We start from the raw sequence: 57,671 nt of genomic DNA, 5'->3' as shown, positions 1-57,671 counted from the left end.
TCCCGTACACTTTGCTTAATCCCCGCATAAATTAATGGAAGTGCAACATTTTCCAATGCTGTGCTTTTGGGTAAAAGGTTGAATGTTTGAAAAACAAATCCAATCTCCTTATTCCGAACTTCAGCCAGTTCATCATCTGTCATATCACTGACATTGATGCCATTTAAAATATAATCACCATAATTAGGAGTGTCTAAGCAACCTAAAATATTCATTAATGTTGACTTTCCAGATCCAGATGGACCCATTAAAGCTACAAATTCACCTTTCTTTATATTTAAAGAAACAGATTTTAACGCATGAATAGTCTCTGTTCCTATTGTATATTGTCGAGCGATCTCTTGAATTTCAATTAATGTTGCGGAAGCCATAGCAAACTTGTTTAAATTTGGTGTTCAAATTACAATTTATTCTGCAATTTCCAATGTGAAAGCATTTTATTGTAAACGTAATTTTCTAAGTCAGCAGCATTTTGTTCATCATAATTATCTGTATTAATCGGAGCAAATACTTGCACTTTTACGATGCCTGGATGCGATCCTAATTTATGACCGTCATCCCATAAAATTTCCCATGCATTTTCAATGACAATCGGGATTATTGGAATATTATTCTCAATTGCCAAACGAAATGCACCAGATTTAAAAGGATGTATAGTAGGTGGATACTGCTCATCAATTTTTCCTTCCGGAAAAATGGCAAGAGATTTTCCCACCTTAAGCATTTCATTAGCCTTTTTAAAAGATCTGAAAGAAGCCATTCTGCTCTTACGATCTACAGGGATATCAATTGTTTTAAAAAATATGCGTGTTACGGGGTTTTTCAATAACTCTGCTTTTCCAATAAAACTAATAGCTTTCTGGGATATAAAAGTCATCGCCGTGATGTCTAGAACGGAAGTATGGTTGGCACATAGGATATAAGGTTTGGACCAGTCAATTTTTTCTTCAAACTTTACGCGGTAAAAAATACCGGCACCATATGAACCGATGAGACTCATCCATCTCCTGAGATACGCGATTTGATTATAGTTTTTGGATGCATTTCTTGCATATAGCCATATGATGGGAAAAAGACAACAGAATACAATAAAAACACTGGCAAAATAAAAATAGCGATGCAGTTTCTTCAGAATTTTAATCATTCAATAATATTTTTATACAAGATAGCTTTTCGTAAGGAGAGCAATATAATAAAAAAGGGGTTCAAATTAGCGAACCCCTTTCTGTATTTTGTGCAGGTAGTTATTTACTTAATGCAGCATAATATTTATGAAACAAAGGAATAGTTGAAATACCTTTAAGATAATTTTCAATACCATATTTCTCGTTCGGAGAATGTAGGTTGTCACTATTTAATCCGAAACCAAGAAGGACAGTTTTTAAGCCTAAAACTTCCTCAAATAAGGCTACAATAGGAATTGAACCTCCGCCGCGGGTTGGGATAGGTTTTACCCCAAATGTGTCCGTTAATGCTTTCTCAGCAGCTTTGTAAGCGACACTATCAGTTGGAGTTACAACCGGTTCGCCACCATGATGCGGTTTAACTTCGACTTGTACATTTTTGGGAGCGATTGCTTCGAAATGTTTTTTAAATAAGTCTGTAATGCGCTGTGAATTTTGATTTGGAACTAATCGCATCGAAATCTTGGCATATGCTTTCGAAGGAAGTACAGTTTTTGCACCTTCACCAATATAACCTCCCCAAATACCGTTCACTTCTAAAGTCGGGCGAGTACCTGTACGTTCAATTGTTGAATATCCTTCTTCTCCCCATAGCTCTTGAACACCTAAATCTTTTTTATATGCTTCGATTTCGAATGGCGCTTTATTGAGCTCATCGCGTTCTTCCTGAGATAGTTCGACGACATCATCGTAAAATCCTGGAATGGCAATATGATTGTTCTCATCATGTAGAGATGCAATTAATTTTGCTAAGATTGTAGCTGGGTTTGCAACTGCGCCCCCGTAAACACCAGAGTGTAAATCTCTATTTGGACCAGTTACTTCAACTTCAACATAAGATAATCCTCTTAATCCAGTTTCTAAAGATGGAGTTTCCAGACTGATCATCGATGTGTCAGAAATAACAATTACGTCAGCTTTTAATTTTTCTTTATTTTCTTTTACAAAAGTTCCAAGGTTAGCAGAACCAACTTCTTCTTCTCCCTCGATCATGAATTTAATATTGCACGCAAGTGCATTATTTTTCATCATATATTCAAATGCTTTTACATGCATATAGAATTGTCCCTTATCATCTGCAGAACCACGCGCGTAAATTTTACCATCACGTACTGTTGGCTCAAACGGTGGCGTATCCCACAATTCATATGGATCAGCCGGTTGCACATCATAATGTCCATAGGTTAATACCGTCGGTAAAGCAGGATCGATAATTTTTTCTCCATATACAATCGGATTACCCGCTGTTTGACAGATTTCTACATTATCTGCGCCAGCTTCCTTTAACTTTTGTGCTACAAATTCTGCCGTTTTTTCGATATCACCTTTAAATTTTGGATCAGCACTTACTGACGGAAGACGTAATAAATCAAACAACTCATCTAAAAATCGTTGTTTGTTCGCCTCAACATATTCTTGTATAGTTTGCATAGTATGAATGTATTTAAAACAAAAATAGGTAAAACATTATAATTTCACCTTGGTAATTATGGTTTTAGAGGCATAATTAAAGGATTTAAAAAAAAGTTATAAAAAGTTGTAACATTTCTATTGAAAGCCTATCTAATAGGGGTAACTATGCAATATATTTGTGCAGTTTTATTAACCAAAGTGATAATTATAGTTTTTAGATGAAAAGAAAAACGATTTTCCATTTGTTGTTGCTATTACCGATGCTTGTGAGCTTTTGCTTTGCTCAGAGTAAAATTCAAGGTAAAATTAGTGATGCCAAAGATCAGCAGAAGTTGTCAAATGCAACGGTCATGCTCTTGAGTGCCAAAGACTCTATTCTTTTAGATTTTACCAGATCTGATGAAAATGGTAATTTTTCGTTAAATACACCCGTACAAAGTGAGGCAGTACTTATTGTAAGTTATCCCAAATATGGAGACTATTATACCGAAATTTTACCAAATCAAGATTATTCAGCATTAAAGGTTGGTTTGACAAGTACAGCGCAACTTTTACAAGAAGTTATCGTAACAGGTCGCATTCCGATCACTATTAAAGGAGATACTACAGAATATGATGCAGGTAGCTTTAAAGTGGAAAAAAATGCTAAAGTTGAAGATTTATTGAAAGTATTGCCGGGTATTACGGTTGATGCATCGGGAAAGATTACTGCACAAGGTAAAACTGTGAAAAAGGTTTTAGTAGACGGTGAAGAATTCTTTGGCGATGATCCGACATTAGTGACACGTAACATACGTTCAGACATGGTTGATAAAGTGCAGGTCTACGAAAAGAAATCAGAACAAGCAGAACGTACAGGAGTGGATGATGGTCAACGAGAGCAAACGATTAATGTTAAATTAAAAGATGGAGCCAAAAATGGTATGTTTGGTAAAGCGCTAGTAGGTGGTGGAACAGATAAATACTACATGGGGCAACTGATGGTTAATAAGTTTAAAGGTTCGCAAAAAATATCAGCTTATGGTCTATTTGGTAACAATGGTACTACGTCGATGAATTGGCAAGATGCAGAGAAATATGGGGGCGATTCCGGAGTAAGTTATGGTGACGATGGATCGATGTCTTGGTCAAGTTTTACCGACCCATTCTCTGGCCAAGGTGTAATTGGTGTCCCAAGAGCAATTAATTCAGGCATTAACTTTTCAGACAAATTTGATAAAAACAAGCATAACGTCAATATCAACTATAAATATGGTCGTATCAGTAGTGATGGTCAAGATGAAACTTTGATGAGTGGTCTTATCAACAGCCGTACTGTAAAGACAGTAGATACGGAAAATGATCAGCATCGTGTCAATTTGAAATACGATCTTAACTTTGACTCCTTAAATACATTGACAATTCGTGGAGGAGCATCGCAAAAGAATCTTTGGTCTGATAATAAGCGCGAAGCGTATCAATTTTCCGAAAAATTGGATACAGTAACTACTGAAAATACAAGAGAAGTTGCGGACAACAAGGTGAAAGCATTTAATTTAAGTGCGTTGTTTACTCATAAATTTAAGAAAAAAGGAAGATCATTGACATTTAGTGGAGAGACAAGGAAAGATGAAACTACTGGAGAAGGAACACTTTTTTCAACAGTAAGTAAATATAAGGTTAGTACTGACACTACAGATCAGCGGAAAAAGAGGGAACAAAATGTAACGACAAGTCGTGCATCTTTAACCTATACAGAACCATTGTCTAAAGTCTTAAATATGTCAATTGGTGGTGGAATCGAAAGTAATAAAAGTTCTTCTTTGGTGGAATCTTTTAATAAAGGATCTGGAAAATATGATGTGCTAGATCCTGATTTTAGTAATAATTATGATTTCAATAGAACAAGCAGTAATTATAAACTGGCATTCGGTTATACAACGGAAAAGTTAAGATTAAATTTTACGAATAGTTTCAATAATGATGATTTAGAGCAACGGAATAACGATACGAAAGAACAGTTTTCCAGAAACTTTTTCACTTATAATCCGTCATTAGGTGGTGGTTATTCATTTACTAAAAGTAAGCAGTTGTGGTTTAATTACAATGGACGTAATCAACTACCTGCTTTAAATCAAATCCAGCCGATACTTGATAACTCAGATCAATTGAATCGCTATATTGGGAATGAGAATTTGAAACCATCTTTTAGTCATAATATAAACTTAGGTTATAATACATTTAAGTTATTGACAGGAAGTTATGCATATGTAGGAGGGAACGTAAATGTTGTAAAAGATCCTATTTCACAGAACATCACTACTGCGAATGGTATAAATACCTACGAATGGAATAATATAATAGGAAAAACTAATCTGTCTGCTAATTTTTGGTCTGGTTATTACTTTAAGTTGAATAAAAAATTGGGATTAAGTAACTCACCACAATTATCATTGTCAACATCGGAAAATTATAATTTCTTCAATGGTGAACTAAATAAAGTAAATACAACCAATTATAATTTTACTTACACGTTGACCCGTGATACAAAAACCGGGCTAAATTTTAATATTAATCTAAGTCCACAATACCGTGTTATGGAGTCTAACTTACAGCAAAATACGAACAGTAATGGTTTTGTATTCGGTTCCTCTGGAAGTGTAGAATACTTTTTTACAAAAACACTTAAGGTATATACCAACTACGATTATACTTACGAGGCGGCAACGAAAGCGTTTGACCAGAAGTTTGATCAATTTTTACTTCATCCAGGAGTTAGTAAGAAATTCTTGAAAAATGAATCTTTGATTTTAGATTTTACAGTTAATGATGTTCTGAATCAAAATAAAGGCTTTAGCAGATCGGCCTCTAGCTCTGTATTTACGCAAAGAAGATATGATACGATCAGACGTTACTATATGTTAAAGCTATCATGGGATTTTACAAAAATGTTTTTATAAGATGAAACACATGAAAATACTAAATTACGGTATACTTTTTATACTCTTATGTTGTAGTACGCTTGCTAAAGCACAGTATACACTTTTTTCTAAGGTCGGTACCATTTCGTTTGATAAAACGATGTATATGAAGAACATCGTTAATAAACAGTTTATTGCCAAAGCTGATGGTAATTCCAGAACTCAGTTTGAACAGATGCTTCCAAATATTCCAGAGAATGTTGTCTTAAAGAAGACCCTTAAATTCAATGGAAATGAAACACTATTTCAACCGGTCGCTGGACAGGAATTGGATATGAAAGCAAAGCAACTGATTATGATGTTTGCTCTGGACTTTGATGCGCAGACTTTATCAAATTTAGCAACGAAAGATTATAAACGTTTTAATGATATGATGGGTGATAAAATTATCATTCAGGACTCCGTTAAAAAAATTCAATGGCGTATTACTGATGAGTACCGCGATATTGCAGGTTACACATGTCGACGGGCAAATGGGTTTACTTCAGATTCAACTTATGTAATAGGGTTCTATGCAAATGAAATTCCAGTTAGTGGAGGCCCTGAGTCTATAAGTGGCTTGCCGGGTATGATTTTGGGTCTCGTGGTACCAAGTCAACACGTATCTTATTTTGCTACGCAGGTAGAATTGAGCAATACTATTGTGATGGATAAGAAGGTTTTTGAAAATAAGAAAACTAAAACCATGAGCCGTAAGCAAATGATTGATCAATTTACATCCACTATATCGCAATGGTTGAACAAAGATACCGTAAAATATATTATGCAATTAGCTACTTTGTAATTGTAGAACCACGTTGTATATAATTTAAAAAGCCCTTAAACATTACATTTAAGGGCTTTTTAATATTAAAAAATAATAGCAAAATAAAAGGCGCTTTTAAAGCGCCTTTTATTTTGATTAAGATAAATAAGAACTATTTACCGTCATTTTTCTTAGCAGTAACTTCATTACGAATTTCTTGTGCTAATGTTTTAATGTCTTGTAATCCTTTGCGTACACGAGTACCTGCAGCAGAGTTACCATTGTTGAAAAATTTGTCTGCATCTCCTTCGATTGATGCTACTAACTCTTTTAATTTTACGTAGTTTTCCATTTTAATAATTATAATTTTAGTTTTATGGTCTTGTTTATTACTCTAATTAACACAATAAATATACAAAAACCAATTTAATAGAAAATATTTTTTCAGAAAAATTTCTGTTAAAAATTGTGAAATATGATTATTCTACAATTTTTAATTCACTAATGATATTGGTAGCTCCAGCAAATTTGTCAATTACAAATAAAACGTAACGAATATCTACAGATATCGTGCGTTGCAATTTGTGATCAAAAATAACGTCACCTGCCATCGCTTCAATATTACCATCAAAAGCCAAGCCAATTAGTTCGCCATTTCCATTTATTACAGGAGAACCTGAATTTCCACCTGTTATATCATTGTCACTTAAGAAGTTAACTGGAAGGTATCCAGCTTTATCTGCATAGCGACCGTAATCTTTATTGTTTTGCAAATCAATCAATCTCTGAGGTAAATCAAACTCTTCGTCTCCTTTTTTGTACTTAGCAATAGTGCCTTTCAAAGTCGTATAGAAGTTTTGTGCAGCATCATTACGTTTATCTGCAGGCAATGATTTAATAGAACCGTATGTTAAACGTAACGTGCTATTTGCATCTGGATAGAATTTTCCTTTTGGATTAGATGCTAATACGCCAGCAACATATTTACGGTGTGCAGCCTCGAATTTATCCGTTGCTTCTTTATCTGAAGCCGAAGACTCACGGTATTTATTTAATAATGCTGTGGATAATTTGTACAATGGATCGTTATCCAACGCTAACGCTGTCGGATTGTCTAAAAAGTTTTTAAGTCTTTCTTCGGAAGCAAAAATACTATTTTTGACAGCTTCACGAATATATGATGTTAGATCATTGTTGTTTTTACCAGCTAGTTCTGCAACATAAGGAGCGATGTTGCCACCTTTTTTTGCATATAGGTTCAATTCATCAATCAATACATCTTCCTCTAGAGGTAAGTATAACTTCTCATAACTTGAAGCAATTGCTCCTTGCAACTTTGGTAATAACTCTTTACGTTTCGCCTCATTAGACTTTACATATAAATCCAATCCATTTCCGATTGAAAAAGGTAAAGCGGCTAATGTACTCGAACGGATCATACCACTTAAATAGTTGTCATGACGCGCTTTTTCATTCGTAGCGGCATAATATGCGTTAATCGTAGCAATTACATCACCATATTCTGCTTTATTCTCTTTTTTATTAGCCCATTTGTTAAATTTAGCCTCATCTTGAGCTTTTGTCACCGCAGTTTTGTGCAATGTTAAAGCGTCGATCATTCCTTGGCGATTTTTCCAGTAGTTAGCTACTTGAGAATATTTAGAAGCATAATTGATTTTAACAGCTTGATCTTTGTCCATGTATTTTTTCATGGCATCCATTCCTGTTTTTGATGCCTCTACCCAAGCAGGGTAAGCAAACTTTACATTTTGATCAATTCCTCCTGCAGGCATCCAACGATTGGTACGGCCAGGGTATCCCAATATCATAGCAAAATCACCTTCTTTAAAACCTTTTAAACTGATCGGTAAGAAGTGTTTTGGTTTTAAAGGAACATTTTCCTTAGCATATTCTGCTGGGTTACCATTCTTGTCTCCATATACACGGAAGATAGAAAAGTCTCCTGTGTGGCGTGGCCATTCCCAGTTGTCCGTATCACCACCAAATTTACCTATGCTGTTAGGAGGAGTTCCTACTAAACGGACATCATTAAAATCTTGATAAACGAAATAATAATATTCATTGCCATTGTAAAATGATTTCACATTGACGATGTATTTACCGTTTTCGCTATTTTCTTTTTCGATCTTAGCGATCTCCTGATTAATGATTTTTTGACGTTCAGATTCAGACATTTTATCATTTACTAATGACAAAATTCTTTTTGAAACATCATCCATACGAACAAAGAAGCGAACGAATAAAGATTTTGGCTTTAATTCTTCAGATTTTGTTTTTGCCCAGAAACCATTTGTTAAGTGGTCATTTTCAGGAGTTGATAATTCTGCAATTGCACCATATCCACAGTGGTGATTTGTGAATACTAAGCCTTGATCAGAAACAATTTCTGCAGTACAACCACCATTGAATTGTACGATCGCGTCTTTTAAACTTGAATTGTTGATGCTGTAGATTTCTTCAGCCGTCAGTTTCAATCCTTTCTTTTGCATATCAGCTTCATTAAGTCGCTTCAAGTGCATTAAGAACCACATTCCTTCATCTGCGAATGTGGTCATACTTGCTGTGATAAGCAGCAATAAGATCCATAATTTTTTCATACAAACTTGATAAAAAAGTTTAGTTATTTACTACAAAGGTGGTTTAATTCTGCTTTAAATCAAAATGCGACCAATGAAGCATCTTTTTAACAATAATAATGAAACAGTTATGTCAGTTTTACGTCAATCTGATAATCATTTAATGCATAAGATAAGCATGTGGATGCTTTTCATTATCTTTGTAAAATGCAGCAAACATTTGAAAATTTTAAATTGAATAAGCAGCTTTTGAATGCAATTGAAGAAGCAGGTTATTCGGTTCCAACAGAAATACAACAAAAAGCTATTACACCGATTCTAGCTGGTCAAGATATCATGGGAGTAGCGCAAACAGGCACTGGAAAGACGGCTGCATTTGTCTTACCTATATTAATGAAATTGAAATATGCGCAAGGTCAAGATGCACGCGCTTTAATTTTATCGCCAACCCGCGAACTTGCTATGCAGATCGAGGAAAATATCCAGACATTTTCAAAATATCTTGATTTACGTACGGTAGTTTTATATGGCGGTTTGGGGCCTAAAACCCAAATTGAAAACCTTGAAAAAGGAGTAGACATAATTGTCGCGACACCAGGGCGCTTTTTAGATTTATATTTAGAAGGTCATATTAATGTGAAATCATTGAAATTTTTGGTGATGGATGAGGCCGATAAAATGATGGATATGGGATTCATTTCTAAATTGCACCGTATTTTGGAAGTCGTGCCTAGAAAAAGACAAAATCTATTATTCTCCGCAACAATGGGAGAGCTGGTTCGGAAAATTGCTGGCGATTTCTTAGCTTTTCCAACGGTTATAGAAGTTTCTGAGCAAGCAACGCCAGCTTCGACGGTGAGTCAGAGAGTTTATTTCGTTCCTAATCAAAAAACAAAACTCAATTTATTGCAACATCTATTGAAAGATGATGAATCATTTCATCGTTTAATTGTTTTTTGCAAAACAAGAACAGTTGCGGATAATGTTTTTGCCTTTTTAGAACGTAAATATGGTAAAGATCAAGTACGGGTTATACATGCTAATAAAGGTCAAAATACACGTATCAATTCTATTAATGCTTTTAAAGAAGGAAATATACGAATTTTAGTAGCGACTGATGTAGCAGCACGTGGTCTTGATGTTTCAAATGTTTCTCATGTGATTAACTTTGAAGTTCCCATAGTGACAGAAGATTACGTACACCGTATCGGACGTACCGGCCGTGCATTTAATTCTGGTGATGCTATTACTTTTTGCAATGATGCAGAAAAGTATTATTTCAGAAAAATTGAAAAGTTAATGCGTCAGTCTGTTGATGTTGCTCCACTACCAGGTGAAGTTTTTATCGAAGAAACACCATATTTCGAACGCCAAGCTATTGCCAAAGAAATCGATATTCAAAAACGAAAAGAAGATCCAGATTTTAAAGGAGCGTTCCACGAGAAGAAATTTGCAATCAAGCAGAAAGAAGCAAAAGCATCACAGCGTGCATCGGGGTTCAAGTCTAATAAACAAGGTCCTAAAACTTCTACTAAAAGAAATTATAGAACAAAATAGTGAGACTTACACCAATTAATATCGTATCGGCATGCTTAGTAGCTTGGTATTTTGTAGAGGATATGTCCGATACGAAACCATTACTGTCTATGACCGCGCTGTTGATCTTAATGGTGGTATTACTATTGGTGGATATTTTCTTCCGGATTATTGTCAAACAAAATAAAAAACTTTGGCTCTATGAGTTGGGTTTTATAGTGGTAGTCGCGATCTTAACACTTATTATAAAAATAGCGTAAGCCTTTTGTAAAAAGCATTATTAATATGAAACAGTCTTGAGCATAGCATAGAGAAATCAACATGTTCAGAGTAGCTTCATAGCCTTTAAAAAACGAGTGAAACCAGCTTAATAATTAGTAAAAGCTAACACTCATTATTAAAACAAATCATATTCTAATGAAAAAAGCAGAAATAAAATTACAGGTTGAATTGGATGATGCAAATGTGCCTGACAAAATTACTTGGTCTTCTAATGATGGTGAATCTTCTGATGAGCTTCCTGCCAAAGCCATGTTTTTAGCATTATGGGATTCTGCATATAAAAACTCAATGCGTATCGATTTATGGACTAAAGATATGCCTTATGATGAGATGAAACGTTTTTTCTATGAGACCTTACAGACATTAGGAGATTCATTTCTACGTTCTTCAGGCGGTGATCCTATGGCAGAGAAAGTAATCGCAGATTTACGTGATTATTGTGCTCACTTTGCTGATAAAATGGAAGTATTAGAACAACAAAACTAATTTTTTCGATATGAATTACTTTTTGGTCAAATCTGAGCCTTTCAAATACAGCTGGGAGCAATTTAATAAAGATGGTCAGACGTTTTGGGATGGTGTACGTAATTATCAAGCCCGTAACAATCTTAAAGCAATGAAAGAGGGTGATCTTGTTTTATTTTACCATAGCAATGAAGGAAAAGAAGTGGTGGGTATTGCAAAAGTTGTAAAAGAATACTATCAGGACCCTACAACTGAAGATCCGAAATGGGTAGTCGTAGATTTAGCTCCGGTGGAAACATTTAAGAAATCAGTTACGTTAGAGCAGATCAAAGCAGATGAATTTTTACAGGATGTTGCATTAGTACGTCAAGGAAGATTATCTGTAATGCCACTAAAGGCTGAAGAGTTTGATCGTATAGTGGCTTTAGGCTCTGAATAATAGCGTTTGTACTAATTAAAATTAAAAATGCCCCAGATACACCATCTGAGGCATTTTTAATTAGCCTTTGTGATCAAATAAATTGACAAGGTTTTTTAATTCAGTAGCTTTGCTTGGATCTAGCTTACCACTTAATATTAAGCGCAACTCACGACGTCTCATTGCCTCGTCGTAAAGCCTATGTTCCAATTCCGTTTCAGGAACTACTTTCGGAATAGGCTGCGGTTTGGCATGTTCGTCTACCGCTACGAATGTATAATAGGCTTCATTTGATTTTTCTTTTGTTCCCAATGGAAGATTTTGAGCAAACACTTCCATTCTTACTTCAATTGAAGTGTTAAAAGCACGCGTTACCTTTGCTTCAATGGTCACAACTTCTCCTAGTCGAATGGACCTTTTGAATGAAACGTTATCGACCGATACGGTTACTACCGGACTATTACAGTGTTTCTGCGCTGCCATTGCAGAACAGATATCCATCCAATACAACAATCTACCGCCCATTAAATTACCAAAAGTATTCGTATCATTTGGTAATACTAATTCATTCATTACCGTAGTAGACTCTTTAGCACATTTCTCCTTCATCTCTTTTTTATTATTAACGGAAGATTCCGTATTGTTTATCGATTATTTCTAAACTCGCTTTGAAAGGAGTTGGTTGAAAGCCCAAAATCGACTTGGCTTTTGATAATATAAATCCTGTTTTTTGTGGTCTGTTTTCAGATTGACCTATTGATGCCGCCGTAATTTCTGAAATTAAGGATTTGTCAAAGTTCCAAAAATCTGCAATTTGATAGACTGCTTCAGCAATTGTAAACATTTCCTCCCCACTGATGTGGAAAACTCCTGTTGCACGTTTCTCAATAGCTAAAAGACAGGCTTCAGCTAAATCATCAACAAACGTTGGCATGCGCCACTGATCTTTCACAACTTTTATCGGTTCATTTTTTGAAAGTTTTTCTTTTGCCCAAAGCACTAAATTAGAGCGGTTTGGATTAGCATTTATTCCATACACCAATATAGTTCTTAAGATCGCATATTCACATCCAGAGTTATGGATAACTTGTTCTGAACGTAATTTGCTTTTACCATATTCACTTAATGGATTGATTGAATCATCCTCTTTATATGGACCATTTTGGCCATCAAAAACAAAGTCTGTGGATAACTGTACTAAAAAACCATTTGTCTGCTTACAATAGTCGGCCAATTGCTTCGCTACCTCAACGTTCATCTTTTCACAGAGCACTTTATCAGCTTCACACCCTTCAACACTTGTGATTGCAGCAGTGTGAATGATGTAATTTGGTTTAACTTCTGACAGATAGTTGTTTAAAAGATCCGAATTCATTAAATCCAATTGTTGAAAATGATAATTCGCTACATTCGGATTGTCGTTTTTATTCATGGAAATAGCAAAAACTTCATAATTGAGGTTTTTACTAAGTAGATCGATTAGTTTTTGTCCTAAAAACCCATTTGACCCAGTTATTAACACTTTGTTGGTAACCATCATTAATTTGTGAATTGGAATTCGAGTTTCTCACTTTGTTTTAACATATTGTTGATAACCATGACCTCGAAATCAATAATTCCAGTAAGTCCTGAATAGTTGATTTTTTCTGGATCATCTGTTGGCATATGATAATCAGGATGACCTCCTGTGTGGAAAAATAGAACTGGAATATTCTTCTTATAGAATGAGGTCTGGTCAGAACCACCATTACCATCATGACCTGTATAAAACTTAATTTTCGGTGTGATACCCTCAAATATTTCCGGCCATTTTTTACTTGTTCCATATCCAATTACAGCAACACCCTGTTCAGGATTTAACCTGCCGATCATATCCATGTTTAGCATACCTGTTATTTTATCAAGTGGTAAAGTTGGGTGTTCGGTAAAATATTTTGATCCGATTAATCCTAACTCTTCAGCACCAAATGCGATAAAAAGAAAATTATAACTTTCCTTTAAATTATTCGTACTATAATAACGTGCTAATTCCAGTAAGCCGGCTACGCCCGAAGCATTATCATCTGCTCCGTTATGTATTTTACCAACACCCAGGGAATCTTTCGAACTGCCTTGATGACCAGTTCCTAAATGGTCATAATGTGCCCCGATTACAATAGTAAGTGGAGCGCCATTGTCTAAAAATGCAATGATGTTATCTGCTTTGCGAATGCTGTCACTCACTTTAACTTTCCATACTTTAGCATCAAATGATTGTCTGAATCCTTTTTCACCTAACGGTTGAAGTTTAAGTGTTTTAAAATATTTTTCAATATAATCTGCCGCTTTGAATACTTCTTTGCTTCCTGTACCGCGACCTTTCATCTTATCACTTGCGAGATAGTTGATATGTTTTTTTACGAGTTCAGGATTGCTGTATTGTGCAATTCCTTGTAAACTTAGAACACTGAAAAGTGTTAAAAGGGTGCATTTAATATATAATTTTATCATTTGTAGTTGTTCATAAAAAAAGCCTTGAAAATTCAAGACTTTTTAGAAGTCGTTATTAATCTTCTACGATTTCACTATGTATACTTGTTTTTTCTTCTTTCTCTTCTTTAAAATATTTCTTTTGGAAGAGTAGAATCAGTACAACCCCCACCGATATTGCAGAATCAGCAATGTTGAATACCGGTCGGAAGAATAGAAATTCTTGACCACCCCAAATCGGAAGCCAGGATGGGAATGTTCCATTAATCAGCGGAAAATAGAGCATATCAACGACCTTTCCATGGAAAATCGTTGCATATCCTCCATCTGCAGGAAATAATGAAGCTTTATCGTACCAGGTGCTTTCGCTAAAGATCATACCATAAAAAGTAGAGTCGATAATATTTCCAAGTGCTCCTGCAAAGATTAAGGCAATATTGAGAATAAATCCGCGATTATATTTCTTTTTAACCATGTAATGCAGGCCATAGCCGATTGCTCCGACAGCGATAATACGAAAAAGTGTTAGCATCAGTTTCCCAAATTCGCCACCAAATTCCATTCCATAGGCCATTCCATTATTCTCTATAAAATGGATTTGTACAAATTTACCAATCACCTCATAACTTTGACCTATGGTCATATTTAATTTGACCCATATTTTTGATATCTGGTCAATTAAAAGAACGAGAATAATTAGAATTACTGGTTTAGTATAGCCTTTCATAGTTGTAAAAATGGTCTTTACTTTTGGTAAAGACCATTATGTTTTTGTATTTAAATAATATTAATACTGTTTATTTTTAGCTTCGATACTTAACGTAGTGTGAGGAACAGCTTTCAATCTTTCCTTTTGGATCAATTTTCCCGTTTCTCTACAAATACCATAAGTTTTGTTTTCAATACGAACTAAAGCCGCATCTAAGTTGTCGATGAATTTTCGTTGGCGAGCAGCCAATTGATTCGTTTGTTCTTTTTCTAAAGTTGCAGAACCATCTTCCAAAGTTTTATAAGTACCAGCAGTATCATCCGTACCGTTTGCATCACTATTATTTAGAGAGGCCGTTAAGGCAGCAAGTTCCTCTTTTGCAATTCTTAGTTTTTCTAAGATAATGCTTTTAAATTCTTGTAGCTCTGAATCGCTATAGCGTGTCTTTTCGTTATTAGTTGCCATAATTTAAATTTTTTCGATTAAAACATTCAATTCCTTTCCGTCAATATCAATGCTATCTCCGGTAGTTAGTGATTCTTCGAAACTCAATGAATCCGCTAGAATTTCGGTACAAATATAAGATAAATTTTCATTCGTTGCGCTCTCAATATCAGCATCTTTGCTAACTAAAACACGGATACGGTCAGTAACCTCAAAACCTTTGTCTTTCCTTAGGTTTTGGATACGGTTAACCAACTCTCTTGACAATCCTTCTTGTTTTAATTCCTCAGAAATATGGATATCCAGGGCTACGGTTAATTTAGCTAAATTAGCGACCTGCCAGCCAGCAACATCTTCTGCTATAATTTCTACATCGCTCAATTGAATTGTATAAGGTGTATCGGCTAATAAAATTTCACCATCACTTTCCAATTTTGCAAGCTCTTCTGTAGAAAGTGCATTGATTTTTGCAGACACTAACTTCATGTCTTTACCAACTTTCGAGCCAAGAGCTTTAAAGTTCGGTTTAATTTTTTTCTTGATGATACCTGTCGTGTCCGTAATGAATTGAATATCTTTAATATTCGTTTCGGAAAGTATCAAATCTTTTACTTTTTCTACACGTTCTTGGAAGCTATTATCCAGTACCGGAAGTAAGATTTTGTTTAACGGCTGTCGTACATTGATGCCTACTTTTTTGCGCAGTGATAATGTAAGGGATGAAATATCTTGAGCCAATGACATACGCTCCTCCAGATCCTTGTCGATCAATTTTTCCTGATAATTCGGAAAATTTGCTAAATGCACGGATTCAAAAGTTTCCCTGCCCGTAGCGTTGTTCAAATCTAGATACAACTGGTCTGAAAAGAAAGGCGAAATAGGAGACATCAATTTCGCTATCGTATCCAAACAAGTAAATAAAGTTTGGTACGCAGAGATCTTATCTTCAGAATATTCTCCCTTCCAGAAACGACGGCGGCAAAGACGAACGTACCAGTTACTTAAATGCTCGTCAACAAAATTTTGTATGGCACGTGCTGCTTTTGTAGGCTCGAAGTCTGCATAAAATTCATCGACTTCTTTAATTAAACTGTTCAATAGTGATATTACCCAACGGTCTATTTCAGGACGGTTCTCTAAAGCTATATCCGCTTCACTATAACTAAATTTATCAATGTTCGCGTACAGAGCAAAAAATGCATAGGTATTATATAAAGTTCCGAAAAACTTACGACGTACCTCATCCAGTCCCTCTTCATTGAACTTTAAATTATCCCATGGTGAAGCATTGCTGATCATATACCAACGTGTTGCATCAGCACTATATTTATCTAACATGGTAAATGGATCAATCCCATTACCAAGACGTTTAGACATTTTATTACCATTTTTATCTAAAACCAATCCATTCGAAATGACATTTTTGAATGCAACCGATTTTTGTAGCATCGTTGAGATTGCATGAAGTGTGAAGAACCAGCCCCGTGTCTGATCAACTCCCTCAGCAATGAAGTCTGCCGGAAATGCTTCTTTATAGCCTTCTTTAAATGGAAGTGCTTCTCCTTTTGCAAGTTTTTCATAGTCTAGACCCCACTGGGCGTAAGGCATAGCACCAGAATCAAACCAAACATCGATTAAATCAGGTTCACGGAATAATTTTTGACCTGCATCCGATACAAATACGATATCGTCTACATAAGGGCGGTGCAGATCAAGTTTTTCAGTTCCGAATTTATCCAAATATGCTTTGTTGGTTTCTTTTTCCTTTTCAGATAATACATCAGAAACCAGAGATGCCTCCAATAAAGCCTTCAATTCAGGCATAGAACCAACGCAGATTTCTTCATTCTCATCTTCAGAGCGCCAGATAGGTAGGGGAGTCCCCCAGTAACGTGAGCGTGATAGATTCCAGTCAACTAGATTTTCCAACCAATTACCAAAGCGTCCAGTACCAGTCGCTTCAGGCTTCCAGTTAATGGTTTTATTTAGTGCAACTAAATCATTTTTAACAGCGGTCGATTTAACAAACCAGCTATCCAATGGATAGTACAGAACAGGTTTGTCTGTACGCCAGCAGTGTGGATAAGTATGCTCATATTTTTTAACATCAAAAGCTTTGTTGTCTTCTTTCAATTTTATGGCGATAAGCACATCTGTAGGACGGAAATCTTTATCGGCACGTTCAGCATCCGAATAATATTCCTCTTTAACAAAACGACCTGCAAAGTCAGTGATTTCCTTAACAAATCGACCAGTACGATCCACAGTAGGTACTTCTTTCCCATTTTCATCTTTGATCAAGATTCCGGGTACACCTTGCTCTTTAGCTACTCTAAAGTCATCTGCGCCGTATGTTGGTGCAGCATGCACGATACCTGTACCATCTTCTGTAGTTACAAAATCTCCAGGGATTACACGGAAAGCTTTTTCCTGTAGTTCATCTGACGTGATATAAGGCATCAACTGCTCATAGCGTAAACCAACAAGCTCTTCGCCCGTGAAAGTTGCCGCAACTTCCCAAGGAATAACCTTATCACCTAAATTATAATCTTGAAACGATTCGTCTTTTCCTTCAGTTTTAAAATGTTTAGGGATTAAATCTTTAGCCAATATAACCGAAACCGGTGTTCCTGTATATTGATTAAAAGTTTTAATTTTTACATAGTTTATTTTTTTACCAACGACCAACGCCGTATTGGAAGGTAATGTCCAAGGTGTAGTTGTCCAAGCAATGAAAGCAACATCTTCAGAGTCATCTTCCACTAAAGTGGCAATTGCTGGATGCAATTGATTTTTGATTAATCTAAATTGTGCGACAATTGTCGTATCCTTTACATCTTTGTAAGTACCAGGTTGATTTAGTTCATGTGAGCTCAATCCTGTTCCTGCCGCAGGTGAATAAGGCTGTATGGTATACCCTTTGTATAAAAGACCCTTTTTATAAAATTCTTTTAAGATGTACCAAAGTGTTTCAATATATTCATTTTCATAGGTAATATAAGGGTTTTCAAGATCTACCCAATACCCCATTTTTATAGTTAAATCATTCCATACATCAGTGTATTTCATTACCTCTGTACGGCAGGCATCATTGTACTCTTCAACAGATATTTTCTTTCCAATATCTTCTTTAGTAATGCCAAGTTTTTTTTCAACAGCAAGTTCAATTGGAAGGCCGTGCGTATCCCATCCGCCCTTACGTTTTACTTGAAATCCTTTTAAAGTTTTATAACGACAGAAGATATCTTTGATTGCGCGCCCCATTACATGGTGAATACCAGGCATACCGTTGGCAGAAGGAGGACCTTCATAGAAGGTGTACGTTTTATTTCCTGGACGGTTTGTGATACTTTTTTCGAATATTTTTTCCTGTTCCCAACGGGTCAATATTTCTTTGCCTATTTCCGGCAAATTAAGCTGCTTATATTCTTTATACATCAGTGTCTCGTATTCTTTTTCTAAAGGTCGCTAATTTAATCAATTAAGCTGAAAGGTAAAAGCTAAAAAACAACCCTTTTAAGGTAAATACAACCTTTAACATCAGGTTGTATAGCATAATCAATCTAAAAAGTGATATTTCAACTTGAAGGAGTGATCATATCAATAGGATTCATAAATAAAAAAAGCCCAATATTCACTGAATATTGGGCTTTGTCTGTATATTTTTAATTCTTTATGCAGAGAAAGAACTTCCGCAACCACAAGTGCTGGAAGCATTTGGATTGTTGAAGGTAAAACCACGTGCATCTAAACCGTTTCTAAAATCAACTTCCATCCCAGCTAAATATAAACCATGTGCTTTGTTCATAAATACCCTAATTCCCGAAATACTGTATTCGCTATCACCTTCTTTTTTCTGGTCGAATCCTAAAATATAGCTCATCCCAGAACAACCGCCACCTTCAACACCAATACGTAATCCAAAATCATCTGAAATTTCTTGTTGATCCTTCAGTTTTTTTAGTTCCTTTATCGCTCCTTCAGTTAATGTCAAGGGAGCTTTTTCTGTTATAGTCTCTGTACTCATCGTGATAATATTTTAACCAACTTAAACAAAATTACATAATTTTAATAGAAAATAGGACTGCTTATAATTTATGACATTGATTAAACACATTGATTGCCAATATCGGACATCGGTCGGTTCGTAACATGTTACAAAGTAATATGTATTAACATCAATTTGATCGTCATGGGATTCCTGATATTGATATTTATTTGTGGATGAGCAACTTTCTTTTATTGATTTTATGTGCATCATATGTAGGAAAGAATCAGGAGATATTTGAATTTTTCATTTTAATGAATTTTAATAAATAAGGGGTTTTTGTGAAATTTCGTAATAATAAAGCCTGTTTTTTGAGGCCTTTTTTAAGTATTATACTATATTTGTAGACTAAAATCATAATATTCATATTTTACACTAGATTAAAACAATGGAAAGAGATCAAGCCATTTTCAATTTGATAGCTGATGAGCTGAAACGCCAAGAGGAGGGTATCGAATTAATCGCATCAGAAAACTTCGTTTCAAAACAAGTTATGGAAGCTGCAGGTTCAGTTTTGACAAATAAATATGCTGAAGGCTTACCGGGAAAACGTTACTATGGAGGTTGTGAGGTAGTCGATGAGATTGAGACTATTGCCATCAACCGTGCTAAGCAATTATTCGGTGCAGAATGGGTAAACGTACAACCACATTCAGGAGCACAGGCCAACGCAGCAGTTTTTTTAGCAACAATTAAACCAGGTGATAAAATTCTAGGTCTTGATTTATCGCATGGTGGTCACTTAACACACGGTTCTCCAGCTAATCTTTCAGGTAAAATTTACCAACCTTTGTTTTATGGTGTAAAAGAAGATACAGGACTAATTGACTATGAGCAATTAGAAGAAACAGCACTTCGTGAAAAACCAAAAATGATTATTTGTGGTGCTTCTGCTTATTCTCGTGATTGGGATTATGCGCGTATCCGTAAAGTTGCTGATGAAATTGGAGCTTTGGTTTTAGCGGATATTTCTCACCCAGCAGGACTTATCGCAAGAGGATTGTTGAATGATCCACTTCCACATTGTCATATCGTAACAACTACTACCCATAAAACACTTCGTGGACCACGTGGCGGTATGATCATGGTAGGTAAAGATTTCGAAAACACTTGGGGTGCAAAAACACCAAAAGGAGAAACAAGAACTATTACACAGTTGTTAGATTTAGCAGTATTCCCAGGTACACAAGGTGGACCTTTGGAGCATACTATTGCTGCTAAAGCTATTGCTTACGGTGAAGCTCTTTCTGACGAATATATGGAGTATATTGTTCAAGTAAAGAAAAACGCAGCGGCTTTAGCACAGTTCTTCGTAGAAAGAAATTACAAAATTATTTCTGGCGGTACAGACAATCATTTAATGTTGGTTGACTTACGTAATAAAGATATTTCTGGTAAAGAAGCAGAGGCAGTTTTAGGAAAAGCGGGTATCACAACTAACAAAAATATGGTTCCTTTTGATTCTCGTTCTCCTTTTGTTACTTCAGGTGTTCGTTTTGGTACAGCAGCCATTACAACTCGCGGTATCAAGGAAACTGAGATTGTACAAATCGGTGAATTAATTGATGCAGCTATCGTAAATGCATCAAACGAATCAGAACTTGCTAAAATCCACGCTAAGGTAAAAGAGATGATGGCAGGTTTCCCTCTTTATAAGTAAGAAGTACGTTAACATATCACAGTATAAAAAGTGCCCTTGATTTAAAATCAGGGCACTTTTTCTGTTCAAATGTTAAAAAGTCTTAAATTCCATTGTAATAATTTGATTACTCGATAATTTTCTCTTGTTTTGAGTATACGAAAATTGATCACTATATAAACGAAATACTATACGACAGACATCTACTTTTAAACAGGTTGTAATTAAAATTAATTTGGTAACTGCTAAAAATAGGTGAAGTATGAGTATTTTAAATAAAAAGACGGATCAAGAATTAATCCATATATATTTAGATGGTAAAGAAACAGCGTTAGCAGCTTTGTTAGAACGTTATAAATCAAAAATATACACATCCATTTATATGAAAGTAAAAGATGAATATCTTGCAGAAGATATTTTTCAGGAAACTTTTATAAAAGTAATCAATACATTAAAAGGAGGGAAATATAATGACGAGGGTAAATTCTTGCCCTGGGTTATGCGCATTGCCCATAATATGATTATCGATCATTTTAGAAAAGAGAAAAGAGCTCCGAGTATTGTCAATACCGAAGGTTTTGATATTTTCGATGTATTGGATTTCAGTGATGAAAATGTGGAATCAAAAATGTTAAGAGAACAGCGTGATATCGATTTGAAGAGAATGATTCAAAAACTTCCTGATGATCAAAAAGAGGTATTGATTATGAGACATTTTTGCGATATGAGCTTTAAAGATATAGCTGATATCACTGAAGTGAGTATCAATACTGCATTGGGACGTATGCGGTATGCATTAGCCAACCTTCGTAAGATGATCGAAGGCCAAAGTCTGATGTTGCAGATCGGTTAGTATCACACAATATAATACTATTTAAAAGGGATGAACCGATGAGGGCATCCCTTTTGTTTTTTGACTTTCTATGTAATAATGTCATATTTTCGTTTCACTTATTGTTCTTTTATGTATTAATGAATGATTTTAGTACATTAGTATGTGAAATTTTGTCTGTTATGACAAGGTGGAATGTATTTTGATAAGTAACTACTAAAACAAAAAAGAAAATATTATGTATTGGATTTTATTTATAGGGATCATGGTTATAAGCCTGATCGTTCAAACCCGATTTAAAAATAAGTTTAAAAAATATTCTGAAATTCCTTTAACGAGTGGATTGACAGGGGCAGAGATTGCACAAAAAATGCTTCATGATAATGGTATTTATGATGTGAAGGTCGTTTCGATCCCTGATCGTTTAGGTGACCACTATAATCCAGCAGATAAAACAGTAAATCTAAGCCCTGAAGTTTACAGTGGAAGGAGTATTGCTGCTGCGGCAGTTTCTGCTCACGAATGTGGTCATGCTGTGCAACATGCTACGGCATATAAATGGTTAGGATTTAGATCTGCCATGGTACCCATGGTGAGCTTCGCTTCAAAATTGACATCTTGGGTTTTGATGTTGGGTGTTATATTGATGGCCTTTTCACAGAACTATATTGTTCTAGCAATAGGAGTTGCAGCATTAGCAATTACAACAATTTTTAGTTTCGTGACGCTTCCGGTAGAATTTGATGCATCAAATCGCGCGAAAGCCTGGTTAAGCAATAATGGTGTTACTTACAGTTCTACAGAAGATGAAGGTGTGAAAGATGCATTAAAATGGGCTGCAATGACATATGTAGTAGCGGCATTAAGTGCTTTGGTTACCCTATTATATTATGCTTCCCTATTATTCGGAAGAAGAGACTAAGGGCTTTAAGGAAACTTAAAAGCACAAAAAAGCGAATGTTTTTATAAATGTTCGCTTTTTTTATGTATTAATCCTTGGAATTGAATTCTATATGCTTCAGCTTCCGACTATTTTTTTAACTTTGCTTTTTATAATAGCATAGACTTACAATTATCATGTTTCAGAACTTACAGGATAAATTAGATAGAGCCTTTAAGGTTTTAAAAGGCCAAGGTAGTATTACCGAGATCAACGTTGCAGAAACGATGAAAGAAATTCGTAAGGCATTATTAGATGCCGATGTGAATTATAAAACTGCAAAGACATTTACAGATGATGTTAAACAAAAAGCGTTAGGTGAAAATGTATTAACAAGTATCTCACCCGGCCAATTGTTGACCAAAATCATGAATGATGAGTTGACAGCGTTAATGGGAGGCTCTGTTACTGAATTAGAAGCTTCTAAAAATCCGACTGTTATATTAATCGCCGGATTAAATGGTGCTGGTAAAACAACATTCTCAGGGAAATTAGCTTTATACTTAAAAGATAAAAAAGGTAAAAAGCCTTTATTAGTAGCTGGTGATGTGTATCGTCCTGCGGCAATTGACCAATTGGAAGTGTTGGCAGGACAAGTAGGTGTTCCGGTTTATGTAGACCGTAATTCTACAGATCCAATCGCTATTGCAAAAGCAGGAGTAGAGGAGGCAAAAAGAAGTGGACATAATGTAGTGATCATTGATACTGCAGGTCGTTTGGCTATTGATGAGCCTTTAATGGTGGAGATTACTGCCGTAAAAGAAGCTACTCAACCGCATGAAATTCTCTTTGTTGTAGATTCGATGACTGGTCAAGATGCTGTGAATACAGCTAAAACATTCAATGACCGTTTGGATTTTACAGGTGTAGTATTAACAAAACTAGATGGGGATACTCGTGGTGGTGCTGCATTATCAATTAAATCTGTTGTAAACAAACCAATCAAATTTATCGGTACAGGCGAGAAGATGGATGCATTAGATGTGTTTTATCCGGATCGTATGGCTTCCCGTATTTTGGGTATGGGTGACGTTGTCTCTTTAGTAGAAAGAGCACAACAACAATTTGATGAAAAAGAAGCCGCAGAGCTTCAAAAGAAAATTCGCAAAAATAAATTTGACTTCAACGATTTTAAATCGCAGATTCAGCAAATCAAAAAAATGGGTAACATGAAAGATTTGATGGGTATGATTCCTGGAGTCGGTAAAGCGATGAAAGATATTGAAGTAGATGATAATGCATTCAAGCCAATTGAAGCAATTATTGATTCAATGACTCCATTTGAAAGAGAAAATCCAGATGCGATCGATCAAAAAAGACGTTCTCGTATTGCCAAAGGTTCAGGTACGGATATCAATGAAGTGAATAAGTTAATGAAGCAGTTTGGCGATATGCGAAAAGTAATGAAGCAGATGTCAAACCCGGCAATGGCAGCTAAATTAATGAAAAGCATGCCTAAAATGCCGGGGAAATAAGATAGAAATTATTTTTTATATCCTTTAATACCCTAAAAATGCATAATTTTTAGGGTATTTTTTTAGAGATATAAAAAATGCCAGTTCGATTGTAAATGGGGCGTTGTAGCTGGCCCATTGTCATAGAGTTATCAAAGATGAAATAAATGAGCTATAAGGGCATGGATTCTCTGATATCTTTTGACAATTCGTATTTATTTTTTTGTATTTTAGACTTAGTTCTGATTGTAATAGAATTATTTTTTAACTTTGTAAAACAATGGATGACCCCGGGCAATTATCGGAATACGGAAAGATACTTATCATAATTTTGGTAGGCATATTTTTAGTTGCGATGACCATTATGGCAGGAAGAATGCTTTCTGTAAATAAACCTACTCCTCAAAAATTAAGTACTTATGAATGTGGTGAAGACGCAGTAGGCTCTTCGTGGGTTCAATTTAACCCAAGATTTTATGTTATTGCACTTATATTTTTACTTTTTGATGTAGAGCTCATTTTCATATTTCCTTGGGCTACTGTATTTGGACAGGCCGAATACATTGCCGCCGATGGAAGATGGGGGTGGTTTACTCTGATTGAAATGGCATTGTTTGTAGGTATACTTATTATAGGGTTGATTTTTGTGTGGGTAAAGGGCGATCTCGAATGGGTAAAGCCGATACATCAACGACCAAAGGTCAATGTCAGTATTCCAAGTACTGCTTATGATGGCCTTAATCAAGCAACTTATCCCTTAAGGGCGTATACAGTGCCGTTAGACGATAAAGCAACTGCAGAAAAAGCTAATGAAGAAATGCCTGTAGCCCCAAAAATAGCTTTTAAACCCAGATTCAAAAAACCAGGAGCAACATCATGAGTTTAGAAAGTCAAATACAGAATAATGGTGTTATTGTAGCCAAATTGGACGATCTCCTGAATTGGGCAAGACTATCATCGATGTGGCCGATTAGTTTTGGTATAGCCTGCTGTGCCATCGAGATGATGGGAGCCATGGCTGCTAATTATGATCTCGATCGATTAGGGGTTTTTCCTCGCCCTTCACCTAGACAGTCGGATGTGATGATTATAGCAGGGACGGTAACCTTTAAAATGGCCGATCGTATTCGGAAGCTATATGAACAGATGCCAGAACCAAAATATGTGATTTCGATGGGATCATGTTCAAATTGTGGAGGGCCATATTGGCAACATGGATATCATGTTGTAAAGGGAGTTGATCGCGTTATACCGGTGGATGTATATGTGCAAGGCTGTCCTCCGAGACCAGAAGCATTGATTGGTGCATTTTTAGAACTACAAAAGAAAATTGAAAAAGAAAGTTTATTGGGAGAACAGTTGTTTAACCAAAAAGCTTAATAGAATAGAAATAGAAAAATAGACATGGGAAAAGATTTTTATGGTGATTTGCAATTAGGTGTTCTTGGCGGTGGTCAATTGGGCCGTATGTTGATTCAAGAGGCCATTAATTATAACGTTAATGTTCACATTCTTGATCCAGATAAGAATGCTCCTTGCCGTAAATTATGCAATCGTTTTGAATGTGGCTCTCTGAGCGATTTTGAAACTGTATACAATTTTGGAAAAGATCTTGATATGATTACCATTGAGATCGAAAAGGTAAATGTGGATGCCTTAGAAAAATTGGAAGAAGAAGGTGTACTTGTCTATCCACAATCGCGTATCATTCGTCTTATACAAGATAAAGGATTGCAAAAGCAGTTTTTTAAACAAAATGATATTCCAACTTCTGCATTTCAGCTGATCTCTACCAAAGAGAATCTTAAAAATACAAATTTGACTATTCCTTATATTCAAAAACTGCGTAAAGATGGTTATGATGGTAAGGGAGTGAAGAAGATAAACACAGTTGATGATTTAGAAACTGCTTTTGATGAACCCTCTTTAATTGAAGAATGGGTTGATTTCGAAAAAGAAATAGCTGTTATAGTCGCACGAAATGATGATGGTGATGTTGCAACTTTTCCAATGGTAGAAATGGAGTTTAATCCTGAAGCTAACCTGGTGGAGTTTTTAATAGCACCTTCAACATATGGTTTCGATATTCAGCAACGAGCAGAAGAATTAGCCAAGAAGATTGCCAATGATTTACAGATTGTCGGACTTCTAGCTGTTGAAATGTTCTTAACAAAAGACGGTGAGATATTAGTCAATGAACTTGCGCCACGTACACATAACAGTGGTCATCAAACAATAGAAGGGAACTATGTTTCTCAATTTGCACAACATTTGAGAGCGATCTTTAATTTGCCATTAGGCGATACACGTTGTCGAACTAATGCAGTGATGATAAATCTTCTTGGTGAAGAAGGTTATGAAGGATTAGCAAAATACGAGGGTGTAGAAGAGATTCTGGCTATGGAAGGTGTATATGTACACTTGTATGGTAAAAAATTCACTAAACCTTTCCGTAAGATGGGACACGTGTGTATTATCAATGACGACCGTGAATTAGCCATCAGTAATGCTAGAAAAGTACAAGAAATTTTAAAAGTAAAAGCTTAAAAATATATGTCAACATTGAACCAGGTTTTAGTTGGAATTATTATGGGAAGTAAATCAGACTTACCTGTAATGCAAGATGCAGTAGATGTATTAAAAACATTGGGAGTTCCTTTCGAAGTAACAATTGTTTCCGCACATCGTACGCCGCAACGAATGTTTGATTATGCGCAAGATGCGGCGAAAAGAGGTTTGAAAGTTATTATTGCTGGTGCAGGTGGTGCAGCACATTTACCAGGTATGGTAGCATCAATTACGCATCTGCCTGTTATCGGCGTTCCGGTAAAGTCATCTAATTCAATTGATGGATGGGATTCTGTATTATCGATCTTACAGATGCCAAATGGTATTCCTGTAGCGACAGTGGCATTGAATGCAGCGAAAAATGCAGGTATCCTTGCCGCACAGATAATAGGAACACAAGATAAAGAAATCGAAAAAAATATCATCGCTTTTAAAGCTGAATTAGCCGCAAAAGTGATTGAAACAGCTGAAGAAGTCGAAAAAATGACTTTTTAAGTGTGAATATAATTATAAAAATAAAGGGGGCTTAAGCCCCCTTTATTTTTATAATTATATTTTAGCTAAATGCTGTTCTACGTAATCGTAGCTTTTCTTTAAGCTCTCAAATTTATTAGGTAGATAGATATCATCTTGTTCAACAAAAGCATATTTTAAACCAGCTTTTGCTTTTGCCTGTGCGATAGCAATAAAATCAATATGGCCAGTTCCAACTTCTGTATATTTTACCTCTTTTGAAATTGCGCCAAAGTCTAATTTGTCAAATTCAGGTCCAACAATAGTTTTTGTAAATGCTTTATCCATATCCTTGATATGCCATAATTTGAATCGGTTCGGAAATTTTTCAAATAAACTGACCGGATTAATTCCTGCCTTTTCTGCCCAGTATAAATCAAGTTCAAAATCAACAAGGTCGGGCTCTGTAAAAGCCAACAATACTTCTTCCCCTTTGGTGCCATTTCCTAAATCTCTAAATTCCCAGAAATGATTATGGAAAGCAACCTTTAAACCATGTTTCTTAGCCGCTTCACCCGCTTTATTTAGCTGTTCAGCTATGTAAAGAAAATCATCCTTCTTTAAGGCAGAAATATCAAACATTGGAGAGACAGGAGCGATGACATATTCTTGTCCTAACTCTTTTGCCGCATCAAAATAGATATTTAGATCCTCTTTATCTTGATGGTTTCGGCTGAAGTATTTTGACATATCGTAATGACCGCTATGCGATTTTAGGCCGTTATCGTCTAATACTTTTTTTAAACTTTTATAATCTAAACCCCAAAAACTTTTTGCTACAGTATCTATTCCATATGTTTCAACATGCTTATAACCTATTTTAGAAACCTGCTGTAAAGAATCGGTCGGGTTTGCAGTCATCAGATCTCGAATCGAATATAGTTGTACACCTATATTAGCAAAAGGTGAATCAATACCTGGTTTCTTACTTTCACAAGAAAGGAGCTGTGGTAGGAAATATGCTGCAGAAAGTCCAAGACCAGCTTTTTTGATAAATTGACGGCGTGAATTATTCATACTGTTTAATTTGTTTGTAGTTTAGTTTAAGGATTAAGTTACAACTAATTTTAAAGAAAACCATTATTATAAAATAAAAAATGGGGATGTATAGCATACATCCCCATTTTAATATTCTCAGAAAACAAAATTATACCGTCATGATATCTTTTTCTTTTAATTCTGCTAATTTATCAACTTTTGCAATATATAAATCAGTCAATTTCTGAACTTCAGCTTCACCAACTTTTATTTCGTCTTCAGAAGCACCGTCATTTTTCAATTTTTTCAAAGACTCATTTGTTTCTTTGCGGATATTACGAACAACAACACGACCTTTTTCAGTTTCTTCTTTTGCCTTTCTTACTAAATCACGTCTTCTTTCTTCTGTTAAAGCAGGAATTACCAAACGGATCACAATACCATCATTTTGTGGGTTAACACCTAAGTTAGCATCTGTGATAGCTTTTTCAATAGCATTGATCAATTGTTTTTCCCATGGTTGGATAACAATAGTACGTGCGTCAGTTGTATTAATATTACTAACTTGAGCCAACGGAGTTGGAGATCCATAATAATCAACCGAAATGCCATCTAACATAGATGGTGAAGCTTTTCCGGCACGAATTTTTGTTAATTCTGATTCTGTAAAAGAAACAGCTTTGGACATATTCTCCTTACAATCGTCCAATTCAAGTGAAATCAATTCATTCATATCTTAATATCGTTTTTTTCTTTTTTATGATTAGCGTACGATAGTACCTACAGGCTCTCCGTTTGCTAATTTAGACAAGTTACCAGGCTTGTTCATATCGAACACAATAATTGGTAAGTTGTTTTCTTGACACAGTGTAAATGCTGTCATATCCATTACATTCAAGCCTCTTTGATACACTTCTGTGAATGAAATTTCATCAAAACGTGTAGCTGAAGGATCTTTTTCAGGATCTGCAGTATAAATACCATCAACACGAGTACCTTTTAAAACTGCATCTGCATTAATTTCAATCGCACGAAGTGAAGCTGCGGTGTCTGTCGTAAAATATGGGTTACCCGTTCCGGCTCCAAAGATAACAATACGACCCTTTTCAAGGTGACGCACAGCTCTTCTGCGAATAAAAGGCTCACAGATCTGCTCCATCTTAATAGCTGTCAACAAACGGGTTTTCAAACCTACTTTTTCAAGACCATCTTGCAACGCCATACTATTGATAACCGTTGCTAACATGCCCATATAATCCGCTTGTACACGGTCCATACCAGACTGTTCTGCACTTAAACCTCTATAGATATTACCTCCACCAATAACAATAGCAATTTCTAAGCCTTGAGTATGTAACTCTTTAATGTCTTTTGCATATTGTGCAACTCTCTTGATGTCAATGCCATAGCTTTGATCTCCCATTAAGGATTCGCCGCTAAGTTTTAATAGGATACGTTTGTATTTCATAATTGTTTTTTTGGAAATTCTCCAAAGGCCAAAGATAAAATTTTTTTTTCATCCGATAAGGACGAATGTCATATTTATTAGGAATTTTTAACTTTTTCTATCACCTGCCTATAATATTCTTCGTATTGGGGCATAATATTACTAAGCTGGAATGTTTTAGCTCGCTCTAATGCAGCATCTTTAAACTTTTCTAGGCGATCATTATCCTCTAAAATATAGATTGCATTTTTAGCCATTTCATCAACATCTCCAATATCACTTAAGAATCCTGTTTCTCCATTAACATTCAGTTCTGGTAAACCTCCCGTATTGGTTGAAATAACAGGAACTTTACAGGCCATTGCTTCCAAAGCGGCTAGACCAAAACTTTCAGAACTCGATGGCATTAAGAAAAGATCGGATACGGATAGAATTTCTTCAACAGCATCTTGTTTACCGAGAAAGCGAACATCTTGACATACACCAAGATCACGACATAATTCTTCAGCATTCGTCCGTTCTGGTCCATCACCAACCATTAATAGTTTACTGGGGATATGTTCATTTACTTTTTGAAATATGCGGATCACATCTCCCGTATTTTTAACTTTTCGAAAGTTGGAGGTATGAATCAAAATACGTTCATTTCCAGGAGCAATAGCTCGTTTAAAATGAGAACGGTCTTTTATACTAAAGCGTTCCAGATCAATGAAATTAGGAATAACTTGAATGTCTCGCTTAATATCAAAATAAGTAAGCGTTTGATCCTTTAAACTCTGTGATACGGTTGTTACACCATCAGACTGATTAATTGAAAAAGTAACGACAGGGCTAAAGCTTTTATCTTTACCAACTAAAGTAATATCAGTGCCATGTAATGTCGTTACAACAGGAATATTGATGCCGTAAGTTAATAAGATTTGTTTAGCCATAAAAGCAGCTGAAGCATGTGGAATGGCGTAGTGAACGTGGATGACGTCTAGTTTTTCAAAACGAACAACATCAACAAGTTTACTTGCTAAGGCAGATTCGTATGGCAAGAAATCAAAAAGAGGATATTGTGAAACAGCAACTTCGTGATAAAATAGATTTTCCGAAAAAAAATCCAAGCGGGCAGGTTGCCGGTAAGTGATGAAGTGAACCTGATGTCCATGCGTAGCTAAAGCCTTTCCAAGTTCTGTTGCTACGACGCCACTACCGCCGAATGTTGGATAACATACAATCCCTATTTTCATAATGCTTATTTATTTACTGCAAATTAAAGATTAATTTGTAAAACAGCCAATCACACGAATGCAATAATTTGTGAAGGACTATTTTCAGGTATTATGAATCGGTATTGCTGGTTTATTGCTGGAAATAAATTATCTTGTTATATATTAACTAAACTTATTATGAAGACTTTTGTAAGCAGTATATCTGGAAAGACATTTCCCATTACTAGTAAAGTGTTGGGATCTACATTAAGAACTTCTATTTTTGATCTTGTCAAGGAGGATTTTCCAGAATTTTCAAAAGAATCTCTCATTGCCTCTAGCGAACTGGATGGATATAAAGAAAAGTATATCTCAACAATCTTGAAAAATGAGTTGGGAGAGCTTACACGTTTAGATCAGCTGGTGATTGAGAGTATGAATAATAATCAGATGATTAGCGCATCTATTGACCAAGAGGAAGTTGCAGATTCTTTTGGGGAACGTATTGCAGATAGAGTTGCTGGGTTTGGAGGGAGCTGGACATTCATTTTATCCTTTTTAGGATTTTTAGTTTGTTGGATTGTGTTAAATATGTATTGGTTGAGTAACAAAGGATTTGACCCATATCCATTTATATTGCTCAATTTGTTGTTATCCTGTATTGCTGCTTTACAGGCTCCCGTTATTATGATGAGTCAAAACAGACAAGAGGATAAAGACCGTAAAAGAGCGCAGAATGATTATATGGTCAATCTTAAAGCAGAGTTGGAAATACGTACTTTACATGAAAAGATAGATCATTTATTGATTCATAAAGAACAGGAGCTCATCGAGATGCAGCAGTTCCAGTTAGATATCATAAAAGATCTAATCAATAAAATAGATAAGTTGGAAAGAAGTAACAATGGTAAATAAAGAATTAGTATTAAGAGAATTAACCTTTAAATTTGCACGTTCGGGTGGAGCAGGGGGACAAAATGTCAATAAAGTTTCAACTAAGGTCCTGTTACAATGGCCAGTTTTGGCCAGTACATGCGTTGATGAGGATATGAAGAGTCTCATTATGGAAACATTAAGTAACCGTATCAATAAAGATGGTATCTTTCAATTAGAATGTGATACAGATCGTTCTCAATTGAAAAACAAAGAAATTGCAATCGAACGATTTTTACATATTATCAAAACGACATTGACACCCGTAAAAGCACGGAAAAAAACAAAAATACCTTATCGGAAAGTTTTAGATAGGCTAGATAGAAAGGCGAAACAATCAGAAAAGAAAAGTAACCGACGTTGGAGTGCTGAATAGTGGCTATTAAAAAATCATTCAAGCTTAAAACTCAAATTTAAAATATAGCCACTTAGGCCTATGCTAGTATATTCCTGTAAATATTGAAGGTAATTCTCCAGTATTTATAGGAATTTAATGAACCTAAATTACAGTTATCCCAAATGACTCAATTTAGCAATAGTCTCTTACAATATGACAATGTAACTTTATTGTTAATTTTAATTCATTGTATATCAGTGCAATATGTTGTAAACTAAAAAATTAGTTTGATAACTAGGTTTTTAGTTTTATACTTGTTATATAATCGATTATCGGCAGACGTGCCATTTTAATAAATAGAGTTATGAACGAAATTAAAGAACTTACAAAAGCTGAAGAGCAAATCATGCATGAGCTTTGGGAAATGGATGGAGCCTTTGTTAAAGAAGTGATAGATCGTTTACCTGAGCCCAAACCAGCTTACAATACAGTCTCGACCATAGTGCGGATTTTAGAAACCAAGGGTTTCTTAGTGCACGAATCTTATGGGAAAAGTCATCGTTATATCCCTAAGATTACAAAAGAAGAGTATAAGAAACTGATTACAGGGAAACTTTTAAATAATTATTTTGATAATTCAGCGAGCAGCATGTTATCTTATTTTCTTGAAGAGAATAAACTTGATCTCGGCGAAGTCAACGAATTATTAGAGATGATTGCCAAACAAAAGAAAATTTAAAGATTTCAATCACTTAACACCTGAATTATGATAGCTTATCTGATTTTAGCAAACACAAGCCTCGTCATATGCTATTTACTTTATCATTTAGTCCTGAGAAAACTCACATTTTTCCAAGGAAATCGGATCTATTTATTGGTTGCTGTACTATTGTCTTTTACATTACCAGCAATACAATTTGTAGATCTATCTGAAATGGATTATAAGACTACGTTAATTCCTGCTATTTCGCTGGAATTAACAGAATTTAGTATACCTGAAATTGAAATTGTGGGTAAACAGCAATTTTGGCAACTGCATTCGAATGTTGAACTCATTTATTGGGTCTCAATCATCATTGCTACTTCGTTTTTACTAATTAGATTGTATAAGCTATACCGTAGGTTTAATAAAGCTGATGGCAACGACTCATTTTCTTTTTTGAATTTTGTTTATATCGGTGAGGAAGTGAAAGAAAATGAAATCATCCACCGTCATGAATTAGTTCATGTACAGCAAGGGCATTCTTATGATATTCTTTTTTTAGAGATTGTTCGAGTTTTTAATTGGTTTAATCCTGTATTCTTTTTTTATATCAGAGAATTGAAATTTCAGCATGAATGTATTGCTGATCAACTTTGTGCTGCAAAAGATAAAGCATCTTATGCAGAATTATTAATTGCAAATGCGCTCCGGGTATCGACTGATGTGTTATCACATGGCTTTGCCAGAGAGTCCATTTTAAAAAAGAGAATTATGATGTTATTTCAAAATAAATCAAAGAAATCAAATCAATGGAAATATATGTTGATCATTCCAATTGCTGGTTTAGTAGGTTTGGTGGGGCTCGTATTAAACAATACCGTTGACGCAAAAACAGAACTGATTGATAAAGTGATCGATGTGAAACTACCGGTGGTATCTGAGGCTGTTACAAAACTGATGGAGATTGAGGAACAAGGACCACAGCAGGAAAAGATTTTTAGTAATCCGGAAGTGCCGGCAGTTCCTTCGGGTGGTATGAGAGCTTACATGAGCTATATACGTCAAAATTTCAAATATTCAGATGAGATGTTGGATAAAGGCATCAATGGTACTGTTGAAATTGATTTTGTAGTCGAGAAGGATGGTCGTATTACAAATGTTAAAACGAAGAATGATATTGGATTTGGTGCTGGGGTTATGATTCAGAATCTCGTGAAAAATGGAAAAAAATGGAAACCTGCGATTCAAAATGGTAAATCAGTTCGGTCTTCCTACACACTTCCTGTGAAATTGGCTGCAGGTAGATTTGGATCGGAAAATTCGAAAAGTAATAATGTGAATAATTCAGATGGATCTAAAGACGCTACCGTCCACTTTCCAGAGCCTAAAAAATCAAATAAGCAAGCTGTTATTAAGAGACAGACTACAAAATCTTCGGAGGATGTCGTTCGTTTCCCTCCACCGAAAGTAACGAAAGATGAAGTGCCACAGAAGAAACCTGTTAAATCGTCTCCTGATGAAGTTCGTTTTCCGGAACCCAAGAAACCAGCGGAAAATACGGTTATATTTTCAGCTGTTGAAGTTAAACCAGCGCCACCAAGGGGGATGCGTGATTTTATGAATTATGTGGGAGAAAATTACAATTTTCCAAAGGAGGCCTTAGAAAATAATATTAACGGTGTCGTAGAAGTATCATTCATCGTTGAAAAAGATGGTAGCCTATCTAACTTTGATATAAAAAGAGATTTAAAGTACGGAACTGGACAAGAAGCGGTGAATGTTTTGAAGAATTATCCTGAAAAATGGAAACCTGCAATACAAAATGGACAGCATGTAAGGGTTGCTTATACGATGCCTATCCGATTAAATACAGCTGCCCAATAATTAAAATAACGTTTTATGCGATGGCGCTTTTTTTGAATAATGTTATGAAAGCTATTTATATTTTATTTGTACTATTCTTATTAACGTCTTGTCGGTCAGCTTATCAATTCACTCCAAAAGGTTTTATTGTTGATGGGGATGAGTATTTTGTTAATATCGAACGAAATCTGTCTGTATATGTCGGTGATAATTTTTCAAATTATGATGAAAGGACGAAAACTGGACTGCAGACAGCTTATCTTTCACATGACGATCAGAAGATCATAAAGAAATTAGGCTATGATGCCACGAAGTATACTGTTTTGTTCAATGGAAAAAGTATCGGAGATACGACATTTAGATTGATCAGCTTAATCAATAATAAATCGGATGAGCGTTTTAAAAATACAAAAGAATTGTTGTCAAGAGATGGATTCGAAATTAAAAAGACAGCAGAAGGGAAATATTATTATCGAACTACGACCTTAAACAAACAAGTTATTTATCATGCTATGGTTCCCTTTAAGCAGCAATTGGGAAGAGAAGAGTATGTCAGTTTGATTTACATTATCCCTGAGAAGTACTTTAAGAATTTTGCTCACATTGAAGATCTGGCGATATCAAATGCTTCTATGTATAGACAGCATTATATTTTTACACCAAGCCGTACAGAAATTTTATGTCCTGATGATAGCAGTAGGGGGCATTTTGATTACCGTATCCCTGATCAATATATACAAAAGGAAAATTACACATTAATGAAGGGCTTTTCTGCGGATAGAGATGAAGGAAAAAAACAGTTGATTATTTACCGGCTTGTTCAACCAGGACAATCATATGGTTCGTTTGTTGTTTGCAAAGGTAATTATCAAATTGAATTAACAGATTTACGCCATAATGTGATTTGGAAAGATATAATAACAGTTGATCAAGACTTAGATAATTAATACCAGATTGTAAAAATCAGCTTAAAGCTTTGAATTATGATTCCAAAGCTTTAAGCTGATTTTTTATGCGCTGCAATTCACTTTGTAATGCTTCCACTTTCTGAATGAGATGATGTGCTACCTCAATACCCGCAGGATTTACATCTAGCTCATAATACCAGTCCGAAAATCTTTCCAGATCCCGAAGCTGTTCCTCTTCAATATATTTTTCTTCCTGTTGGATGATAATATGGAGAAGACCATACTCATTTAAAGTTTCTATAAAAGTAATCTCCGCTTTCCTTGAATAGCAGTAATCAGATAGTTTAATTAGGGTCCTTTCCATAGGATTATTTCTTTAAATCGGCCAACTGTTTGAATAGTTCTTTTTCTTTGTCGGTTAAATTGGTTGGTATCATCACGTTCATACTGACATACAGATCTCCAAATTCACCATCTTTTTTATAGACAGGAAAACCTTTTCCTTTTAACCTGACTTTGGCATTGTTTTGTGTTTCAGGTTGAATTTTAAGTTTTATTTTACCACCATATGTATCAATGATGGCTTCCCCGCCTAAAATAGCGGTATACAGATCGATATCTAATGTTGTATAGAGGTCATTACCCTGACGTTTAAACTTGGGATCAGCAATGATGTGGAAAGTAATATAAAGATCTCCTTTTGGCCCTCCATTTACACCTTCACTACCAAGGCCTTTAAGTTTAATTTTCTGACCATCTTCTACACCCGCCTGTATGTTGATTCGGATGTTCTTACCATTAATCGTAAAAGTTTGTGCATGAGTCGTATAAGCCTGTTGTTGTGTTAACTCCAATTCAGCATTGAAATCTTGTCCACGAAAGTTATTTCTTCTTCCGCCCCCGGAGCGGTTACCAAACATCTGTTCGAAAAAATCTGAAAATTGTCCATCATCAAAATTTCCTGTATAGCCCTGCGAACCTCCGAAAGGATTTTCATTCGACTGTCGGTACTGCTGTTGAGACCGCTCATATTCCTCTCCTCGCTGCCAGTTTTCACCATATTGATCATATTTCTTACGTTTTTCCGGATCGGATAATACCTCATTGGCTTCATTAATCTCTTGAAACTTCTGTTTTGCAGCCTCATCATTAGGATTGAGATCGGGATGATATTTGCGGGCTAATTTTCGATAAGCTTTTTTTACATCATCAACAGATGCCGTTTTGCTTATGCCAAGTACTTTATAGTAATCTTCAAATGCCATATTATTTTAGTTGCTATAGTTTCAACAATTGTGAAGCCTGTTTGTTTAATTTTTCAGTTTTGTTACTTTAAATTTATAAATATATCCTAACAAAAAGTACTGTCTTAAAGTAACCGTGTTTTGAAAATAGGTTGTATTGCCACTGGTACCCCAGTAGTTCTGTCTGTTTTGATTTAAGATGTCAAAACCCGTTAATTTGATCTGGGAATTATTTTTCAACGTGTAATAAATAGAAGAGTTCAGTATATGATAATTGTCTCTTCCACTTAGGCCACTTGCCCTATTCTCTAGTGAATAGGAGGTCTCTAGAGAAAAACCTTTTATAGGATTTATATTTAATCCTACGCCAACATTGTGTGTTCTATTAGCGGTAGCAATAAAATCGGGATTGTTTTTAACCGAATTCTGAGCCTTGTTCCAGCTGTAGGTATATTTAGGCGTTAGGCCGATTAAATTCTTCCAAGTAATAGAAAATTCCTGTGTTAGATTGATGCCGAGGTTTGTTAATTTGTTGTCCACATCATTGATCGAAGAATAATATTGGTAGGTATATAAGCTACTGTTTTGAGATATATAAAATACCCAATCGTTACCAGCTTTAAAATTATATCTACCATATAAATAGCCATTATAATTAGTCGTTGATCCTGCTTGAAATGCCTGTATGGTATAATGTCCATTTGTCACATTACGCCAACTTCTATGACCCTCACTTTTATCTTTATAGTTTACACCGGCACTAAATCCCAGTTGGTATTTTTGTGTGTATTTATTGAATGAAAAGCGCGTACTTTGTTGCAGTTTATTCTCATAGAAAAAAGCTGACAGTCGCGTCATCAGAGGATTTAGTGTATCCCTAATACTTTGGATCTGATATGTTGCAGGTGATTCTAAATCTTTAGACCAAGAAAGATCAAAATCTTTATAGCGAATATTGATATTAGGTAGCCAGTAACCATTCGAAGTTGTTTTTCGTTTATTGATTTTGAATAAATCAAATTGATTATCCTTAACTGCATATGCTGTACCGAAGTTTACCGCTAATTTTTTGAAAGGTTTCCAGTAAAATTTCATGGCAGTCACATATTCCTGTGATTTAAAACTATAGCTGTTTTCAAACTGCTCACCATGGATAGTTCCTGTATTATCTCTGTTATAGAATAAACTTTGTGTAGGTCTGCTACTCGAAGTATTATAAGAAATATAGAAATCAAAATTTAGTTTTTCGATACTGGTATTATTATACCCAGCAAAAGTTTTGATACTGCTGGATTTCTCTCGATTCGTTCTGTTTTCCCATAGACTAGTATTTGGGATCGGGTTCTGGAATATCTCTGTTAATTGATTGCCAATTTCTTCTGATTTATCATTTCTAATATTGATGGTATTTTTTAGAGATACAAGATGTTTCTTACTTAATTGTTTTTCAATGTGGAAATTATGATCGTAATTAATATTATACCCATCTGATGTGTTATTGCTTTTGCTGTTATTTATTTTTTTGTCTTCGGTATAGGTATTCATCCAGCTATCAGTTTTACCATCATTATTGGTAATTGAAAGCTTAGGTGTAAACTCGACGTATGCTGTTGTATCCATTCGGTGTCTGAAAAGCGTATTGATATTGTGCGCAAGCGACTTCCGATAGCTATTATATTCGTTTTCGCCAAATTGCTTAACATTATCATACAGCGAGGTTTGACTTCCTTGGTTTTGGCCTTCTTCATTTTTGTACTTTAACATGTACATGAGGTTTAGTTTTGTTTTCTTTCCCCAATCATTATTGAGGTTAAAGCCACCGGCAATATCATTTGCTTTGCCATTATAATTTCTGCCACCAAAGTCATTAAAACCATAATTTTCAGCTCTTCCTAATCCACCGTGTTGATTAAGTTCATTGTAATCAAAACTTTCTCGATTGATATTATTACCAAATCCGATTAAACTCAATTGCAAAGTATCCTGAAAAGTATTGAACAGACCACCAGCTTCATAGCGGTCTCTAGTTCCGACACTGCCATATAATTTACCAAAACTTGCTTTCAGAAAATCTTTTTTGAATTTCAGATTGATGGTAATAGGTAATTTTTCTTCATCCTCCACTGTTTTTTTTGATTCGCCTTTATCGCGGTATACCTGTACCGTTTTAATTAAGGAAGCATCTAGATTGCGTGTAGCAATTCGCAGATCGCTGGCAAAAAAATCTTTACCATTTACTTTTACCTGAGAAACTTCTTTACCTTCATAATAAATAGTACCATCCATATTAATTTGTAGACCAGGCAACTGTTTTAAAAGTTCTTCAGCATTGGCGTTCGGTCTAGTCTTAAAAAAATCAGTGTTATATTCTAATGTATCTTTATTCATGCGCACAGGTGGTGCAACAGAAATGACGACCTCGTCCAATAGTTTTCCCCCCAGTTTAATCGAATCTAATTGCTTTTTTTCGTCAGGATTTAAAAGAATGTCCTGATGATAGTTGCTGCTATTGACGTGCGAGATATATAAGATCAGATTTTTATTTGCAGGCAGTTTAACGAGGTTGAATTCTCCTTTATCATTTGTCAGAGAATAGGAGAGTACCGAAGAATCCTGTTGCATAAGAATGGAAACTGTTGCTTTTTCAAGCGGTTTATTTGTATGATCAATAACAGTCCCTTTCAAACTTCCTGAGTTTTGGGAATAGGCAAAATTAATGCATAAAAATAGCAAGCTTAATACATATAGCTTCATAATTGACTTTTTAGGAATGGTTGGTTTATTGCTCGCTAAGATAATTACTTTTTTAGATATCGATTTTTAATTAACTTATTTTTAACACATTCACTTTGTTTTATGCTGCATGAAATTGTTTATCCGATTTAATCAGTTGGATCGGTTATCAAAATAGGAAGCAGTTTTACTCGTTTAATTAGGTGCAATAAGCACATAAAAAAAAGTGGTTTCCTTATTCAGGAGAACCACTTTAAAAATCTTACGCAACTAATTTTTAATCCTTCTTGCTATCTACAGCAGGTTTTGTAGCACTATTGGCAACATCCCAAGCCGTTTGAAAAATAAATTTTTCTCTTTTGACCATAATCGGGAAATCTATTTTATCAACAGTATCTTCAGGCGTGTGATAATGCGGATGTAAACCTGAGAAGTAAAAAATTGAAGGAATACCTTTACTGGCAAAATTATAATGATCAGATCGGTAATAAAGACGCATTGGATCTTTTGGATTATCGTACATGAAGTCTAATTCCAGTTTGCTGGATTTATCATTTGCTTCCTTATTGATTCTTGCTAATTCAGAGCTTAATTTATCTGCTCCAATGGAATGAATATAGTTGTGATTTCCATTTAAATGCTTATCGTCAATGCGTCCTATCATATCAATATTGATACAAGTAACGGTATTTTCAAGAGGGAAGACCGGGTTTTCGGTATAATACTTAGACCCTAATAAACCCTTTTCTTCTGCAGCATATGTGATAAACAAGATACTTCTCCGAGGACCTTTGCCCTCAGCTTTAGCCTGACTAAATGCTTTCGCTAACTCAAGAACAGCAGTAGTTCCTGAAGCATTATCATCAGCTCCAGGAAAGATAGTGCCATTTGAACTTTTGCCGTCGTGATCATAATGGCCACCTATAACAATTATTTCATCTTTCAGATCAGACCCTTCAAGCAAGCCCAGTACATTAGGATCCGTGAATTGTTCAGCCACCATACCCAATTGTGCATTAAAACTTGTATTGATAGCAAAAGATTGAGGCTTTTGACTCTGATTGATTTTTGATGTAATATTTGCAAGACTTGTTTTTCCCTGATTCAGGATATAGTTAGCAACATGATCGGTGATATTGACAACAATAGGCATTGGATTAGTTTCAGGAGCTGTTTGATCCTGAGCTAAATTAAAGCGTCCTTCGGTTGCACGATCTCCTGCACTTTCCAGCCATGTACCGAGATCCTCAGTGTATGCAAGAATAAGTTTAGGCTTATGTTTTAGCACCTCTCTAATCTTTTTATTGCGCACGGTGGACCATTCCGATAATTTTGTCGTTCCAGTGATCACAGAATTCCCTTTTGCATCAACAGGTTCTTTGTTATTGATCAGCATCACAATTTTGTCTTGCAAATCAATTCCTTTGATATCAGAATATTTGGGGTCATCAATACCGTAACCGATAAAAATAATCTCTTTATCGTCGATTGATTTCAACTCATTATTACCTAACGCCAGTAGATCTTGTCCATTGACAAAAGGACGGCCTCCAATTTTAAAGCTCTTAACCTGATAACTGTTTTTTAGTAAACTTACCGGTTGAAAATATTTACCTGCAACAGGTGGTGTTAATCCTAATTTTTTAAATTCATTTGCAATGTATTCAGTAGCCAAACGACCACCTTTTTGACCTGTGCCACGTCCCTCAAGATCTGCAGATGCTAGGATAGTAAGATGCTTTCTGGAAGACTCTTCAGTAATCAGATCAGCATATTTTGCAGCTGGATTTTGTGCAACTGCACAGCTGTAAATGGACGAAATAAGACAAATTAAACTGAATAATTTTTTCATTGTTTTTTCATTTAGAACAAATAGAACAAAAAAAACGGAGAAAAAGTATATATATACCTTTTCTCCGTCTATTAAATTATGTTAAAATTAACAACCACAGGCAATTTTACCAACACGTGTAGCATGTCTACCACCTTCAAAATCTGTCGTTACAAATGTTTTAACGATTGATTTTGCAAGATCAAGATCAATAAATCTTGCTGGAATACACACAATGTTAGCATCATTATGTTGACGTGCCAATGCTGCAATTTCTTCTAACCACGCTATTGAAGCGCGGATCCCTTGATGTTTGTTTGCTGTAATTGCCACACCATTTGCGCTACCGCATATCAATACACCTAATGTTGCTTTTTCTTCTTCCACTTCACTTGCAACCGGATGAGCATAATCTGGATAATCAACAGAATCCGTATTATATGGTCCGAAATCTTTTACTTCGTAACCTAATTCTTTTAATAAAGCTACGATAGCCGTTTTGTATTCAAAACCTGCATGGTCACTTCCTATTGCAATTGTCTTTACAGTACTCATTATATATTGTTTTTTTCTTGTGCTAATTTTTGTTTTTTAACTTTCGCTGATACTAAGATACTAATTTCGTATAAAAGGAACATTGGGGTAGCTACCGTCAACATGGTGATGACATCCGCTGTAGGAGTAATAATCGCTGCCACAACAAGGATAATAACCGTTGCATATCTTCTGCTTGCACGCATAAACTCTGGAGTCATAATACCTAATTTTGATAAGATAAAGATCAGAATTGGTAATAAGAACACAATACCACAGCCTAACGATAATGTAGCGATCGTTGAAAGGTAAGAGTCAATGGTAATCTGATTCGTAATTTCGATACTTAATGAAATATTGGCTAAGAAGTTAACAGATAACGGAACGACTACATAATAACCAAATAATACTCCTAATACAAACAATAGGGTAGCATAAAAAACAAATCCTCGAGCAGATCTTCGTTCAATATCTGTTAAAGCTGGTTTGATAAAAAGCCAGATTTCAAATAAGATGTAAGGAAAACCCAATAGTAAAGACATGAGCAAACAAGAGTTAATTTGCAACATAAACTGTCCAGCTAGTTCAGTATTGATAATATTGAAAGGAATATGTTCGACACAGAATCCATCGATATTAAACTTGTTACCAACAAGACACATCATTCTATATGTCCAGAAATTAAGACTTTTTGGCCCCATAATGATTTCGTTAAATACGAAATCATAGAAAGTGAATGATAAACCTGCGAAAATACAAATTGCAATCACCGAACGAACCAAATGCCATCTCAGTACTTCGAGATGATCAAAGAATGACATTTCTGCTTCTAAATTTTTTCCTTTATCTTTTATAGATTCGACTAGGCTTTTCCGTTCTGTAGTACTCATAAAAATTGTTTGTAAACAAAAATACCATTCTTATTGAAAAGAATGGTATTTTTTATCTATGTAAAGATAATTTTATTATACATTATCTTCTGAAAGGTCAAAAGTTTCCATAAACTTCGTAGTAAAGTTACCAGCTCTGAAGTTAGGATCACGCATTAAACGTAAATGAAGAGGTATTGTTGTTTTAATACCTTCGATAACAAATTCACTTAAAGCTCTTTCCATTGTTGAGATAGCTTCTTCACGTGTTTGCGCAACACAGATTACTTTAGCAATCATCGAATCGTAATATGGAGGAATCGTGTAACCCGCATATACATGTGTATCGATACGTACACCGTGACCACCTGGTGAATGGAAATTAGTAATCTTTCCTGGTGATGGGCGGAAGTTATTAAATGGATCTTCAGCATTGATACGACATTCAATCGCGTGCATGGTCGGCTCGTAGTTTTTACCTGAAATAGGGATACCGGCAGCAACTTTGATTTGTTCTTTGATTAAATCAAAATTAATGACTTCCTCTGTTACTGGATGCTCAACCTGAATACGTGTATTCATTTCCATGAAGTAGAAGTTACGGTTTTTATCAACTAAAAACTCTACTGTACCAGCACCTTCATAGTTAACAGCTTTAGCACCTTTGATAGCCGCTTCGCCCATTTTCTGACGTAATTCTGGCGTAATAAAAGGTGAAGGAGCTTCTTCCAATAACTTTTGGTGACGACGTTGAATAGAACAGTCTCTTTCAGATAAGTGACATACGGTACCATATTGATCACCCACTACCTGAATTTCGATATGTCTTGGTTCTTCTACATATTTCTCCAGATACATACCGTCGTTACCGAAGGCTGCAGCAGATTCCTGACGTGCAGAATCCCAAGCATGTTCAAATTCTTCTTCTTTCCAAATAATGCGCATACCTTTACCGCCACCACCAGCCGTAGCCTTAATGATAACCGGGTATCCGATTTCTTTAGCAAGTTTAACACCTTCTTGCAATGAGCTCAAAAGACCATCAGAACCAGGTACCGTAGGTACGCCAGCTTGTTTCATTGTATCTTTTGCTTGTGATTTATCGCCCATTTTTTCAATCTGCTCTGCAGTGGGACCAATAAATTTGATACCATACTGTGCACATATTGAAGAAAATCTCGCATTTTCTGCTAAGAAACCATATCCAGGATGAATCGCATCTGCATTTGTTAATTCTGCAGCTGAGATAATATTTGGGATGTTTAAGTAAGAATCTTTACTGGCAGGAGGACCGATACAAACAGCTTCATCCGCAAAACGAACGTGTAAACTATCTTTATCAGCTGTTGAATAAACAGCTACACTTTTGATACCCATTTCGCGACATGTGCGGATGATACGTAAAGCGATTTCTCCTCTATTAGCTATTAATATTTTTTTAAACATTGTATTTTCTGTAAGTTTTGAGGTATGAGTGCACAGTACCTGTGCGCTCATGTTGATCGACAATAAAAATATTGACGATTGTTTATCTAGGATCTACCAAGAATAATGGTTGATCGAACTCAACTGGTTGAGCATCTTCTACCAAGATTTTAACAATTTTACCTGAAACTTCAGATTCAATTTCATTGAATAATTTCATAGCTTCAATGATACACAATACATTACCATTGTTAATTTCGTCGCCAACATTAGCAAATGTCGGTTTACCTGGTCCCGCAGAACGGTAAAAAGTTCCGATCATTGGAGATTTAATCGTGATAAAATTAGCTTCTTCAGAAACTGCCGCTGCAGGAGCAACTGCAGTCGGTTGAGGAGCTGCTGCCACTGGTGCTGCTGCAACTGGAACCGAAGCGGTTACATATGTAGGCTCCTGATTTGTTTTTATCGTAATTTTGAAATCTTTTTCTTCGATTGCTACTTCATTCACACCTGATTTTGAAACGAATTTAATCAAGTCTTGAATTTGTTTAATGTCCATACCCATAGTTATGCAGGTTAAATATTTTAGTGTTAATTTTTAAAATTCTTAAAACAGCCTTCAAAGCTACAAAATAATATTTGTACTTAGTAAGCCCATTTTAAGTATACAGATCCCCAAGTAAATCCACCGCCAAAAGCTGCTAAAATCAGGTTATCACCTTTTTTCAGTTTACTTTCCCATTCCCATAAACATAAAGGAATAGTGGCACTTGTGGTGTTACCATATTTCTGAATATTAATCATTACTTTTTCTTCCGGTAATCCAGCACGTTCTGCTGTTGCATCGATAATACGTTTATTTGCTTGATGCGGTACTAAATAAGCGATATCCGAAGCTTGAAGATTATTTTTCTCCATAATCTCGGCTGCTACATTAGCCATATTGGTAACAGCAAATTTAAATACCGTTTTTCCTTCTTGATAAGCATAGTGTAAACCAGCGTCCACAGTAGCATGGGATGCCGGATTTAGAGAACCGCCACCTTTGATATTTAAATATTGACCACCTGAACCATCCGTTTTCAAGATTGCATCTTGAATACCATTGCCATCAGTGTTAGGTTCCAGTAGCACTACACCACAACCATCTCCAAATAAAATACACGTATTACGATCTTGATAGTTGACTACTGAAGACATTTTATCGGCACCGACAACCAATACTTTTGTATGTTTACCCGATTCAATAAATTGGACACCAGTTGTCAAGCCAAAAAGAAAACCTGAACATGCCGCTTGTAAATCATATCCCCAAGCATTTGTAGCCCCAATTTTATCGGCTAAGATATTAGCTGTGGCAGGAAAAAGCATATCTGGAGTACTTGTACAAAAGATGATCAAATCAATATCTTTTGCAGTAATTCCTCTTTTTTCTAATAATTGTTGCACCGCAGGTACAGCAAGGTCCGAAGTAGCTTTACCTTCTCCTTTTAAGATTCTACGTTCTTTGATACCTGTACGAGATACAATCCACTCGTCATTGGTTTCAACCATAGTTTCCAGCTCTTTATTTGTGAGGATATAATCAGGTACATATCCACCAACTGCTGTAATTGCAGCATGAATTTTTGACATAAAATTTAATTAAAAGCAGATCTGATTTTGTCAATAAAATCTGACTGGATCATATCTCTAGATTGTAAAACCATATTTTTAATAGCCTGAGGAGTTGATATTCCATGGCCTATTATAACAGGAGCATTAACTCCTAAAACAGGACTACCTCCATACTGCTCGTAGTTGAATCGGTCGAAGAACTCATCTTTAAGTCCTTTTTTCAATGTTACTACGTAAAATGATTCTGCTAGCTTTAAAACAACATTCCCTGTAAAACCATCACAAACATACACGTCGGCAATATCTGAAAACAGATCACGGCCTTCGGCATTTCCGATGAAATTAATGCGTTCGTTATTTTTTAAAAGGGGATAGGTGGTTGTGGTTAGGATATTTCCTTTTTCTTCTTCTTCACCGATATTTAATAAACCAACCTTCGGAGAAGAAATACCAAACATATGTTGCGAATACAAACTTCCCAAAATCGCAAATTGATTGAGCATTTCGGGTTTACAGTCTGCATTAGCTCCGACATCAAGGAGTAGTCCAAAACCGGATTTCAGTTTGGGTACAATTGTCGTTATAGCAGGTCTTAGTACGCCAGGTACCGTTTTTACACTAAAAATAGATCCGACAAGCATTGCTCCGGTGTTACCAGCAGAAGCAAAAGAATCAATTTCACCGTTTTTTAGTAATTCAAAGCCTTTGGCTATACTAGAGTTGGGTTTTTGTGTAATCGCTTTAGTAGGGTGTTCACCCATACTAATGTTTTCAGGTGCATGTATATATTCAAAGTCCGAAGGATTACCCCCAGCTTTTTCAATAAGCGATTTAGTCTCCTCCTCATCACCAAAAAGAACAAGTTTTTGATCTCCCGTCAAGAGTTGTTGAGCTTCTATCGCACCTAATATTGTTGCATTAGGGGCATAATCGCCACCTAAAATATCTAAACCAATCTTCATTCGTGATTATTTTTCAAGTCAATAATACGCAAAAAACATCCCAAATTAAAGTATAATCTGAAAATTATACTCGTTTTGGGATGTTTTATGTTTTGAAAGATCTAAGTTAGACAACAGCCGTATTTTCAATGATCAATTTACCGTTGTAGTACAAATTACCATCTACAGTGTATGCACGGTGTGGTAAATGAACTGCACCAGTTTCTTTACAAATGCTTAAGCTAGGTCTGTCTGCTTTATAATGTGTTCTTCTCTTGTCTCTTCTTGATTTAGAAGTCTTACGCTTTGGATGTGCCATCTCGTATTTCTGTTTTAGTTATTTTTAATATTTCTTAATGCGGCCCAACGTGGGTCAATGTTCTCTTCTTTTACTTGTTCTTCTTTCTGTTGCTCAGTTGATATATGCGCTAACATAATCGGATCACAGGTAATATCTTTTCCTTGATCACTACATTTAGCAAACAAAGGAACTGCCAAATTGATATATTCATATAGCAATTCAGTCAGGTCTAGCTCGTGATCGCTTTTGGATAAAACCAATACTTCTTCCGTATTATCAGTCCAGTCCTCAGCGGTGAATTTAACCAATATCCGCTCTTTTACTGTAATAGGCGATGGAAATTCGCTTAAACAAACATCACAAGTCAATCCGATATCTCCAACAATTGTAAAATTTAAAATAAGCAGATTTTCTTGCTTCTGTAATTCAACATTTGCTGTTAGATGACCATCTTTAACAATGGAATGCTCAAAACAATCAAAGAACTTTTTATCGATCTCAAACTCAAAATTGTGCTTCCCTGCATTTAGCCCCGAAAACGGTATTTTGTATTGTATTAGATGTTTCACAATCTTGCATTTGAGCCTGCAAAGGTATGTATAAATAAGTTAGCATTGAAATTTTTTTTTAAAATATATTTCAATTCCTACTTCATTTATATGCCTTATAGCAAGCGGTTATTCATAATAATTTTTACCTAATTCTATTTTTTCCCGACCGTTTTCCATTCGCCAACGGTTGGTATCCCGTAAAGAGTAAGCGCATCCGCAATATTCTTGCATGTAGAACTTTTCTTTTTTAGATATTTCTAACATGCGGATAGCACCACCTTTTTTTCTCCAGTTGAATGTCCAATAGTCCATTCCCTCAAAGCGGGAGGCAGCACGTACACCACAATCATTGATTTGATCCATGTTTTTCCACCTTGAGATTCCTAAAGAACTTGATATAACATCAAATCCATTCGCAGCAGCATATTCTGCTGTTTTCTCAAAGCGCATGTCAAAGCACATCGTACAACGAATACCCTTCTCAGGTTCGTTTTCCATTCCCTTTGCCAAGTCGAACCAATGATCTACGTCATAGTCGGCATCAATAAAAGGAATATTATGTTTTTCTGCAAAACGGATATTCTCCTCTTTTCGTAAATCGTATTCTTTACGAGGATGAATGTTTGGATTGTAGAAATAGATTGTGAATTTGATATCCGAGCTGATCAAAGCCTCCATTACTTCACCAGCACAAGGTGCACAACACGAATGTAAAAGCAGATTTTTGCCTTCGTTAGGTAATGTTAACTTTTCTCTGATGAACTCCTTCTCTTCCATTGCTATTTTACTGATAAAAGTTTGGCAATTTTACTCAAAAAGTACTGAACTAGCAAATATTTGATAAACAGAATTTATTGTACCCTCGCCAATCTCTCTTTTTTTATCTTTATATTGGATCATATTTGTAGATTTGTACCTATATCAGATTAAAAATGAAATCACTAACAACGTATATAACTTTACTTTTATTGGCTATTGTAACATGCTTGACTTCATGTGTACGAGAGGATGATGAGCCAGCATTGGCAAAGGTCGCAATCTCGAGGCTGTATGTTTCTTTTTCCGACTATCAATTGGATGAGGGGCAGACACCTTATAACAATATTGATATTATTGATCCTGCTGACTCATTAACGCATTTTGAACCTTCTTTGTCGTATAATTCAAGTACAAAAGGTGGTGCCGCAATATTATTTAATCCAATTGCGGAGTATATTTTTCAAAGCAGTGCTAATGAGGGTGGTATTGTAAAAGATACAAGCATTCAGGTAATGACAGTAAATCCTTTAACAGGGGCTCCCTCATCTAATGGTTTAATTTCAAATGGATTGTTAACCCGTGTCAGAGGATTAGCCTACCATTATAATAAGGGTTCGGAAAATTTATATGTAGCAGATCTTGGTGAAGGTACTAGACCTCCGAGTATCTATCTGTTTCAACGACCAGGAAGTTACAGAGGAAAAGCAAAAAGAAATCAACAGATATCCCTAGGGAAATTAGTCCCATGGACAATGGCTTTTAAAAACGCCGAAGATAATTCAGATTTATATGTCGCTGTCAATGGAGAAAAGAAAGGTCTTGCGATATTTAAGGATATCTTAAGAAAAAATCAACCCGCAGATTCAGTTTTGAGTGAGACAGCATTTCCACCAAAAGCTGTTCTAACTATAGCAGACCAAGGTGAAATCAGAGGATTTAGTTATTCCGCCCGTCAGGACTTACTTGCTGTTGCTAGTTATACCTCTACAGGCGGTACTAATGTCGGAAGAATTTTATTATTTGAAGGAGCAGGAGCATTATTAGCCAGTTCAGGAGACCGCGCTATTCAACCAACACGTATCATTACAGGTGCTTTAACAGGATTAAAAAGACCGCTGGATGTTGCGATTGACAATCGTGATGGAGCAAAATATTTGTATGTCGCCGATGCTGATACTAAGATCGTTTCTCGTTTTTTGATTACCGATAAAGATAATGTGGAACCCAACAAGAAAAAACAATATACCTTAACACCTGTTGCACTATCTTTAGATGCAAGGGGGCCAAGTGAGATCGATTAAGATTATATTATTCCTCTAAGAGTTTAAAGAGTATTTCGATTTCTTGTTTCTTACCAACACTTTCATTTTGTTCGTAAGCTGTAACAAGATTACGCAATACTCTTTTTAGTATCGTCACATTGTCACAGGGTAGCATAAATTCTTTTGAGAGCGGGAGGTTCAGTTGTTTTAAGAATGAAATAACATCTGCTTTTTGCATCACTTGACCTTTATTAAACGCATTTAGATAGAACAATAAATGATCTGCATTCTGATCCTCATCTAGATAAGATAAAATAAAATGCTTTGGAAGATTAATGCCGAAGATCGGGATATCCAGTTTTTGAGCAACGATACTATAGATACATGAAAGGGTCAGGGGATTTCCCTTTTTTGTTTCCAGAACCCTACCGATAAACGAATTCTGCGGATTATGATAATCATTTGTATTTCCGGAAAGACCAAATTTATCAAATAGAACATAATTCATCAGTGACACTTTTTCGTAGGGTGTCATTTCATACCGCAACTCCATCCATATATCGCGCTTTAGCTCTTCTAAGCTCATTCGTATGAGGTTATTGTCGTAAGAAGGGTATTGATAGCTGTTGATGATGATGAGGCCCTCTAAGAGGTTAAATGAGTTGCTCATCTTCCAGATCAGAAGTTCACTTTTAATTTGATCAAACTGTATTGCATGGATTATTTTCTCCAGGCGTTCTTGTATGAAGGGATCAAAAGCAGACTCCCAATACTCCTCTAAAGAAGGTATGATCTCGGGTCCTAAACTCAATAATTTATTTTCGATTTCTTCAGAAATCAATTGATCCGGATCATCGAGTAAAGTAACCAAAGCATGTAATTCTTTTTCATCCATATACAAATTTAACAAAAATCCCCGCGATATGCCAAATGAAGCATATGCAGGGATATATCTAGGTATATGGTTATAGAGTTACTTTAATTGACCATCCAGCATGTGGACCGTTCTTTTTCCGTAAGTGGCGTTTTTGTCCGAGTGGGTCACCTGTATAATCGTGACACCTTCCGTGTTGAGCTGTTGAAACAATTCCATGATTTCTTCTCCTTGTTTAGAATTCAGGTTTCCCGTTGGCTCATCAGCCAATAGCAGCGACGGAGAACCGGCTAAAGCTCTTGCAATCCCTACAATCTGCTGTTGACCGCCCGATAGCTGTGAAGGAAACAGATCTTTTTTACCGACAATGTTAAAACGGTCCAATAGATCACTGACAATGGACTTACGCTCCGACGAAGATTTATTCTTATAGATCAATGGGGTTTCAATGTTTTCATACACAGTCATTTCATCAAGCAGATGATAAGATTGAAAGACATAGCCCATGTGGGACTGAAAAAGCTGCGTTCTTTTTTTAGGCTTTAGCTCCAACACATTTTCACCTTGAAATAGGTATTCACCCTCATCGGGTTCATCAAGCATTCCAATGATGTTTAATAGTGTTGATTTTCCAGATCCAGAAGGTCCCATGATCGAAATAAAATCCCCCTCTTCAATATTTAGACTGACATCTTTTAGTACAAATGAACGTGTACTTCCAACATTATACCATTTAAATAAGTGTTTTAACTGTATCATTTTATCTATTTTTGTTGGTTATTTTAACTGTATGTAATATATAATTTTTAAACTGTTGTTATCCTAATTTACTCATTTCTCAGACTATCTATCGGATTAACTTTTGCTGCACGTATAGTCTGATAGCTGATCGAAACGCAGATGATGATGAAAATTATCATGATTGCAATTAGAAAATACCACCACTGCAAGTCAATGCGGTAAGCAAAATTGTCCAACCATCTATTGAGTATGAAGTAAGTCAGAGGAAGAGAGATTAGAGTAGCAGTTACAAACAGTCGGAAAAACGGTTTGTTAAGTTGCATGAAAATAGATTGTACAGAAGCACCTAATACTTTACGTACACTCATTTCTTTTTTACGAATTGTTACTTGATAAGCGGCCATACTAAAAAGACCAAGAGCCGCAATAATAACTGCTAAAAATGTAAAGCTATTGAAAGCAGTCTGCATCTCCTGTTGTTTTTTATGCAACAAAGCATATTGTTGATCCATAAAAGCATATTCCAGAGGCAATGATTTTGTTGATGAATTTTGTTGCCATTCTTTTTTTACAGTTTCGATAGCTTGTGCTGCTTTTCCTTGAGCAGCTTTTACAATTAATGTTGCCTGGGGTCTTGCAGATCCACATTCATTTTTATAAGAATAGACCGTTGGCTTCACGACATTTTCAAAACCATAAGCTTTACTATCTTTTACCACAGCGATAATTTCAAAATTGACATCACAACCGGCTAACTTAGCTCCGATAGGCTGTCCTAGATCTAATGCCATAGCCGCCGATTCATTAATAACTGCATAATGCGAAGTAGAATCTTGTAGCAATTGCTTGATTGATGTGGGAATATTTCCCTTTAATACCGCTATATTCAGTGTGCTGAAATAGCTTTTATCGATCCCGACGTGATCGAATTCCAATTGTTTTTGGTTATGAGAAAACTGTTTTTTGGGGGGAAGTTCTCCATCTCCAGGCATATTTGTTGCTGAAGCAACCGATAAAATACTGGGATCTTGTTGCAGTCGTTCCTTAAGATTGTAGTATGTACCATTTAATGTGCCATCATAATACATTCCTAAGCCCTTATAAGTAATTACCTGTGCCAGTTCAAATCCTTTGTCTGTGGTTTGAATATACCGGATTTGCTCATGTATAACGAGCATCCCTGTCATAAATAGTAAAGCAATACCAATTTGAAAAACCAGTAAACCATTACGGAGTGTATTTTTTCGTTGCGTCTTACCAAGTCCGCCCCTCAATAAACTAACAGATTTGAATCCCGAAAGTACGAAGGCTGGGTAAATTCCGGATAGACAGGTTGTGCCAATTACACCTAGAAAAAGATACATTACCGTATCTTGATTTAAAATGTACTGTTTGAGGTCATCATTGAACCACTTTTGCAATACATTTCCGGTAATACTTAGCATAAAAAAACTAAACACAGCTGCAGTTAATGTCAAAATAAAGACTTCCAAAAGTAATTGACGAATGATCGTCCAGCGCGAGCTTCCCAGTATTTTCTTTAATGCTAACTCTTTCATGCGTTTGTCAGCTTGTGCCATGATCATGTTGGCAAAATTTGCTGATGCTAATACAAGTATAATAATCGATACAATGCCAATTATCCATAACATGAGATAAGGCGTATTACTTCCATTTTTTGGTCTTAAATGTAGATTGGTTAATGGATCTAAATAAATTTTTCCTTGCGATAAAGCTGCTGTTTGAGATAGAGGAACAATTTTATCGTGGTAGAGTTTATCTATTTTACGGGTCAGAACATCGATATTAGTTCCGGGCTCTACTTGAATGTATGTTTGATATGAAAATGGAATTTCTCCTGTAAATAAATCCTCAGGTTCTTTTATAAAAAGTAAGTCATGGTCAATAAGAGATAAACCATTATTCTTACTAATTCCATAAATACTTTCATGGTGATCTAATAGTAAACTAAGCACCGGAACAGACTTAGGGGTGTCAAAATTTAAATCCCCCTTTTTAAAAATTTTCTCGGCGATACCTTGCTTTACTAGAGTGGCCTCATTTTGAATTTTACTCTTATAAAGGTTTCCGGTCTTACTTTCAATTTGAAAAATATGTGCTGCAGAAGAGTCTATTACCGCAGCATTTTTAATTAATATCGTATTTTCTCCGAAAAGTGGATAAGTACCAAAACTATAAATTATTTTTCTGCCGGCAGTTTCTATTTCGGGTAAACTTCTTTTCAATAAGGGCGCAAGCATGGCATTTGTTGCATCTGTAAATTCTTCTGAAGAGGTCAGTCCAACCTGATAGATCCGATCATAATTGGGGTTCCATTTATCATAGCTTGTTTCTCTATTGATGTATTGGTACGACAGGATAAAACCTGTAAATCCCAACATCAGTCCGAATACGTTCAACAATGAAAAAAACTTATTTTTCAATAGGCTCCGCCATGCAATTTTGATTTCGTTTAAGATCATATGTCGCCTGTTTAGTTCGTTGTTAAAAATGAAATGTATGAAGTCATTACAAAATCGGAAGATGCAATTGCGTTGCCATTTTGGTTTGTATTTGATTATCAGTATGTTATTTTGTGTTTAATTTATATTACTGTTCGATATCGAACAGTAACCGTTCAGTATTGGACAAGAAATCCTCATCATTTGTTAATAGCAGAATATTAAACAAATTATGCATAGTCAGTAAGGACGAGCATCTACCTTATTCAAACTGCCGTGTATTTTTATTATACTTATTTTAATGAGTATGTTAAATCAATTAGTTCGTTAGACAGTACTAATGCGTGAGTAGGATGGAAATAGGGGAGGCCGGAAATTTCAATTTGTAGGGGGACTTCATAAGAGACGTCAGTAATTTTTCGCTTGCTTCGTTAGAAAAGCAAGCGAAAAATTCAACACTCTTTTTTATTATACTCAGATTATTAAAATCTAATCTATTGACTTTTATATGTTAAAATTATGGTTTAGATATAGTTAATAGAAATCTAGCGATACAGAACCTGAAGAAGTACGGGCATCTATTTTTTTGCCACCTCCATTAATTGCACCCTGAGCAAAAGATTTGTTAGATCTGCCAGAAAAATTTTGAGCGGACGGAAGATTGACCCTTGAACCTTTTAGGTCGACGTTATATTTTCCTTCTGGTACTTTAATCTTCACGCTGCCACCAGATGTAGCTAATGTAATGTCATCCGACATACGCTTCATATCCATAGTAATACTTCCGCCACTTGTATGTGCATCAACTAATCCTTCTACATTCTTACCATTAATTGATCCGCCACTTGTAGCAATACGGATATTACCGGAACAATTATCCAGATTTATAGATCCTCCAGAAGTGTTGAGCTGTATATCGCCCTGACTGTTTCTAGCAGTGATACTGCCACCTGAAGTCTTACCTGAAATATTTCCTGCTAACGATTTAATTTGTAAACTTCCACCCGAAGTTCGGAATGTTTGCTTGCCATTTAGTGCATTCAGCTGTATACTACCTCCTGAAGTGCTCAGATTGCTGTTGACAGACTCAGGAACTGTTACATAAAAAGCGACAGAAACTGAACTGTTACCATTATTTCCTTTTTTACGTTTAGCAGATGCGGTCAATTTTCCATTTTCTAACTGGATGACAACGTCATACTCTTCATGCAGTAATTTTTCTAAGTCCGTTGATGAATTGAGTAAGTTTCCGTTGCGAGACACCCAGACTTCAACCGAACCAGGTTGGTTATTAGACCCGGTTACTTTGATTGCCCCTGCCGATGTGCTGACTTCGAGATCTTTAATTTTGCTGTTCTGAAAAGTTTCTTTCCGTACCATTTTTTGACCGAAAGAAACCTGTACCAACAATAGTAATAATGTGGTTTGAATAAATCTTTTCATATTTTTATTAAGATATTAATTAGCGTACCTTATTAAGGTTCAATCACAATGTATTCACTAAAACACACAATCATTTTGCCATTCTCCTTATCAATTAGTAGTCAGTGATTTGTTGTTTTTATTTTAAAAATTACCTGTTCGCTATTGAACAGTTTACGTTCGGTTTTGAACAATAATGAATCTCAATCCCGCAACAAATACAGCTGGTGATCAGAAAATCCTATTCATTTCTTAAACTCTCCACGGGATTTGTATGGATTACCTTTAACGTTTGCAAGCTGATTGTTGCCAAAGCAATCAGGATAGCACATCCACCAGCAATAATAAAATATATCCAACCGATGTCGATACGGTAATTAAAGTCCGCAAGCCATGTGTTCATGGCCCACCAGGCAATAGGTGTAGCAATGACAATAGCGACAAATACAAGTTTCATAAAATCTTCCGATAATAATTTCAATAAGCGCATATCACTTGCTCCTAAAACCTTTCTAACACCAATTTCTTTAGTTCGCTGTTGCGTGATATAGGTGACCAGTCCAAAAAGACCCAGTGAAGCGATAAAGATGGCGACAACTGCAAAGCAGGTAAAAATATTTTTTGTTCGCTCCACATCTTGATATAATATTTTAAAACTCTCATCCATAAAGCTATAATTGATCTTTTGATTTGGACTAAACTGATCCCAGACTTTTGCTATCGCATTCAGTGTCTCATCCATATGTTGCGGTTTTACTTTAATAGACAACAATGAAGGGCTATCCCGGAGTACCAGACCAACCGGAGCTGTACCTTCACCTTTGAGCGATTCGAAAATAAAATCATCGACTACCCCTAAAATTGTCCATGTTTCACCATTCGTAATCTTTGTACCGATTGGATTCTTAATTCCCATTTCTTTAACCATCTGTTTGTTAACGATGATTCCCATGCTGTCCGAGGCTATCTGCGCATTGAAGTTGCGGCCTTCAGCCATTTCAATTTCAAAAGTAGCCAGATACTCTTGATCGACTCTCCAAAACTGACCCTGAGTTGCAAGATCAAGTTCACGTCTTCCATCTAACCAAAACGCGTTACCATTTCTTTTTGCACCATCTATCGGAACCGGAAGATAGTCGCTAACGGAAATATGACTTACGGAGGGAATGGAAGTTAGTTCATTTTTAAATGGACCAAGCTGATCGCCTATTACATTTAGACCTCGAAGTACAATAACCTGATCCTTGTTAAATCCCAGATCTTTTTGCAGCATGTATTGAATTTGCTGATGACTGATCAATGCCCCAACGATTAAAATAATCGATGTTGAAAATTGAAAAATGACTAAACCATTCCGTAGCAATGAAGGGTTTGCATTGTTAGCCAGTTTATTTTTTAATGCCGTGATAGGTCTAAAACCAGAAAGATAAAGTGCTGGATATGTCCCTGCGATGCTACCGATCAGAATAGCCGACATGAATAAACAAGGTATAAAATACCATGTGAACCACGGAATTTCAATTGATTTATGAGCGATATTATTAAAGACAGGCAATAATAGGTGAGCGATGAGTATCGCTAAAAATAGAGAAATAAAGCTATAGCTTAATGCCTCCGTCATAAACTGACTGATTAGACTTTTTCGGTTAGATCCAATTGTTTTTCGGATACCGATTTCCTTTGCTCTAGTCGTGGCATTGGCAGTCGATAAGATTACAAAATTGATACAAGCTATCAGTAGGATAAACAGAGCCACCGATGCAAAAGTCCACACCATGCGAATATCACCGCGATTTAGTGTCGATACTTGATCATCTTCGATATCAGATGAATGTAAATGAATGTCTAAAGCATTTTGAAGACTGATCTTAATTTGATGGACAATAGGCCCTATTTTTCTTCCCGCTTTTATCAGTTCCGGAATGTAATGGCCAGTGATGTAAATTTTATTAATCTCTTTTTCAACAAGATCTATATTTGCCTGTGGAGTCAGTTTGATATAAATCGTGTAATTATTGCTTGTCCATTTGTTCTGTTCACCAGGGTGAAATGGTTCTCCGGCCAAGGACATAAAGAAACCATATCCAGATAAGGTCGAATTACTGGGAATATCATCGATGACCCCTGTAATGGTAAAAGCCTTTGACTTATTGTTATTGAGATAGATCTGTTGACCAATAGGATTACCCTTAAAGTATTTAAGCGCTTTACTTTTGGTCAGCACAATGGTATTCGGTTTATCTAGAGCATGCTGTAACTGACCATATTGCATCGAGGATGGAAATATATCCAATATGGATTGGTCAATATAGACAAATCCATCATCATAATGACTATCGGGCAAATTATTAATCGAAAGCTGATTACTACCTGCTCCTAATTGCGGATTTGGGAGTATTCTCCCGGAGTTCTCTATGGCAGGAATTTCCTCTTTTAATGTTCTAGCTCCTGGAGCAGAAAGCGATACCCAGCGATTGATTTTATTTCCTTCTGGAGCTTGGACAATGAGACGATAAACACGATC

The 57,671-nt window shown here is 35.7% G+C and carries 54 protein-coding genes (2 of these 54 cut by a window edge); 20 read left to right on the top strand and 34 right to left on the bottom strand.

Features of this window, described 5'->3' with window-relative positions; translation table 11 throughout:
• The 3 genes from EDF66_RS16040 to EDF66_RS16030 form a co-directional block, all read right to left on the bottom strand.
• Window positions 1–371 carry the 5' portion of an ABC transporter ATP-binding protein gene (locus EDF66_RS16040; protein WP_021188823.1) on the bottom strand. Its footprint begins 388 nt before the window's first position, so the window shows 371 of its 759 coding nt (coding positions 1–371); it begins with the start codon at window positions 369–371; its stop codon lies beyond the left edge, outside the window.
• 29 nt (window positions 372–400) lie between these two features.
• On the bottom strand, window positions 401–1,144 hold the full coding sequence (locus tag EDF66_RS16035) for a lysophospholipid acyltransferase family protein (RefSeq protein ID WP_132843740.1): 744 nt from the start codon (window positions 1,142–1,144) through the stop codon (window positions 401–403).
• Between the two features lie 100 nt (window positions 1,145–1,244).
• Window positions 1,245–2,615 carry a dipeptidase gene (locus EDF66_RS16030; protein WP_132843738.1) on the bottom strand — a complete coding sequence of 457 codons (1,371 nt, stop codon included), beginning with the start codon at window positions 2,613–2,615 and terminating at the stop codon, window positions 1,245–1,247.
• A 200-nt stretch (window positions 2,616–2,815) separates the two neighbouring features.
• Here EDF66_RS16030 and EDF66_RS16025 point away from each other — a divergent pair, with 200 nt between their 5' ends.
• Window positions 2,816–5,536 carry an outer membrane beta-barrel protein gene (locus EDF66_RS16025; protein WP_132843737.1) on the top strand — a complete coding sequence of 907 codons (2,721 nt, stop codon included), beginning with the start codon at window positions 2,816–2,818 and terminating at the stop codon, window positions 5,534–5,536.
• A 10-nt stretch (window positions 5,537–5,546) separates the two neighbouring features.
• Window positions 5,547–6,341, top strand: coding sequence for a GLPGLI family protein (locus tag EDF66_RS16020; protein ID WP_132773400.1), 795 nt, complete (start codon window positions 5,547–5,549; stop codon window positions 6,339–6,341).
• Between the two features lie 133 nt (window positions 6,342–6,474).
• Here the strand turns inward: EDF66_RS16020 and EDF66_RS16015 are convergent, their stop codons facing one another.
• Complete coding sequence (locus EDF66_RS16015; protein WP_021188827.1) at window positions 6,475–6,654, bottom strand: hypothetical protein; 180 nt, start codon at window positions 6,652–6,654, stop codon at window positions 6,475–6,477.
• 127 nt (window positions 6,655–6,781) lie between these two features.
• Complete coding sequence (locus tag EDF66_RS16010) at window positions 6,782–8,920, bottom strand: S46 family peptidase (protein ID WP_132773402.1); 2,139 nt, start codon at window positions 8,918–8,920, stop codon at window positions 6,782–6,784.
• 186 nt (window positions 8,921–9,106) lie between these two features.
• Here EDF66_RS16010 and EDF66_RS16005 point away from each other — a divergent pair, with 186 nt between their 5' ends.
• The 4 genes from EDF66_RS16005 to EDF66_RS15990 all read left to right on the top strand — a co-directional run bounded on the left by EDF66_RS16005 (window position 9,107) and on the right by EDF66_RS15990 (window position 11,621).
• Window positions 9,107–10,456, top strand: a complete 1,350-nt coding sequence (locus tag EDF66_RS16005; RefSeq protein ID WP_132773404.1) for a DEAD/DEAH box helicase — start codon at window positions 9,107–9,109, stop codon at window positions 10,454–10,456.
• Window positions 10,456–10,695, top strand: a complete 240-nt coding sequence (locus EDF66_RS16000; RefSeq protein ID WP_132843735.1) for a hypothetical protein — start codon at window positions 10,456–10,458, stop codon at window positions 10,693–10,695. The genes EDF66_RS16005 and EDF66_RS16000 overlap by 1 nt, the downstream gene beginning before the upstream one ends.
• Window positions 10,696–10,852: 157 nt before the next feature.
• Entirely contained in the window at window positions 10,853–11,203 is a 351-nt protein-coding gene (gene gldC, locus EDF66_RS15995; RefSeq protein ID WP_021188829.1) for a gliding motility protein GldC, read from the top strand.
• 10 nt (window positions 11,204–11,213) lie between these two features.
• Complete coding sequence (locus EDF66_RS15990; RefSeq protein WP_021188830.1) at window positions 11,214–11,621, top strand: EVE domain-containing protein; 408 nt, start codon at window positions 11,214–11,216, stop codon at window positions 11,619–11,621.
• Window positions 11,622–11,681: 60 nt separating this feature from the next.
• Here the strand turns inward: EDF66_RS15990 and EDF66_RS15985 are convergent, their stop codons facing one another.
• From EDF66_RS15985 to EDF66_RS15955, 7 genes are all read right to left on the bottom strand, one after another.
• Window positions 11,682–12,209 carry an acyl-CoA thioesterase gene (locus EDF66_RS15985; protein ID WP_021188831.1) on the bottom strand — a complete coding sequence of 176 codons (528 nt, stop codon included), beginning with the start codon at window positions 12,207–12,209 and terminating at the stop codon, window positions 11,682–11,684.
• Between the two features lie 13 nt (window positions 12,210–12,222).
• Entirely contained in the window at window positions 12,223–13,140 is a 918-nt protein-coding gene (locus tag EDF66_RS15980; protein ID WP_243656067.1) for an SDR family oxidoreductase, read from the bottom strand.
• The gene (locus EDF66_RS15975) at window positions 13,140–14,090 is read right to left on the bottom strand and encodes a M20/M25/M40 family metallo-hydrolase (protein WP_132843734.1); all 951 of its coding nucleotides are present in this window, start codon (window positions 14,088–14,090) and stop codon (window positions 13,140–13,142) included. The genes EDF66_RS15980 and EDF66_RS15975 overlap by 1 nt, the downstream gene beginning before the upstream one ends.
• A gap of 55 nt (window positions 14,091–14,145) precedes the next feature.
• Window positions 14,146–14,796: a lipoprotein signal peptidase gene (locus tag EDF66_RS15970; RefSeq protein WP_021188832.1), complete on the bottom strand. Its 651-nt coding sequence runs from the start codon at window positions 14,794–14,796 to the stop codon at window positions 14,146–14,148.
• A 60-nt stretch (window positions 14,797–14,856) separates the two neighbouring features.
• Window positions 14,857–15,243, bottom strand: a complete 387-nt coding sequence (locus EDF66_RS15965; protein ID WP_021188833.1) for a TraR/DksA family transcriptional regulator — start codon at window positions 15,241–15,243, stop codon at window positions 14,857–14,859.
• A gap of 3 nt (window positions 15,244–15,246) precedes the next feature.
• A complete protein-coding gene (gene ileS, locus EDF66_RS15960) occupies window positions 15,247–18,660 on the bottom strand; it encodes an isoleucine--tRNA ligase (RefSeq protein ID WP_132843732.1) in 3,414 nt (1,137 codons plus the stop codon).
• 235 nt (window positions 18,661–18,895) lie between these two features.
• Window positions 18,896–19,249 (bottom strand): HesB/IscA family protein, encoded by a 354-nt coding sequence (locus EDF66_RS15955; RefSeq protein WP_021188834.1) that lies wholly within the window; start codon window positions 19,247–19,249, stop codon window positions 18,896–18,898.
• 409 nt (window positions 19,250–19,658) lie between these two features.
• Between EDF66_RS15955 and glyA the strand changes: the two genes are divergently transcribed.
• The 8 genes from glyA (at window position 19,659) to purE (ending at window position 27,198) form a co-directional block, all read left to right on the top strand.
• Entirely contained in the window at window positions 19,659–20,930 is a 1,272-nt protein-coding gene (gene glyA, locus EDF66_RS15950; RefSeq protein ID WP_132843731.1) for a serine hydroxymethyltransferase, read from the top strand.
• Between the two features lie 241 nt (window positions 20,931–21,171).
• On the top strand, window positions 21,172–21,762 hold the full coding sequence (locus tag EDF66_RS15945; protein ID WP_132843729.1) for an RNA polymerase sigma factor: 591 nt from the start codon (window positions 21,172–21,174) through the stop codon (window positions 21,760–21,762).
• Between the two features lie 217 nt (window positions 21,763–21,979).
• The gene (locus EDF66_RS15940) at window positions 21,980–22,663 is read left to right on the top strand and encodes a zinc metallopeptidase (protein WP_132773418.1); all 684 of its coding nucleotides are present in this window, start codon (window positions 21,980–21,982) and stop codon (window positions 22,661–22,663) included.
• Between the two features lie 155 nt (window positions 22,664–22,818).
• Window positions 22,819–24,156 carry a signal recognition particle protein gene (gene ffh / locus EDF66_RS15935; protein WP_132773420.1) on the top strand — a complete coding sequence of 446 codons (1,338 nt, stop codon included), beginning with the start codon at window positions 22,819–22,821 and terminating at the stop codon, window positions 24,154–24,156.
• 259 nt (window positions 24,157–24,415) lie between these two features.
• Window positions 24,416–25,015 (top strand): NADH-quinone oxidoreductase subunit A, encoded by a 600-nt coding sequence (locus tag EDF66_RS15930; protein ID WP_132843727.1) that lies wholly within the window; start codon window positions 24,416–24,418, stop codon window positions 25,013–25,015.
• Window positions 25,012–25,515: an NADH-quinone oxidoreductase subunit B gene (locus EDF66_RS15925; protein WP_021188837.1), complete on the top strand. Its 504-nt coding sequence runs from the start codon at window positions 25,012–25,014 to the stop codon at window positions 25,513–25,515. Before EDF66_RS15930 ends, EDF66_RS15925 begins: the two co-directional genes overlap by 4 nt.
• Before the next feature lie 24 nt (window positions 25,516–25,539).
• Window positions 25,540–26,682, top strand: a complete 1,143-nt coding sequence (locus EDF66_RS15920; protein ID WP_132843726.1) for a 5-(carboxyamino)imidazole ribonucleotide synthase — start codon at window positions 25,540–25,542, stop codon at window positions 26,680–26,682.
• A 6-nt stretch (window positions 26,683–26,688) separates the two neighbouring features.
• The gene (purE, locus tag EDF66_RS15915; RefSeq protein WP_021188838.1) at window positions 26,689–27,198 is read left to right on the top strand and encodes a 5-(carboxyamino)imidazole ribonucleotide mutase; all 510 of its coding nucleotides are present in this window, start codon (window positions 26,689–26,691) and stop codon (window positions 27,196–27,198) included.
• Window positions 27,199–27,252: 54 nt separating this feature from the next.
• Here purE and EDF66_RS15910 read toward each other — a convergent pair whose 3' ends face one another.
• The 4 genes from EDF66_RS15910 to bshA form a co-directional block, all read right to left on the bottom strand.
• On the bottom strand, window positions 27,253–28,233 hold the full coding sequence (locus EDF66_RS15910) for a sugar phosphate isomerase/epimerase family protein (protein ID WP_132773427.1): 981 nt from the start codon (window positions 28,231–28,233) through the stop codon (window positions 27,253–27,255).
• A gap of 130 nt (window positions 28,234–28,363) precedes the next feature.
• Window positions 28,364–28,927, bottom strand: coding sequence for a ribosome recycling factor (gene frr / locus EDF66_RS15905; protein ID WP_132773429.1), 564 nt, complete (start codon window positions 28,925–28,927; stop codon window positions 28,364–28,366).
• A gap of 30 nt (window positions 28,928–28,957) precedes the next feature.
• Window positions 28,958–29,662 carry a UMP kinase gene (gene pyrH, locus EDF66_RS15900; protein ID WP_021189335.1) on the bottom strand — a complete coding sequence of 235 codons (705 nt, stop codon included), beginning with the start codon at window positions 29,660–29,662 and terminating at the stop codon, window positions 28,958–28,960.
• Window positions 29,663–29,739: 77 nt separating this feature from the next.
• Window positions 29,740–30,876, bottom strand: coding sequence for an N-acetyl-alpha-D-glucosaminyl L-malate synthase BshA (gene bshA / locus EDF66_RS15895; protein WP_021189334.1), 1,137 nt, complete (start codon window positions 30,874–30,876; stop codon window positions 29,740–29,742).
• 159 nt (window positions 30,877–31,035) lie between these two features.
• On the opposite strand from bshA, the gene EDF66_RS15890 reads away from it, so the two are divergent.
• From EDF66_RS15890 to EDF66_RS15870, 5 genes are all read left to right on the top strand, one after another.
• Window positions 31,036–31,752 carry a DUF1003 domain-containing protein gene (locus EDF66_RS15890; RefSeq protein ID WP_031287875.1) on the top strand — a complete coding sequence of 239 codons (717 nt, stop codon included), beginning with the start codon at window positions 31,036–31,038 and terminating at the stop codon, window positions 31,750–31,752.
• Window positions 31,742–32,146, top strand: coding sequence for an alternative ribosome rescue aminoacyl-tRNA hydrolase ArfB (gene arfB, locus EDF66_RS15885; RefSeq protein WP_132843724.1), 405 nt, complete (start codon window positions 31,742–31,744; stop codon window positions 32,144–32,146). Before EDF66_RS15890 ends, arfB begins: the two co-directional genes overlap by 11 nt.
• 325 nt (window positions 32,147–32,471) lie before the next feature.
• A complete protein-coding gene (locus EDF66_RS15880; protein ID WP_021189331.1) occupies window positions 32,472–32,846 on the top strand; it encodes a BlaI/MecI/CopY family transcriptional regulator in 375 nt (124 codons plus the stop codon).
• Between the two features lie 27 nt (window positions 32,847–32,873).
• A complete protein-coding gene (locus EDF66_RS15875) occupies window positions 32,874–34,694 on the top strand; it encodes an energy transducer TonB (protein ID WP_132843723.1) in 1,821 nt (606 codons plus the stop codon).
• Window positions 34,695–34,738: 44 nt separating this feature from the next.
• Window positions 34,739–35,620, top strand: a complete 882-nt coding sequence (locus tag EDF66_RS15870) for a hypothetical protein (RefSeq protein WP_132843721.1) — start codon at window positions 34,739–34,741, stop codon at window positions 35,618–35,620.
• Between the two features lie 34 nt (window positions 35,621–35,654).
• Here EDF66_RS15870 and EDF66_RS15865 read toward each other — a convergent pair whose 3' ends face one another.
• The 13 genes from EDF66_RS15865 to EDF66_RS15805 all read right to left on the bottom strand — a co-directional run bounded on the left by EDF66_RS15865 (window position 35,655) and on the right by EDF66_RS15805 (window position 48,404).
• Window positions 35,655–35,945, bottom strand: a complete 291-nt coding sequence (locus tag EDF66_RS15865) for a chaperone modulator CbpM (protein WP_132773437.1) — start codon at window positions 35,943–35,945, stop codon at window positions 35,655–35,657.
• Window positions 35,946–35,949: 4 nt separating this feature from the next.
• A complete protein-coding gene (locus EDF66_RS15860) occupies window positions 35,950–36,846 on the bottom strand; it encodes a DnaJ C-terminal domain-containing protein (RefSeq protein WP_132843720.1) in 897 nt (298 codons plus the stop codon).
• A gap of 45 nt (window positions 36,847–36,891) precedes the next feature.
• Window positions 36,892–39,579 carry a carboxypeptidase regulatory-like domain-containing protein gene (locus EDF66_RS15855; protein WP_132843718.1) on the bottom strand — a complete coding sequence of 896 codons (2,688 nt, stop codon included), beginning with the start codon at window positions 39,577–39,579 and terminating at the stop codon, window positions 36,892–36,894.
• A gap of 256 nt (window positions 39,580–39,835) precedes the next feature.
• A complete protein-coding gene (locus tag EDF66_RS15850; RefSeq protein WP_132773441.1) occupies window positions 39,836–41,410 on the bottom strand; it encodes a M28 family peptidase in 1,575 nt (524 codons plus the stop codon).
• 87 nt (window positions 41,411–41,497) lie between these two features.
• Window positions 41,498–41,944, bottom strand: coding sequence for a ribose 5-phosphate isomerase B (rpiB, locus tag EDF66_RS15845; RefSeq protein WP_021192041.1), 447 nt, complete (start codon window positions 41,942–41,944; stop codon window positions 41,498–41,500).
• Complete coding sequence (gene tatC / locus EDF66_RS15840) at window positions 41,944–42,813, bottom strand: twin-arginine translocase subunit TatC (RefSeq protein ID WP_021192040.1); 870 nt, start codon at window positions 42,811–42,813, stop codon at window positions 41,944–41,946. The genes rpiB and tatC overlap by 1 nt, the downstream gene beginning before the upstream one ends.
• Before the next feature lie 75 nt (window positions 42,814–42,888).
• Entirely contained in the window at window positions 42,889–44,238 is a 1,350-nt protein-coding gene (gene accC / locus EDF66_RS15835) for an acetyl-CoA carboxylase biotin carboxylase subunit (protein WP_031289467.1), read from the bottom strand.
• An 82-nt stretch (window positions 44,239–44,320) separates the two neighbouring features.
• Window positions 44,321–44,782: an acetyl-CoA carboxylase biotin carboxyl carrier protein gene (accB, locus tag EDF66_RS15830; RefSeq protein ID WP_132843716.1), complete on the bottom strand. Its 462-nt coding sequence runs from the start codon at window positions 44,780–44,782 to the stop codon at window positions 44,321–44,323.
• Window positions 44,783–44,862: 80 nt separating this feature from the next.
• Window positions 44,863–45,852 carry a beta-ketoacyl-ACP synthase III gene (locus EDF66_RS15825; RefSeq protein ID WP_021192037.1) on the bottom strand — a complete coding sequence of 330 codons (990 nt, stop codon included), beginning with the start codon at window positions 45,850–45,852 and terminating at the stop codon, window positions 44,863–44,865.
• Between the two features lie 5 nt (window positions 45,853–45,857).
• Window positions 45,858–46,796 (bottom strand): phosphate acyltransferase PlsX, encoded by a 939-nt coding sequence (gene plsX / locus EDF66_RS15820; protein WP_021192036.1) that lies wholly within the window; start codon window positions 46,794–46,796, stop codon window positions 45,858–45,860.
• 106 nt (window positions 46,797–46,902) lie between these two features.
• Window positions 46,903–47,094: a 50S ribosomal protein L32 gene (gene rpmF / locus EDF66_RS15815; RefSeq protein ID WP_021192035.1), complete on the bottom strand. Its 192-nt coding sequence runs from the start codon at window positions 47,092–47,094 to the stop codon at window positions 46,903–46,905.
• 14 nt (window positions 47,095–47,108) lie between these two features.
• Window positions 47,109–47,645, bottom strand: a complete 537-nt coding sequence (locus tag EDF66_RS15810) for a YceD family protein (protein WP_132843715.1) — start codon at window positions 47,643–47,645, stop codon at window positions 47,109–47,111.
• A gap of 108 nt (window positions 47,646–47,753) precedes the next feature.
• Window positions 47,754–48,404, bottom strand: a complete 651-nt coding sequence (locus EDF66_RS15805; protein WP_021192033.1) for an epoxyqueuosine reductase QueH — start codon at window positions 48,402–48,404, stop codon at window positions 47,754–47,756.
• Window positions 48,405–48,559: 155 nt separating this feature from the next.
• Between EDF66_RS15805 and EDF66_RS15800 the strand changes: the two genes are divergently transcribed.
• A complete protein-coding gene (locus EDF66_RS15800; protein ID WP_132843713.1) occupies window positions 48,560–49,687 on the top strand; it encodes a hypothetical protein in 1,128 nt (375 codons plus the stop codon).
• 7 nt (window positions 49,688–49,694) lie between these two features.
• Here EDF66_RS15800 and EDF66_RS15795 read toward each other — a convergent pair whose 3' ends face one another.
• The 5 genes from EDF66_RS15795 to EDF66_RS15775 form a co-directional block, all read right to left on the bottom strand.
• The gene (locus EDF66_RS15795) at window positions 49,695–50,543 is read right to left on the bottom strand and encodes a transglutaminase-like domain-containing protein (protein WP_132843711.1); all 849 of its coding nucleotides are present in this window, start codon (window positions 50,541–50,543) and stop codon (window positions 49,695–49,697) included.
• 78 nt (window positions 50,544–50,621) lie between these two features.
• Window positions 50,622–51,281, bottom strand: a complete 660-nt coding sequence (locus EDF66_RS15790; protein WP_132773453.1) for an ABC transporter ATP-binding protein — start codon at window positions 51,279–51,281, stop codon at window positions 50,622–50,624.
• A 68-nt stretch (window positions 51,282–51,349) separates the two neighbouring features.
• Window positions 51,350–53,746: an ABC transporter permease gene (locus EDF66_RS15785; protein ID WP_132843710.1), complete on the bottom strand. Its 2,397-nt coding sequence runs from the start codon at window positions 53,744–53,746 to the stop codon at window positions 51,350–51,352.
• 513 nt (window positions 53,747–54,259) lie between these two features.
• Window positions 54,260–55,168, bottom strand: a complete 909-nt coding sequence (locus EDF66_RS15780) for a DUF4097 family beta strand repeat-containing protein (protein WP_132843708.1) — start codon at window positions 55,166–55,168, stop codon at window positions 54,260–54,262.
• A 220-nt stretch (window positions 55,169–55,388) separates the two neighbouring features.
• Window positions 55,389–57,671 carry the 3' portion of an ABC transporter permease gene (locus EDF66_RS15775; protein ID WP_132843706.1) on the bottom strand. 162 nt of this gene lie beyond the right edge of the window, so only the last 2,283 of its 2,445 coding nucleotides appear in the window; its start codon lies off the right edge, out of view; it ends in the stop codon at window positions 55,389–55,391.

The organism is Sphingobacterium sp. JUb20 (assembly GCF_004342035.1).
Taxonomy (GTDB): domain Bacteria; phylum Bacteroidota; class Bacteroidia; order Sphingobacteriales; family Sphingobacteriaceae; genus Sphingobacterium; species Sphingobacterium anhuiense.
The sequence above is the reverse complement of the archived record's forward strand: the minus strand, read 5'-3'. Positions and strand labels throughout refer to the sequence as shown.

What these genes read in the sequence shown, in the direction of transcription:
- EDF66_RS15970 (WP_021188832.1), bottom strand. Translation starts at nt 14,796, where the DNA reads ATGAAAGGCTATACTAAACCAGTAATTCTAATTATTCTCGTTCTTTTA.
- EDF66_RS16020 (WP_132773400.1), top strand. Translation starts at nt 5,547, where the DNA reads ATGAAAATACTAAATTACGGTATACTTTTTATACTCTTATGTTGTAGT.
- EDF66_RS16025 (WP_132843737.1), top strand. Translation starts at nt 2,816, where the DNA reads ATGAAAAGAAAAACGATTTTCCATTTGTTGTTGCTATTACCGATGCTT.
- EDF66_RS16030 (WP_132843738.1), bottom strand. Translation starts at nt 2,615, where the DNA reads ATGCAAACTATACAAGAATATGTTGAGGCGAACAAACAACGATTTTTA.
- EDF66_RS15980 (WP_243656067.1), bottom strand. Translation starts at nt 13,140, where the DNA reads ATGATGGTTACCAACAAAGTGTTAATAACTGGGTCAAATGGGTTTTTA.
- EDF66_RS15850 (WP_132773441.1), bottom strand. Translation starts at nt 41,410, where the DNA reads ATGAAAAAATTATTCAGTTTAATTTGTCTTATTTCGTCCATTTACAGC.
- rpmF (WP_021192035.1), bottom strand. Translation starts at nt 47,094, where the DNA reads ATGGCACATCCAAAGCGTAAGACTTCTAAATCAAGAAGAGACAAGAGA.
- EDF66_RS16035 (WP_132843740.1), bottom strand. Translation starts at nt 1,144, where the DNA reads ATGATTAAAATTCTGAAGAAACTGCATCGCTATTTTTATTTTGCCAGT.
- EDF66_RS15785 (WP_132843710.1), bottom strand. Translation starts at nt 53,746, where the DNA reads ATGATCTTAAACGAAATCAAAATTGCATGGCGGAGCCTATTGAAAAAT.
- gldC (WP_021188829.1), top strand. Translation starts at nt 10,853, where the DNA reads ATGAAAAAAGCAGAAATAAAATTACAGGTTGAATTGGATGATGCAAAT.
- EDF66_RS15955 (WP_021188834.1), bottom strand. Translation starts at nt 19,249, where the DNA reads ATGAGTACAGAGACTATAACAGAAAAAGCTCCCTTGACATTAACTGAA.
- ffh (WP_132773420.1), top strand. Translation starts at nt 22,819, where the DNA reads ATGTTTCAGAACTTACAGGATAAATTAGATAGAGCCTTTAAGGTTTTA.
- EDF66_RS15790 (WP_132773453.1), bottom strand. Translation starts at nt 51,281, where the DNA reads ATGATACAGTTAAAACACTTATTTAAATGGTATAATGTTGGAAGTACA.
- EDF66_RS15795 (WP_132843711.1), bottom strand. Translation starts at nt 50,543, where the DNA reads ATGGATGAAAAAGAATTACATGCTTTGGTTACTTTACTCGATGATCCG.
- EDF66_RS15805 (WP_021192033.1), bottom strand. Translation starts at nt 48,404, where the DNA reads ATGGAAGAGAAGGAGTTCATCAGAGAAAAGTTAACATTACCTAACGAA.
- EDF66_RS16015 (WP_021188827.1), bottom strand. Translation starts at nt 6,654, where the DNA reads ATGGAAAACTACGTAAAATTAAAAGAGTTAGTAGCATCAATCGAAGGA.
- EDF66_RS15780 (WP_132843708.1), bottom strand. Translation starts at nt 55,168, where the DNA reads ATGAAAAGATTTATTCAAACCACATTATTACTATTGTTGGTACAGGTT.
- EDF66_RS15965 (WP_021188833.1), bottom strand. Translation starts at nt 15,243, where the DNA reads ATGGCAACTAATAACGAAAAGACACGCTATAGCGATTCAGAGCTACAA.
- EDF66_RS16010 (WP_132773402.1), bottom strand. Translation starts at nt 8,920, where the DNA reads ATGAAAAAATTATGGATCTTATTGCTGCTTATCACAGCAAGTATGACC.
- EDF66_RS15865 (WP_132773437.1), bottom strand. Translation starts at nt 35,945, where the DNA reads ATGGAAAGGACCCTAATTAAACTATCTGATTACTGCTATTCAAGGAAA.
- EDF66_RS15880 (WP_021189331.1), top strand. Translation starts at nt 32,472, where the DNA reads ATGAACGAAATTAAAGAACTTACAAAAGCTGAAGAGCAAATCATGCAT.
- EDF66_RS15910 (WP_132773427.1), bottom strand. Translation starts at nt 28,233, where the DNA reads ATGAATAATTCACGCCGTCAATTTATCAAAAAAGCTGGTCTTGGACTT.
- EDF66_RS15890 (WP_031287875.1), top strand. Translation starts at nt 31,036, where the DNA reads ATGAAGACTTTTGTAAGCAGTATATCTGGAAAGACATTTCCCATTACT.
- arfB (WP_132843724.1), top strand. Translation starts at nt 31,742, where the DNA reads ATGGTAAATAAAGAATTAGTATTAAGAGAATTAACCTTTAAATTTGCA.
- EDF66_RS15975 (WP_132843734.1), bottom strand. Translation starts at nt 14,090, where the DNA reads ATGATAAAATTATATATTAAATGCACCCTTTTAACACTTTTCAGTGTT.
- EDF66_RS15920 (WP_132843726.1), top strand. Translation starts at nt 25,540, where the DNA reads ATGGGAAAAGATTTTTATGGTGATTTGCAATTAGGTGTTCTTGGCGGT.
- EDF66_RS15985 (WP_021188831.1), bottom strand. Translation starts at nt 12,209, where the DNA reads ATGAAGGAGAAATGTGCTAAAGAGTCTACTACGGTAATGAATGAATTA.
- bshA (WP_021189334.1), bottom strand. Translation starts at nt 30,876, where the DNA reads ATGAAAATAGGGATTGTATGTTATCCAACATTCGGCGGTAGTGGCGTC.
- EDF66_RS15945 (WP_132843729.1), top strand. Translation starts at nt 21,172, where the DNA reads ATGAGTATTTTAAATAAAAAGACGGATCAAGAATTAATCCATATATAT.
- ileS (WP_132843732.1), bottom strand. Translation starts at nt 18,660, where the DNA reads ATGTATAAAGAATATAAGCAGCTTAATTTGCCGGAAATAGGCAAAGAA.
- EDF66_RS15825 (WP_021192037.1), bottom strand. Translation starts at nt 45,852, where the DNA reads ATGTCAAAAATTCATGCTGCAATTACAGCAGTTGGTGGATATGTACCT.
- frr (WP_132773429.1), bottom strand. Translation starts at nt 28,927, where the DNA reads ATGAATGAATTGATTTCACTTGAATTGGACGATTGTAAGGAGAATATG.
- EDF66_RS16005 (WP_132773404.1), top strand. Translation starts at nt 9,107, where the DNA reads ATGCAGCAAACATTTGAAAATTTTAAATTGAATAAGCAGCTTTTGAAT.
- pyrH (WP_021189335.1), bottom strand. Translation starts at nt 29,662, where the DNA reads ATGAAATACAAACGTATCCTATTAAAACTTAGCGGCGAATCCTTAATG.
- purE (WP_021188838.1), top strand. Translation starts at nt 26,689, where the DNA reads ATGTCAACATTGAACCAGGTTTTAGTTGGAATTATTATGGGAAGTAAA.
- rpiB (WP_021192041.1), bottom strand. Translation starts at nt 41,944, where the DNA reads ATGAGTACTGTAAAGACAATTGCAATAGGAAGTGACCATGCAGGTTTT.
- plsX (WP_021192036.1), bottom strand. Translation starts at nt 46,796, where the DNA reads ATGAAGATTGGTTTAGATATTTTAGGTGGCGATTATGCCCCTAATGCA.
- EDF66_RS15930 (WP_132843727.1), top strand. Translation starts at nt 24,416, where the DNA reads ATGGATGACCCCGGGCAATTATCGGAATACGGAAAGATACTTATCATA.
- EDF66_RS15870 (WP_132843721.1), top strand. Translation starts at nt 34,739, where the DNA reads ATGAAAGCTATTTATATTTTATTTGTACTATTCTTATTAACGTCTTGT.
- EDF66_RS15855 (WP_132843718.1), bottom strand. Translation starts at nt 39,579, where the DNA reads ATGAAGCTATATGTATTAAGCTTGCTATTTTTATGCATTAATTTTGCC.
- glyA (WP_132843731.1), top strand. Translation starts at nt 19,659, where the DNA reads ATGGAAAGAGATCAAGCCATTTTCAATTTGATAGCTGATGAGCTGAAA.
- EDF66_RS15925 (WP_021188837.1), top strand. Translation starts at nt 25,012, where the DNA reads ATGAGTTTAGAAAGTCAAATACAGAATAATGGTGTTATTGTAGCCAAA.
- EDF66_RS15800 (WP_132843713.1), top strand. Translation starts at nt 48,560, where the DNA reads ATGAAATCACTAACAACGTATATAACTTTACTTTTATTGGCTATTGTA.
- accB (WP_132843716.1), bottom strand. Translation starts at nt 44,782, where the DNA reads ATGGGTATGGACATTAAACAAATTCAAGACTTGATTAAATTCGTTTCA.
- tatC (WP_021192040.1), bottom strand. Translation starts at nt 42,813, where the DNA reads ATGAGTACTACAGAACGGAAAAGCCTAGTCGAATCTATAAAAGATAAA.
- EDF66_RS15940 (WP_132773418.1), top strand. Translation starts at nt 21,980, where the DNA reads ATGTATTGGATTTTATTTATAGGGATCATGGTTATAAGCCTGATCGTT.
- accC (WP_031289467.1), bottom strand. Translation starts at nt 44,238, where the DNA reads ATGTTTAAAAAAATATTAATAGCTAATAGAGGAGAAATCGCTTTACGT.
- EDF66_RS15860 (WP_132843720.1), bottom strand. Translation starts at nt 36,846, where the DNA reads ATGGCATTTGAAGATTACTATAAAGTACTTGGCATAAGCAAAACGGCA.
- EDF66_RS15990 (WP_021188830.1), top strand. Translation starts at nt 11,214, where the DNA reads ATGAATTACTTTTTGGTCAAATCTGAGCCTTTCAAATACAGCTGGGAG.
- EDF66_RS15875 (WP_132843723.1), top strand. Translation starts at nt 32,874, where the DNA reads ATGATAGCTTATCTGATTTTAGCAAACACAAGCCTCGTCATATGCTAT.